This window comes from Streptomyces canarius (assembly GCF_014650735.1).
Lineage (GTDB): Bacteria > Actinomycetota > Actinomycetes > Streptomycetales > Streptomycetaceae > Streptomyces > Streptomyces olivaceoviridis.
This window is the reverse complement of sequence record NZ_BMVN01000010.1, coordinates 227,775-271,534: the sequence shown is the minus strand read 5'-3', so window position 1 is coordinate 271,534 and position 43,760 is coordinate 227,775. Positions and strand designations below refer to the sequence as shown.

Here is a 43,760-nt window from a genome sequence, read left to right as displayed (position 1 = left end):
CACCAGGGCCTTGGGCAGGGTGTCGGTGTAGGGGCGCAGACGGCGCCCGGCGCCGGCCGCCAGCACGAGGCCGATCATGCGGTTTCTCCTTCGTCGTGTACGGCGGGTGCCCCGGCGGACACCCAGAAGCGGATGCTCTCGACGAGCACCACCAGGGCGACGGCCACGGCGAGGACGGTGAGCGCGACCTTGAACTGCGCGCCGGTGAGTACCGCGGCCAGAACGGCGACGAGCAGGGTCCGCCCCTCGTGCCCCCCGATGGCGCGCACCAGCCAGGCCGGGGGCGCTCCGGCGTTGCCGCGGATGCGGTACACCGTGTCGTAGTGATGGTAGGCGACGGCCGCCACCAGGCCGAAAGCCGCGGGAAGGGCCCCGTTCACGCCCGCTTTGCCGGCCAGCGCGAGGACGGTGCCGTACTCGGCGGCCCGGAAGAAGGGCGGGACGAGCCAGTCGAGGGCGCCCTTGAGGGGGCGGGCGACGGCGAGGGCCGAGGTCAGGACGTACACGACGGCGCCGGCGACCGGCAGCGGCCCGCCGAAGTCCGTGAGGGCCGAGCAGGCCACGACCACGGCGCCGCCGAGCAGGGCGACGGCGGGCACGGCGAGCCCGGGCAGTCCCTTGCGGGCCACGCGCCGCACGGCTCCGGCGAGCGGACCCGGGTCGGCGAGGTCGGCGAGGGCCTGCGCCGCCCGGTCGGTGCGCCGCGCCTTGCGGGTCACCGAGCGCAGCACCCGGCCCGCCGTGGTGTACGCCGCCGCGAAGGCGCAGCCGACGAGCAGGACGTAGAAGGTGATCCGGGGGGTGGTGACCGCGGTGAGGACCGCGATCATCGCCCAGCGCTCGCCGATCGGCAGCACGATCATCCGCCGCAGCCAGACGGTCCAGCCGACGCTGTCGAGCTTGTCGGAGAGGGCGGCGGTGGGGCTGGTGTTGGCGGTGGCGTCGTGGTTGGCCTCGGTGAAGGAGAAGTCGACCACGTGCCGGCAGGTCTGGAGGATCATCGCGCCGAGGGCGAGGGCCCACACGTCGTCGCCGCCGCGGGCGGCGCCGAGGGCGAGGCCGGCGTAGTAGGCGTACTCCTTGGCCCGGTCGAAGGTGGCGTCGAGCCAGGCGCCGAGGGTGGAGTACTTCAGGGCGTAGCGGGCGAGCTGGCCGTCGGTGCAGTCCAGGACGAAGGAGGCGATCAGCAGCACTCCGGCCGCGACGAAGCCGCCTCGGGTGCCGGTCGCCGCGCAGCCGGCCGCTATCAGGGCGGTGAGCAGCGAGGCCGTGGTGACCTGGTTCGGGGTCAGGCCGCGGCGGGCGCACCAGCGGGCGATGTAGCGCGAGTAGGGGCTGATGAAGAACGTGGTGAAGAAGCCGTCCCGGGACTTCACGGCCGACTTCAGGCGGACGGCCTCGTCGTCGACGGCGGAGACGGCCTGCCGGGCCTCGTTGCGGGCCTGCGGGTCGGCGGGCACGGCGGCGACCAGGCTGCCCAGCTCGGGCCGGTGCACGGCGCCGCCGTCGGCGTCGAGGGCGTCGGCGACGCGGTCGGCGAGGCTGTCCACGGCGAGCGAGGGGGCGCCGCCCCCGGCCGCGCGGACGGTGGCCGTACCGCCGGGCGCGGAGGTCTCGCGGGCCACGGCCCGGGTGAGCGCCGGCCGGGCGTCCGGCTGGGCGGTGACGGCACCGGGGACGGCTGCGACCGGGAAGCGCGGGTCGGTCAGGCCGAGGCGCAGCGCGTGGACGTGGCCGACGAAACGGGCGTCGACGAGGGCCACGCGCCGGCCGGCCGGCACGGCCGCGAGCAGGGACTCCGTCTCGGCGGCGTCGGCGGCCACGCGCACGTCGAAGCCGAGGGACCGCAGATCGTTCTCCAGTGACGATCCGGGGACCGGCTGACCGGTGACGATGGCGGTCGACAACCGAACTCACTCCCTGGGTGCCGGCGCGCGGGCGCCGGTCTCTTGCATGGTGGGGCGCCCTGCCTGCGGCACCCGGGCGGCATGTCGGCAGAGGGTATCGGATGGCCCGGAGCCGGTGTTCACCGGCCGTTCACGGTCCGGCCCACGGCGGCTGCCCCGGCCTTTGCCGCGATCATCATCGGGGATGCGGGGGCCGGCCCACAAACCCGTGGCGCAGACCCGGGCAACCGGGACACCGGGCCGTTCGGCATAGGGTGGACGACCATGACGTGGCTGATCACCGGCGGAGCCGGATACATCGGGGCGCATGTGGCACGGGCCATGGCGGGCGCCGGGGAGAGCGTCGTGGCGCTGGACGACCTGTCGGCCGCCGTGCCCGCGCGGCTCCCGGCCGAGGTGCCGCTGGTCCAGGGCTCGACGCTGGACGGGGCGCTGCTGAAGCGGGTCTTCGCGGAGTACGGCGTGACGGGCGTCGTCCATCTCGCGGCGCGCAAGCAGGTCGCTGAGTCGGTGGCCCAGCCCACCCGCTACTACCGGGAGAACGTGGGTGGTCTGGCCACGCTCCTGGACGCGGTGGCCGAGGCGGGCATCGACCGCCTGCTGTTCTCGTCGTCGGCGGCGGTGTACGGCAACCCGGACGTGGACCTGATCACCGAGGACACCCCGTGCGCCCCGGTGAACCCGTACGGCGAGACCAAGCTGGCCGGTGAGTGGCTGGTGCGGGCGGCCGGGCGGGCGCACGGAATCTCCACCGTGTGCCTGCGCTATTTCAACGTGGCGGGCGCGGCGGCGCCGGAGCTGGCGGACACGGGGGTGTTCAACATCGTGCCGATGGTCTTCGACCGGCTCACCCGGGACGAGGCCCCGCGCATCTTCGGCGACGACTACCCGACGCCGGACGGCACCTGTGTCAGGGACTACATCCACGTCGCCGATCTGGCGGAGGCCCACCTGGCGGCGGCCCGCCGGCTGGCCGCCGGGGACCTCACCGGTGATCTGACGCTGAACATCGGCCGGGGCGAGGGGGTCTCGGTGCGCGAGCTGATCACGGTCATCGGGGAGGTCAGCGGGGACCGCCGGGCGCCCGTGGTGGAGGACCGCCGCCCCGGCGACGCGCCGCGCGCGGTGGCCTCGGCCGAGCGTGCCGCCGAGGCGCTGGGCTGGCGGGCCCGGCGCGGGGTGCAGGAGATGATCGAGTCGGCGTGGGCGGGCTGGCGGCTGCACCACGGCAGCTGAGCGAGCCCCCCGGCCCCCTGACCTGCGGAACGTTTCCGCAGGTCACGGCACATGACAACGGTGTTCAGTGCCGCGTTGCCCCATACCCTCGCCCCGTAGTTCACTGGCTTACCTGGCAGCCACAGGGAAGGCGGTAGTCATGGGGGCAGGGCACGACCACGGGCACGCGCACTCCCACGCGCCGGCCACGGGTACGGCCACGGCCGCGTACCGGGGCCGGCTGAGGATCGCGCTGGGCATCACGCTCACGGTGATGGTCGTCGAGATCGCCGGCGGCCTGATCGCGGACTCGCTCGCGCTGATCGCGGACGCGGCGCACATGGCGACCGACGCGGTGGGCCTCGGCATGGCCCTGCTCGCCGTGCACTTCGCGAACCGCCCGGCGAGCACCAACCGCACCTACGGCTACGCCCGCGCCGAGATCCTCGCGGCCCTGGCCAACTGTCTGCTGCTGCTCGGTGTGGGCGGGTACGTCCTGTACGAGGCGGTCCAGCGGTTCATGGAGCCCGCGCAGACCCGGGGCGGCCTGATGGTCGTGTTCGGTCTGATCGGCCTGGTGGCGAACTCCATCTCGCTGGTGCTGCTGATGCGCGGGCAGAAGGAGAGCCTGAACGTGCGCGGCGCCTTCCTGGAGGTGGCCGCGGACGCGCTGGGCTCGGTGGCGGTGCTGATCTCGGCCGCGGTGATCCTGGCCACCGGCTGGCAGGCGGCGGACCCGGTCGCCTCGCTGGTCATCGGGCTGATGATCGTGCCGCGGACGCTGAAGCTGATGCGCGAGACGCTGGACGTGCTGCTGGAGGCGGCCCCCAAGGGCGTCGACATGGCGGACGTCCGGACGCACATCCTGGCCCTCGACGGCGTGGAGGACGTCCACGACCTGCACGCCTGGACGATCACCTCGGGCATGCCGGTGCTGTCGGCGCACGTGGTGGTCAGCTCCGAGGTGCTGAACGCCATCGGGCACGAGAAGATCCTGCACGAACTCCAGGGCTGCCTGGGCGACCACTTCGACGTGGAGCACTGCACCTTCCAGCTGGAGCCGGGCGGGCACGCGGAGCACGAGGCGCGGCTGTGCCACTGACCGTGCGCACTGCCGTTCGGCGCACCCCCGGACGGTTCCCCGCGGCCCGCTCCGGGCACGATGATCTACCGGGTCCGGCGCCCGGTGCCGCGCCGCGCGCGGACGTGCGGACGTGCCGGGAGTGCCGGATTCGTACGGCAGACTTGGGGTGCGAAGACCGAGGCGAAGGATGGGTATGCCGATCACACCTGCCACCGCGACGCACAGTTCGTCGGAGGGCACCGCAGAGGCGATTTTGCTGGAACTGGTCGACGAGAAGGGTGTGACGATCGGCACGGCGGAGAAGCTCGCCGCCCATCAGCCGCCCGGGCAGCTGCACCGGGCGTTCTCGGTGTTCCTCTTCGACGAGCAGGGCCGGCTGCTGCTCCAGCAGCGGGCGCTCGGCAAATACCACTCCCCCGGCGTGTGGTCCAACACCTGCTGCGGTCACCCGTACCCGGGCGAGGCGCCGTTCGCGGCGGCGGCCCGGCGCACGTACGAGGAGCTGGGCGTGTCGCCGTCGCTGCTCGCGGAGGCCGGCACGGTCCGTTACAACCACCCGGACCCCGCCTCCGGCCTGGTGGAGCAGGAGTTCAACCATCTGTTCGTCGGCCTGGTGCAGGCGTCGCTCGGGCCGGACCCGGAGGAGGTCGCCCAGGTCGCCTTCGTGACGGCGGCCGAGCTGGCCGAGCGGCACGCCCGGGAGCCGTTCTCGTCCTGGTTCATGACCGTCCTGGACGCCGCCCGCCCGGCGATCAGGGAACTGACGGGCCCGTCCGCCGGCTGGTAGCCGCCACGGCGGTGCGGCGGTCCCGTGGCCGGCAGGGGGCGGCCGGCGGGCGCTACGGCAGTGAGGGGGGCTTGAGCGGGAGCGCGGCCCAGATCACCTTGCCGCCGCTCGCGGTGTGCTCCACGTCGACCACTCCGCCCGCCTCCCGCGCCACCTCGCGGACCAGGAGGAGCCCCCGGCCGCCGGTCCGGCCGTGGTCGGCCTCCAGGGCCGTCGGCCGGTAGGGGTGGTTGTCCTCCACGGACACCCGCACCCACTCGGCTCCGACGGCCACCTCCACGGCCAGCACCGGCGACAGCAGCGCCGCGTGCCGGACCGCGTTGGTGACCAGCTCGGAGACGATCAGCAGCAGCCCGTGCACCAGGTCGTCGGAGACCGGCACCCCCTGGCGCAGCAGCAGGTCCCGCACCGCGTGCCGGGCCTGCGGGACCGAGGCGTCCACCGCGGCCGCGGTGAACCGCCAGACGCCTTCGTACGGCAGTGGATCCGGCGGCCCGTCGCCGCCCCCCGCTGGGCGCGGGCCGTCCTCGCGCCCGTGGTTGTCCATCGTCCGGTCGCCACCCTCGCGCTCGATTGTCACCACACGTCGAGTGTTGGTAACGATCCGCTCCGGTCCGGATGCCTGAACACAAGTCGGCAGGTATCGAACGGTTTCTGACCGACTCCGCATGACCTGGTCCCGGTCGGGACTGTTCCTGCTCCCCGGGCGCCGGTTCGCGAACTAGTCGGGTTGTCAGAGGCCGGCGCTACGATCCCCGCATGGAGCCCCAGCTGTCCCACCGGGTCACCGACTCCGTCACCACGGTGGTGATCCGTCATCCCGCCAAGCGCAACGCCATGACGACGGCGATGTGGCGGGCCCTCCCCCCGCTGCTGGACGCGCTGGCCCGTGATCCCGGGGTCCGCGCGCTGGTGCTCACCGGTGAGGGCGGGACCTTCTGCGCGGGTGCCGACATCTCCACGCTCCGGGACGCACCGGAGGAGGCACCGGCCCTCGCGGTGGCCGCCGAGGAGGCCCTGGCCGCGTTCCCCAAGCCGACCGTCGCCGCGGTGCGCGGCCACTGCGTGGGCGGCGGGGCGCAGCTCGCGGCGGCCTGTGACCTGCGGCTGGCGGAGGAGGGAGCGCTCTTCGGGGTGACGCCGGCGCGGCTCGGTGTCGTCTATCCGGCCTCCTCGACCCGGCGGCTGGTGTCCCTGGTCGGCCCGGCCACGGCCAAGTACCTGCTCTTCACGGCCGAGTTGATCGACGCCGGGCGGGCACTGCGCACCGGCCTGGTGGACGAGGTGCTGCCCGAGGGGGAACTGGACAAGCGCGTCGCGGAGTTGACCCGGATCCTGGTGTCCCGTTCGCAGCTCACCCAGGCCGCCGCCAAGGAGTTCGCCACCGGCCGCACCGACCGTGACGCCCACTGGGCCGCCCAGGCGCGCGGCAGCGGCGATGTGGCGGAGGGGGTCGCCGCGTTCCTGGAACGCCGGCAGCCGCGCTTCACCTGGAGCGTGTCCGCGTCGGGGTGAGGCTGCCCGCGGCACGCCACTTCTCGACGAGGCGCGGGCGCCTTCCCTGGTGGCGTCCGGGATGTCCGCGTGCCGCCCCGGGTTTCCCGTGCCGTTCGGAGGTACCCGGGGTGAGGACAGCCCGCGACGAGAGGAGACCGTCCCGTGTTCCGTGCCCTCGCAGACGTACTGCGGCAGATCGGCGGCGCCGTCGCCACGGTGGTGACGCTGCCGTTCCGGGCGCTCGCCCGGTTGTTCGGCGGAGCTTCGTCCTCCGCGCGGGGGAGCCGGGCCTGACGCCGGGCCCGGCGCCCCGCCGGGAGCCGCCCTGATCCCCGGTTGTCCGTGTCACCTGCCACAATTGCCGCGCAACCTCAGTGGAGAAGGCGGTACGGGATCGTGACGACACCCGGGTCCCTCGGAGCAGGGTCCATCGAAGGCAGGATCGCCGAGGAGCTCGGCGTACGGGAGCGGCAGGTGAAGGCCGCGGTGGAACTGCTCGACGGCGGTTCGACCGTGCCCTTCATCGCTCGCTACCGCAAGGAAGCGACCGAGATGCTCGACGACGCGCAGCTGCGCACGATCGAGGAGCGGCTGCGCTATCTGCGGGAGCTGGAGGAGCGGCGGACCGCGATCCTGGAGTCGGTGCGGGAGCAGGGCAAGCTCACCGAGGAGCTTCGGGCGCGGATCCTCGGCGCCGAGACGAAGGCGCGTCTGGAGGACATCTACCTCCCCTACAAGCCCAAGCGGCGCACCAAGGCGCAGATCGCCCGCGAGGCGGGCCTGGAGCCGCTTGCGGAGGGACTGCTGGGCGACCCGGCCGTCGAACCGCTGGCGGCTGCCGCCGCGTTCGTGGACGCCGACAAGGGCGTCGCCGATCCGCAGGCCGCGCTGGAGGGGGCGCGGGCGATCCTCACCGAGCGGTTCTCCGAGGACGCCGACCTGATCGGCGAGCTGCGCGAGCGCATGTGGGTGCACGGGCGGCTGGCCGCGAAGGTGCGGGAGGGCAAGGAGGAGGCGGGCGCCAAGTTCGCCGACTACTTCGACTTCGCCGAGCCGTTCACCGAGCTTCCCTCGCACCGGATCCTGGCGATGCTGCGCGGGGAGAAGGAGGAAGTCCTGGACCTCGTCCTGGAGCCGGAGGAGGCCACCGAGGGCCCGTCCTCGTACGAGGGGATCATCGCGTCGAGGTTCGGGATCGCCGACCGGGGCCGTCCGGCCGACAAGTGGCTGAGGGACACGGTCCGCTGGGCCTGGCGCACCCGCGTCCTGGTCCACCTCGGGATCGACCTGCGCCTCCGGCTGCGCACGGCCGCCGAGGACGAGGCGGTCAACGTGTTCGCGGCGAACCTGCGGGACCTGCTGCTGGCCGCCCCGGCCGGCACCCGTGCGACGCTCGGCCTGGACCCCGGTTTCCGCACGGGCGTGAAGGTCGCCGTGGTCGACGCGACCGGCAAGGTCGTCGCCACGGACGTGGTCTACCCGCACGTCCCGGCCAACAAGTGGGACGAGGCGCTCGCCAAGCTGGCGCGGCTCGCGAAGGAGCACGCGGTCGAGCTGATCGCGATCGGCAACGGCACGGCGTCCCGCGAGACCGACAAGCTCGCCGGTGACCTCATCACGAAGCACCCGGAGCTCAAGCTCACCAAGGTGATGGTGTCCGAGGCGGGCGCGTCGGTGTACTCCGCGTCGCCGTACGCCTCGCAGGAGCTGCCGGACATGGACGTGTCGCTGCGCGGCGCGGTCTCCATCGCCCGGCGCTTGCAGGACCCGCTGGCCGAGCTGGTGAAGATCGACCCGAAGTCGATCGGCGTCGGCCAGTACCAGCACGACCTGTCCGAGGTGAAGCTGTCCCGGTCGCTGGACGCGGTCGTGGAGGACTGTGTGAACGGCGTCGGCGTGGACGTCAACACGGCGTCCGTGCCACTCCTCGCACGGGTGTCGGGCATCTCGTCCGGCCTGGCGGAGAACATCGTCGCGCACCGGGACCAGAACGGTCCCTTCACCTCCCGTGCGGCGCTGAAGAAGGTGGCGCGGCTCGGCCCCAAGGCGTACGAGCAGTGCGCGGGCTTCCTGCGCATCCGCGGCGGCGACGACCCGCTGGACGCCTCCAGCGTGCACCCCGAGGCGTACCCGGTGGTGCGCCGCATGGTGAAGACCACGGGCCAGGAGGTGGCGTCCCTCATCGGCAACACGGGCGTGCTGCGCTCGCTGCGGCCGGCCGACTTCGTGGACGACACCTTCGGTCTGCCGACGGTCACCGACATCCTCAAGGAGCTGGAGAAGCCGGGCCGCGACCCGCGTCCCGCGTTCCGGACGGCCACCTTCAAGGAGGGCGTGGAGAAGATCTCCGACCTGTCCGCCGGGATGGTCCTGGAGGGCGTGGTCACCAACGTGGCCGCCTTCGGCGCGTTCGTGGACGTCGGTGTCCACCAGGACGGTCTGGTGCACGTGTCGGCGATGTCGAAGTCGTTCGTCAAGGACCCGCGCGATGTCGTGAAGCCCGGCGACATCGTCAAGGTGAAGGTCCTGGACGTCGACATCCCGCGCAAGCGGATCGCGCTGACGCTGCGCCTGGACGACGAGGCCGCCCCGCAGGGCCAGGGCGGCGGCCGGCAGCAGCGCGGCGGTGCCCGTCCGCCGCAGCAGCGGCAGGGCGGCGGCCAGCGGCAGGGCCGCGGCGGCGGTGACCGCGGCGGCCGACAGGCCCCGGCACCGGCCAACAGCGCGATGGCGGACGCGCTGCGCCGCGCGGGCCTGCTGGACCCGAAGAAGCGCTGACGGACGGGGTGGGACCGGGCGGGCCGAGCCGCCCGGTCCCACCCCGCACACCCCGGCCGGCGTCGCGCCCCACCGGTCCTGAGCCCTGTCGTCGAACTCCCGTCCGCGCGCGGCGACGGGACCTAGCGCTCCGTCACCTTCCCGTCGGCCGCCTCCAGGCGGCGGGTCACCCGGACCGCGTCCAGCATGCGCCGGTCGTGGGTGACCAGCAGGAGGGTGCCCGTGTAGCCGTCGAGGGCCGACTCCAGCTGCTCGATGGCCGGCAGGTCGAGGTGGTTCGTCGGCTCGTCCAGGACGAGGAGGTTGACGCCCCGGCCCTGGAGCAGGGCGAGCGCGGCGCGGGTGCGTTCGCCCGGGGAGAGGGTGGCGGCCGGGCGCAGCACATGGCCGGCCTTCAGGCCGAACTTGGCCAGGAGGGTGCGGACCTCCGCCGGTTCGGTGTCGGGGACGGCGGCGCAGAACGCGTCGAGCAGGGTCTCGGGGCCGTGGAACAGCCCCCGGGCCTGGTCGACCTCGCCGACCAGGACCCCGGAGCCGAGGGCCGCGTGCCCGGAGTCGAGCGGGACGCGGCCCAGCAGCGCGCCGAGCAGCGTGGACTTCCCGGATCCGTTGGCCCCCGTCACCGCGATCCGGTCCCCCCAGTCGATCTGCAACGAGACCGGGCCGAAGGTGAAGCCGCCGCGCCGGACCTCGGCGTCCCGCAGCGTCGCCACGACCGCGCCCGAGCGCGGCGCGGACGCGATCTCCATCCGCAGCTCCCACTCCTTGCGCGGCTCCTCCACCACGTCCAGGCGCTCGATCATGCGCTGGGTCTGCCGGGCCTTGGCGGCCTGCTTCTCACTGGCCTCGCTGCGGAACTTGCGGCCGATCTTGTCGTTGTCGTTGCCGGCCTTGCGACGGGCGTTCTTCACGCCCTTGTCCATCCAGGTGCGCTGCATCTGGGCGCGGTCCTGCAACGCCGCCTTCTTGTCGGCGTACTCCTCGTACTCCTCGCGGGCGTGCCGGCGGGCCACCTCCCGCTCCTCCAGGTAGGCGTCGTAACCGCCGCCGTACAGGTTGATCTGCCGCTGGGCGAGGTCGAGTTCGAGCACCTTGGTGACCGTGCGGCTGAGGAACTCGCGGTCGTGGCTGACGACGACCGTGCCCGCGCGCAGTCCGGTGACGAACCGTTCCAGACGCTCCAGGCCGTCGAGATCGAGGTCGTTGGTGGGCTCGTCCAGCAGGAAGACGTCGTAGCGGGACAGCAGCAGGGACGCGAGGCCGGCGCGGGCCGCCTGGCCGCCGGAGAGGGCGGTCATCGGCTGGTCCAGGTCCACGGCGAGGCCGAGGGAGTCGGCGACCTCCTCCGCGCGCTCCTCCAGGTCGGCGCCGCCCAGGCCGAGCCAGCGCTCCAGGGCGGCGGCGTAGGCGTCGTCGGCGCCGGGCGCGCCGTCGACCAGCGCCTGGGTGGCCTCGTCCATGGCCCGCTGGGCCTCGGCGACCCCGGTGCGGCGGGCCAGGAACTCCCGGACGGTCTCCCCCGGCCGGCGCTCCGGCTCCTGCGGCAGGTGGCCGACGGTCGCGGCCGGCGGGGACAGCCGCAGTTCGCCCTCCTCGGGCGGGGTGAGTCCGGCGAGCATCCGCAGCAGGGTCGACTTTCCCGCGCCGTTGGCACCGACCAGCCCGATCACGTCGCCGGGCGCGACGACCAGGTCGAGCCCGGAGAACAGGGAGCGGTCGCCATGTCCGGCGGCGAGGTTCTTGGCAACGAGGGTGGCAGTCATCAGGACGCCGATCCTAACGGCGGCACGCGCACGTCCCCGCCACGTTCTCCGCCGGTCACCGGGGCGGGCCCCGGGCTGACGGAGCCGGCCGCGCAGGACCTATCGTCCTGGCGTGGACAGTGAGCCGAGTGACGAAGTGATCGTGGTCGGGAGCGGGATCGCCGGGCTGACGACGGCCGTGCTGCTGGCCGAGTCGGGCCGGCGCGTGCGGGTGTGGACGCGGGAGCCGGCCGAGCGGACGACCTCGGCGGTCGCCGGCGGTCTGTGGTGGCCGTACCGCATCGAACCGGAGCCGCTGGCGGGCGCGTGGGCGCTTCAATCCCTGACGGTGTACGAGGAGCTGGCGGACCGGCCGGAGGAGACGGGGGTGCGTCTGGTCGACGGGGTGCACCACGGGGCCCGGCTGGACGAGCTGGGCTCGTGGGCGGGCCGGGTGCCGGGGCTGCGGGCGGTGGCCGAGGGGCTGGCGGCACGGCTGCCGGTGATCGACATGCCGGTGCATCTGGCCTGGCTGCGGCAGCGCCTGGCGGAGGCGGGGGGCACCGTGGAGGTCCGCGAGGTGACCGACCTGACCGCCGTGCCCGCCCCCGTGGTGGTCAACTGCACGGGGCTCGGGGCCCGCTCCCTGGTGCCGGACCCGGCGGTGCGGCCGGTGCGCGGGCAACTGGTCGTGGTGGAGAACCCGGGCGTCACGAGCTGGTTCACCTCGGTCGACCACGCCTCGGCCGCGTCCGTCTACTTCATCCCGCAGCCGGGCCGGCTGCTCCTGGGCGGCACGGCCGAGGAGGACGACTGGTCCCTGGAGCCGGACCCGGCCACGGCCGAGGCGATCGTCGCCCGCTGCGCGGCCGTCCGGCCGGAGATCGCCGGCGCGCGGGTCCTCGCGCACCGGGTGGGACTAAGGCCGGCCCGGGAGGCGGTACGGCTGGAGCGGCGGCCCCTCCCGGACGGCCGCGTCCTGGTGCACAACTACGGTCACGGCGGCGCCGGCGTCACGGTGGCGTGGGGCTGCGCGAGGGAGGCGGCCGGGTTGGCCTTTCCGACGACCTGAGCCGGCGGTCGGCAGGGGCCGAGGTGGGACCCCCGGCCCCGAGCATGCGAACGCGCGGCACTGCAACCCCCAAGGGGCGCGTTCGCGACCAGCCCACGACGACCCGCAGCCGGACCGGAGGGCCAGCCGCCCCGGACCGGTGCCGCGGTGGGCCGCGGTGGCGGAAACGTCAGCCCACCGGAACGTGCCGGACGGTGCCCGGTGCCCCGACGCCGTCCAGAACCCTCGGCGCGGGCGCCCCGGCGCTGCCTGACGTGGCCCGGACGAACGCCCCCGCGCCGCCCACCAACGGCACCGTCGCCGTCGTGCGGGACAGGTCCACGGTGAGCGTCGGCCGGCTGGACGGAGGATCGATGAGGTCCTTGTCCGTCCCGGCGATGATCAGGGCCAGCCGGTGCCCCGCCGGGACGACGTGGTCGGTGGCCGCGAGGTCCAGGGCGATGGTGTACGCCCTGCCCGGCGTCAGCGGCACGCCCCGGGCCGGCCAGGCGTAGTGGCCGAGGTCGGCCCAGCCCCGGCTGACCACGGTGTAGTCGACGGCGGCCGTCTTCGCCGCGGTCTCCTTGAAGCAGGCGCTGTCCCCGGCCGTGCTCCCGCCCCAGCAGCTGCGCTCGGTGAGGGTGGTGATGCCCTCGGCGCGGTCGGCGTAGTCGCGGACGGTGTCCGGGCCGACGTCGACCAGCACGGCGGACAGATGGGCGGAGCCGGTCGTCGGAGTCGCGGTGACCGTGACCGTGGAGGAGCCGGACAGGCGCAGGTCCCGGGTGAGCGGCGCCGTGAGGAAGCCGGCCTTCTCGGGTGTGGCCGCGGTGAGGTGCGCGGCCCAGTCGGTCTCGCTCAGCGCCGGGTCGTCCGTGAAGCTCTCGGTGCCGGTGCCCGGACGCGGGCCGAGGATGCCGACGCCGGCCTGGCCGCCGGCGGCCGGGTGCAGGACGGCGGTGCGGGTGCCGCGCGGGGGCCAGGCGGCGGAGGTGACCCACTGGTCGGGGTGGCGTTCGATGTCGGCCATCGGCTCGCGGTCGATGCCGTTGTCGTAGCCGAGGAGTTCGTGGTCGAACCAGCGGTGCAGGGTGTCGACCCAGGCGCCGCGCCGGTAGTCGAAGGGGTCGACGTGCCCGGTCTGGGAGAGCCAGATCTTGCGCTCCACACCGTGCCGGGCGAGGGCGTCCCACCACTGGCCGAAGTGCTTGGTGCGGACGTTGAGGTCCTGCGTGCCGTGCACCAGGAACACGCTGGCGCGCACCTTCGCCGCGTCCTTGACGTAGTCCCGCTCGGTCCACAGCGGGGTCCAGTCGCCGCTGCGCGGGCTGCCGTCGGCGAGCTTCTGCCGCACGGCCGCGCAGTGGGCCTGCGCGTCGGCGCTCTCGACGTAGCCGGCCAGTTCGTCGGGGCCGCCCTCGTAGAGCGGGGCGCCCTGCGCGAAGTAGTAGTCGTACCAGGAGGAGATCGCGCTGATCGGGACGATCGTCCTCAGGCCCTTGACGCCGGTGGCGGCGACGCCGTTGGCGATGGTGCCGTCCCAGCTCTTGCCGATCATGCCGGTTCTGCCGTTGGTCCAGCCGGCCGTCACCGGCGTGTCGCCCGTACGGCTGGTGTAGGCCCGGGCGCGGCCGTTCAGCCAGTCGACCACGGCCTTCGCGGACAGGACGTCGGACCGGCCGCCGACGTCGACGCAGCCGTCGGAGCGGTTGGTGCCGGCGAGGTCGACGCCGACGAAGGCGTAACCGCGGGGCACGAAGTAGTTGTCGTAGAACAGCGGCATCTGCACGACGTGGCCCTGGGCGTCGTACGTCTTGCGCTGGCTCTCGTTGCCGCGCCCGCAGCAGGAGTAGTAGGGGCTGGCGTCCATGACGACCGGCACCTTGCGGCCCTGCCGGGCGGGTTCGGCGGGCCGGACGATGTCGGCGGCGACGCGGTCGGTCCGTCCGTCGCCGTCCTCGTCGAGGCCGGTGTCCACCCACACGGACTCGCGCACGGCGTCGGCGTAGGAGTAGACGGGTCTGCTCTCCTGCGGCCCGGCGGCCCGGGCGGCGGCCGGGGTGAGGAAGGTGGCCGTCAGGGCGGCGACGGCAGCGGTGACGAGCGTTCTCCGGATCGTGGAGCGCGTGCGTTTCGGCATGCGCGGACGGTACCCCCGTCAACGCCCGTACAGAAGAAGGCTTTCCGGTGCGCGTGACGGCTGAATGGCGATCGTGTGACAGAAGGGGCCATGGACAGGTCAGTGACCACAGGGACTGAATAGGATCCGAACAGATCTCCGAACAGACGCACCGTCCCTACGACTTGGAGCTGACGTGCACCGCAGAATCATCGCACCGGGCGCGCTCGCGGCGGCCTCCCTCCTGCTGGCGATCCCGGCATCGGCCGCGAGTTACTCCCCCGGCGCACCGGGCATCGGCGACCCCTACTACCCGTACTACGGCAACGGCGGCTACGACGTCGCGCACTACGACCTGAGGCTCCAGTACCAGCCGAAGACGGACGAGTTGCAGGGCACGGCGACGATCCTGGCGAAGACCACCCAGGACCTGTCCAGCTTCGACCTGGACTTCCTGCTGGACGTGAGCGAGGTGCGGGTCAACGGCGCCAAGGCGTCCTTCACGACGTCCGGCCAGCACGAACTGGTCGTCACCCCCAAGACCCCGCTGGCCAAGGGCACCGCGATCACGGTCGTGGTCCGCTACAGCGGGGTGCCGTCGACGAAGAGCGCCTACGGCTTCTCCACCTGGCACCGCACGCCGGACGGCGCGGTGGCCGCCGACGAGCCCGAGGCCGCCTGGTGGTGGTTCCCGAGCAACGACCACCCGAGCGACAAGGCCACCTACGACGTGTCGGTGGCCGTGCCGGACGGCACCCAGGCCATCTCCAACGGCACGCTCCAGTCGACCAGTTCGAAGCTGGGCTGGACCCGCTACAACTGGCGGCAGAACAAGCCGCAGGCGACCTATCTGACCACGCTCGCGCTCGGCCGGTTCGACATCACCACCAGCACCTCCGACGGCGGCGTGCCCGTCGTCAACGCCTACAGCAAGGACCTCGGCGACAACGACGGGGCCGCTCGGGCCAGCGTGGAGCGCACCGGTGAGATCGTGGACTGGCTGAGCGACTACTTCGGGCCGTACCCGTTCGGTTCGGCGGGCGGCTACGTGCCGAACACCACCACCGGCTACGCGCTGGAGACGCAGACCCGCGTCTACTACAGCCCGCGTCAGTTCGCGAACGGCTCCAACACCTCGGTGGTCGTGCACGAGCTGGCCCATCAGTGGTACGGCGACGACGTGTCGGTCAAGGGCTGGAAGGACATCTGGATCAACGAGGGCTTCGCCCGGTACGCGCAGTGGCTGTGGTCCGAGCACGAGGGCGAGGGCACCACGCAGGAACTCGCCGACTACGTCTACGCCTCGCACCCGGCCGACGACGCCTTCTGGACGGTGAAGCCCGGCGATCCGGGCCCGGACGAGCAGTTCGGTGCCGCCGTCTACGACCGGGGTGCCCTCGCCATCCAGGCGCTGCGCAACGAGATCGGTGACGACGCCTTCTTCGCGATCCTGAAGGGCTGGCCGAAGGAGTACGCCTACGGCAACGCCTCGGTCGCCGACTTCCAGAAGTACGCCGAGCGGGTGTCCGGCAAGCCGCTGGCCGCGCTGTTCGACACCTGGCTGTTCCAGCCGGAGAAGCCGGCGTCGCCGGCGGTCCGGGGCCTGGCGAAGACGGGTACGGCGGTGGAGCGGCCGAAGTCCTGGAAGAAGATCGAGGCGACGAACGCCGTCCACGGGCACTGAGCGGGGCCCGCGGGCCCGGCACCCCGGCGCCTCAGCGGCTCGGTTCCGACGCCTCTCGCAGCAGCTCGTCCCGGCCTATCGCGTCCGCGCGGGTGGCCGGGACAGTGCACGCGTAGGCGCCCGCGACCGCGCCGTACCGGGCGCATCGCCGGGGTGGCTCGCCGCTCAGCCGGCCGTAGAGGAACGCGGCGGCGAAGGCGTCGCCCGCGCCGTTGGAGTCCACCACCGGCGCGGGCGGGGTCACCGCCGGTATCCGGGTCAGCTCGCCGTCGGCCAGCAGCAGGGCGCCCTCCGCTCCGGCGGTGGCGACGACGGTCCCGGCCCGCCCGCGCTCGGCGATGCGCCGCATGGTCCGCTCGGGGTCGGTCAGGTTCGCGGCCGACAGGAAGACGACGTCGGCCGCGAACGCGAACGGCTCGTGGTACGGGTTCTCGCCGTCCCAGTCGTGCAGGTCGGTGGAGAACGGCCGGCCCGTCTCGCGCAGGACCGGCAGGGCGTGGGCGCAGGGCTGGGTGATGGTCACGTGCACATGCCGGCTCGCGGCGGCCAGCGCGCGCAGGCGGCCCTCGGGGAAGCGGTCGTCGGGGTGGGCGCGGCTGGTGTCGTACAGGGACAGCCGGCGGCCGTCCGGGCCGACGAGATTGACCGCGCGCTTGGTGCCGGCCGGCTGGGGCAGAGCGGTGAGGGCGATGCCGTGCTCGCGGTGCAGGGCGCGCACGAGGTCGCCCTCGGGGTCGTCGCCGAGCAGGTCGAGGTGGTGGGTGCGCAGTCCGAGCCTGGCCAGTCCGAGGGCGACGAAGTCGCCGGTCTGGCCCGCGCGGGTGCGGATCCCCGAGTCGATCATGTAGCTGTCGGCGTACGGCAGGGGAAGCTCGGGGACCGGGATGATCGTGTCCACACCGGCCCCGCCCAGCACCAGTACGTCGGTCGTGTCCGTTCGCCCGGTCATCCCGCGTCCTCCCCCTCCGCGCGCCCCCTCCGGGACGCCCCCCCCGACGGCACGGTGGCGTCCTGCCGGAGCCGCGTGATCTCCGGTACGACGCCACCGTACGCGATGCCACCGACAGTGGCGCCGGACCGCTGTTTCTACAGCTCGGTCAGCTCCTGGCCGGTGCTGTCCGCCACCCGGCGGCGGACGCCGAACCAGCCGGCGACCAGCATGACGGCGATCACCGGGAGGAGCAGCAGGGTCTTGCGGCCGACCTCGGCGTCGTTCCACATCATGCCGAGGCAGACCAGCAGGAACACCACGGTGGCGATCTCCGTGACCGGGCTGAACTTCAGCTGGAAGTGCGGCCGGGTCACCAGGCCCGCGCGGGCGCGGCGGACGAAGACCAGGTGGCAGACCATGATGATCACCCAGGTGCTGATGATGCCGAGCGAGGCGACGTTCAACACGATCTCGAAGGCCTGGCTGGGGACCAGGTAGTTCAGGCCGACACCGAGCACGCAGACCGCACAGGTCAGCAGGATGCCGCCGTAGGGCACCTGGCTGCGGTTCATGCGGGCCGTGAACTTCGGCGCCGAGCCGGCCATGGCCATCGAGCGCAGGATGCGGCCGGTGGAGTACAGGCCGGAGTTGAGCGAGGACATGGCGGCGGTCAGCACGACCAGGTTCATCACGTCACCGGCCGCCGGGACGCCGATCTTGGACAGCACGGTCACGAACGGGCTCTGGTCGGCGGAGTACACCGAGCCGGGCAGCAGCAGGGCGAGGAGCACGACCGAGCCGACGTAGAACAGACCCACACGCCACATGATCGAGTTCACCGCGCGCGGGACCACCTTCTCCGGCTCGGCGGTCTCGCCGGCGGCCACGCCGACCAGTTCCAGGGCGGCGTACGCGAAGATCACGCCCTGCATGACCAGGACCACCGGCATCAGGCCGTGCGGGAAGACACCGCCGTGGTCGGTGATGACCCCGAGGCCCGGCTTGCTGCCGCCGACGTCGTGGTGGGTCGCCAGCAGGAAGACGCCGATCAGCATGAAGCCCACGAGGGTGGCGACCTTGATGATCGCGAACCAGAACTCCATCTCGCCGAAGATCTTCACCGAGATCAGGTTCACGGCGAGGACGACCGCGAGGGCGATCAGCGCCAGCAGCCACTGCGGGATGGACGTGAACATGCTCCAGTAGTGCGTGTAGAGCGCGATCGCGGTGATGTCGGCGATGCCGGTGGTCGACCAGTTCAGGAAGTACATCCAGCCGGCGACATAGGCGCCCTTCTCGCCGAGGAACTCGCGCGCGTACGACACGAAGGAGCCGGAGGAGGGCCGGTACAGGACCAGCTCGCCCAGGGCCCGGACGACGAAGAACGCGAAGACACCGCAGACCAGGTAGGCCAGGGCGAGTGCCGGGCCCGCGTTGTGCAGGCGTCCGCCGGCGCCCAGGAAGAGGCCGGTGCCGATGGCGCCGCCGATGGCGATCATGTTGATGTGGCGGGCCTTGAGGTCCTTGCTGTAACCGGCGTCGCCCGCGTCCGCGGGCGTCCGGGCCACCTGGGGGTGGGTAGTGGCCTGTGCCGATTCCACGGCTTCCTTGCTCACGGGTGGTTTCACTTCCTGGTACGCCCGGACCTCATGGGCCCGGGGTTCGAGCAGGTCTTGGCCCGCACCACCCTCGTGCCGCGGTACAGACCAAGGCAGCAGCTTCCCAGGAGGACCGTCCGGCATGCGATGGTCCAGGTCACAGAGCGGTTCTTCTCACAGGGTCCTCACGGCGTCGCCCCGGGTTTCACACCATTGGTGAGACAGCGATACTGCTGCACATGACGACCGACCCCGGCGAGCCCACCCTGACGATCGACGAGCTGGCCGCGCGGGCGGGCGTCACGGTGCGCACGGTCCGCTTCTACGGCACCAAGGGGCTGCTGCCGCCGCCGGTCATCGGCCCGCGCCGGGTGGGCCACTACGGCCGGGAGCACCTGGCCCGGCTGGAGCTGATCGAGGAGATGCAGCACCAGGGCATGACCCTCGCGGCGATCGAACGGCATCTGCGGCAGCTGCCGGCCGACCTCGGTCCGCACGATCTGGCGATCCACCGGGCGGTGGTCGCCTCCTGGGCGCCGGACACCGTCGAGACCGTGTCCCGCGCGGAGCTGGAGCGGCGGGCGGGGCGCCGGCTGGCCGGGGAGGACGTGGACCGGCTGGCCGCGATGAACGTCGTGACGCGGGACGGGGAGTCCTACCGCGTGGACTGCGGTCTGCTGCGGCTCGCGGTGCGGCTCCTCGACGTACCGCTGTCGCAGGAGACCATCCTGGCCGCCCGGACCGTTCTGACCGGCCACGCGCGCGCGGCGGCCCACGAGCTGTCGGACCTGCTGCGGCAGGCCGTCGCCGAACGCGACACACGGGACGTGAAGTCGCTGTCGGCCCATATGCACCCGCTCGTGGTGCAGGCGCTGCTCACCACCTTCCAGCGGTCGCTGAAGGAGGAGCTGCGCCAGTGGCTGGACGGCGCGGCGGACCGGGAGGCCCCGTCCGGGGGCACGGCGGCCCCGGGAGCGGGGTCCCGGGGCACGCCGTCCGGCTGAGGCGCGTCAGCGGGCGTCGGTGAACGTCTCCCCGTTCCCGGCCTTCGCCACGAGCAGCGCGGGCGGGGCGAACCGCTCGCCGTACCGCTCGGCCAGCTCCCGCGCGCGGGCCACGAATCCGGGCAGGCCCCCTTCGTACCCGTTGATGTACTGGAGCACACCGCCGGTCCAGCCGGGGAAGCCGATGCCGAGGATCGAGCCGATGTTGGCGTCGGCGACGGAGGTCAGGACGCCCTCTTCGAGGAGGCGTACGGTGTCGAGCGCCTCCGCGAAGAGCATGCGCTCCTGCATGTCCCGGAACGGGATCTCGTACCCGGGCCTGGTGAAGTGCTCGCGCAGGCCCGGCCAGAGCCCGGCCCGCTTGCCGTCCTCGGTGTAGTCGTAGAAGCCGGCGCCACCGCTGCGGCCGGTGCGGCCGAACTCGTCGACCATGCGGTCGATGACCGCCTCCGCCGGGTGCGCCGTCCAGGTGCCGCCGGCCTCCTCCACGGCCCGCTTCGTCTCGCCCCGGATCTTGCGCGGCAGGGTGAGGGTCAGCTCGTCCATGAGGGACAGCACCTTGGCCGGGTAGCCGGCCTGGGCGGCGGCCTGCTCCACGGAGGCGGGCTCGACGCCCTCGCCGACCATGGCGACGCCCTCGTTGATGAAGTGGCCGATCACCCGGGAGGTGAAGAAGCCGCGGGAGTCGTTGACGACGATCGGCGTCTTGTTGATCTGCCGGACCAGGTCGAAGGCGCGTGCGAGGGTCTCCTCGCCGGTGCGCTCGCCCTTGATGATCTCGACCAGCGGCATCTTGTCGACCGGCGAGAAGAAGTGCAGTCCGATGAAGTCGGTCTGGCGCTGCACGCCCTCGGCGAGGGTGGTGATGGGCAGCGTGGAGGTGTTGGAGCACAGCAGCGCGTCGGGGTCGACGACGGCCTCGATCTCCTGGAACACCTTGTGCTTGAGGGCGGTGTCCTCGAACACGGCCTCGATGACCGCGTCACAGCCGGCGAGGTCGGCCACCTCGGCGGTGGGGGTGATCCGGGCGAGCAGCGCGTCCGCCTTCTCCTGGCTGGTACGGCCCCTGGCGACGGCCTGGGCGCACAGCTGCTCGGAGTAGCCCTTGCCCTTGACGGCCGCTTCCAGGGAGACGTCCTTGAGGACGACGTCGATGCCCGCGCGGGCGCACGCGTAGGCGATGCCGGCGCCCATCATGCCGGCGCCGAGGACGGCCACCCTGCGGACCTGGCGGGGCTCGACGCCCCCCGGGCGGTTGGCGCCGGAGTTGACCGCCTGGAGGTCGAAGAAGAACGCCTGGATCATGTTCTTCGAGGTCTGCCCGGCGGCCAGTTCCACGAAGTAGCGGGCCTCGATGACCTGGGCGGTCTCGAAGTCGACCTGGGAGCCCTCGACGGCGGCGGCGAGGATGTTGCGCGGCGCCGGGTAGGGGGCGCCGCCCGTCTGCTTGCGCAGGTTGGCCGGGAAGGCGGGCAGGTTGGCGGCGAACTTCGGGTTGGCCGGGGTGCCGCCGGGGATCCGGTAGCCCGGCTTGTCCCAGGGCTGCCGGGACTCGGGGTTCGCGTCGATGAAGGCCCGGGCCTTGGCGAGCAGTTCCTCGGGGGTGGCGGCGACCTCGTGGACGAGGCCGTTCTCCTGGGCGCGCCGCGCGTTGTACTGCCGGCCCTGGAGGAGCACCTTCAGCAGGGCGTCCGCGATGCCCAGCAGCCGCACGGTACGCACGACTCCGCCGCCGCCGGGGAGCAGGCCGAGGGTGACCTCGGGACAGCCGATCTTGGTGCCGGGGGTGTCCAGGGCGACCCGGTGGTGGCAGGCGAGGGCCAGTTCGTACCCGCCGCCGAGGGCCGCGCCGTTGATGGCGGCGACGACCGGCTTGCCGAGGGTCTCGATGCGGCGCAGGTCGCGCTTGATGGCGAGGCCGCCGTCGAACAGCTCCTGTGCGGTCTCGGGCGTGACCCGGATCAGGTCGCGCAGGTCGCCGCCCGCGAAGAAGGTCTTCTTCGCGGAGGTGAGGATGATGCCGCGGATGTTCTCCCGCTCCGCCTCCAGCCGGTCGGTGATCACGGCGAGGGAGTCGCGGAACGCCTGGTTCATGGTGTTCGCGGACTGGTTCGGGTCGTCCAGGACGAGGGTGACGACACCGGTGTCGTCCTGCTCCCAGCGGATGGTGGTGCTCTCGGTCATGACAGTCGTCTCCGTAGAAGTCTTCGGGGCGCTTGGTTCCGCGGGGAGTTCAGACGCGTTCGACGATGGTGGCGATGCCCATGCCGCCGCCGACGCAGAGGGTGGCGAGGCCGTAGCGCTTGTCCTGGCGCTCCAGTTCGTCGACGAGCGAGCCGAGGATCATGGCGCCGGTGGCGCCGAGCGGGTGGCCGAGGGCGATGGCTCCGCCGTTGACGTTGACCTTGTCCAGGGACAGGCCCATGTCCTTCACGAAGCGCAGCACGACCGCGGCGAACGCCTCGTTGATCTCGACCAGGTCGATGTCGTCGATGGTGAGACCGGCCTTCGCCAGGGCCTTGCGGGTGGCGGGGGCGGGGCCGGTGAGCATGATGGTCGGCTCGGAACCGGAGACGGCCGCGGCGACGATCCGCGCGCGGGGGGTGAGGCCGTAGCGCTCGCCGACCTCCTGGGAGCCGATCGCGACGAGCGAGGCGCCGTCCACGATCCCGGAGGAGTTGCCGGCGTGGTGGACGTGGTCGATCTTCTCCACCCAGTGGTACTTCTGGAGGGCCACGGCGTCGAAGCCGCCCAGGTCGCCGATGTCCGCGAAGGAGGGCTTCAGCGTGGCCAGGGAGTCGGCGGTGGTGCCGGGGCGCATGTGCTCGTCGTGGTCGAGGACGACCAGGCCGGTGCGGTCCTTGACGGGGACCACGGACTTCTCGAAGCGGCCCTCCTTCCAGGCGGTGGCGGCGCGCTCCTGGGACAGGGCCGCGTACTCGTCGACGTCCCGGCGGGAGAAGCCCTCGATGGTGGCGATGAGGTCGGCCCCGATGCCCTGCGGCACGAAGTTGACGGCGAGGTTGGTCATCGGGTCGTTGAACCAGGCGCCGCCGTCCGAGGCCATCGGGACCCGGGACATGGACTCGACACCACCGGCGAGGACCAGGTCCTCCCAGCCCGCGCGGACCTTCGCGGCGGCCAGGTTGACGGCCTCCAGACCGGAGGCACAGAAGCGGTTCTCCTGGACGCCCGCTACCGTGTCGGGCAGTCCGGCGGCGAGGGCGGCGATCCGGGCGATGTCCGAGCCCTGGTCGCCGACGGGGCCGACGACGCCGAGCACGATGTCGTCGATGGCGGCCGGGTCGAGGCCGGGGAAGCGGGCGCGGATCTCGTGGATGAGGCCGACGACCAGGTCGATGGGCTTCGTGCCGTGCAGGGCGCCGTTCGCCTTGCCGCGGCCGCGCGGGGTGCGGATCGCGTCGTACACGTACGCTTCGGTGCTCACTGGTGTGCCTTTCGGGAGGGTGGGCCGAGCGGGGTGGGCGGGGTCAGCCGCCGTCGGTGACCCGGTCGGCGGGGTCGTCGGGGTCGTCGGTCGGGGGTGCCGGCAGGCCCCAGTCCCGGGCGACCGCGGCGGTGTCCGCGCCGGGCCGGGCGGGGCCGGTGCGGACGGCGGTGGGGGTCGCGGAGAAGCGGGGGGCGGGGGCGGGCTGGGTGATGCCGCCGTGGTCGGTGAAGGTGCCGCGCGCGGCCAGGTGCGGGTGGGCCGGCGCCTCGCGCAGGCTGAGCACGGGCGCCACACAGGCGTCGGTGTCCGCGAAGACGGCCGTCCACTCCGCCCGGGTGCGGGACTTGAAGGCGGCGGCGATCCGTTCGCGCAGCTCGCCCCAGCGGGTCCAGTCCTTGCGGGCGGGCGCCAGGTCGTCCAGGCCGAGCAGGCGCAGGAAGTCGGCGTAGAACTTGCCCTCCAGGGCGCCCACCGCCATGTACCCGCCGTCGGCGGTCTCGTAGGTGCCGTAGTAGGGACAGCCGCCGTCCAGGAGGTTGGCGGCGCGGCGGTCCTGCCAGCCGCCGGCGGCGAGCATGCCGTGGATCATCGCGGACAGATGGGCCGTGCCGTCCACGATGGCCGCGTCGACCACCTGGCCGGTGCCGGTCGCGCGCGCGTGGTGCAGGGCGGCGAGGACGCCGACGACCAGGTAGAGGGAGCCGCCCGCGTAGTCCCCGAGGAGGTTGGCGGGCACCGCCGGGGGTTCGTCCGGGCGGCCGATCATGCCGAGGGTGCCGGTGAGCGCGATGTAGGCGATGTCGTGGCCGGCGCGCTGGGCGAGCGGGCCGTCCTGGCCCCAGCCGGTCATGCGGCCGTACACCAGGCGGGGGTTGCGGGCGTGGCAGTCCCCGGGGCCGATGCCGAGCCGCTCGGCGACGCCGGGGCGGTAGCCCTCGATGAGGATGTCGGCCCGCTCGGCGAGGTCCAGGACGCGCGCGGGGCCGTCCGGTGCCTTCAGGTCGACCACGATCGAGCGCTTGTTGCGGTTGGTGACGTCGAACGCCGGGTCGATCGCGAGGCCCGGACCGCCCGGACGGTCCACCCGGACGACGTCGGCACCCAGGTCGGCCAGCAGCATGGCGGCGAACGGGCCCGGGCCGATGCCGGCCAGCTCGACCACGCGCACGCCGCACAGCGGGCCGTCGCCCGGCGCCGGCGTCCCTGCCGTTGTCATCCGTCCAGCCCCCAGGCGTGTATGACACCAATGATGTAACACCGGTGATGCTAAGAACGCGTTCCACCGGACACAAGACCTGAACGAGCAAGCGCTTAGCCAAGTGCCCGTCGAGCCGACGATCACCCGGGAGAGTGACCGGCGCTCCGCCAAACCCTCCGCAGCGGCGGGCGTGCGGGACCGTCACGTGGTCCGCGCACCCGGGCCCGGGGCGGTTTCTCCCGCTTCTTCACGGCATTCCTGGCTACGGCCACCGCTGCCTCCGGGCTGGTCGTGGGGCTCCGCACTCCTCACGCTAGCCTCGGCCACCGACAGCGGCGCGGGCTGCGCGACGGGCCGCACGGACCAAGGGGTGTCATGAGCAGGATGAGCAGGACGGACCGGCCGTACGACCTCGTGCTCTTCGGAGCCACGGGCTTCGTCGGCGCGCTCACGGCCCACTATCTCGCCGCGCACGCGCCGCGAGACCTGCGCTGGGCGGTCGCAGGCCGCGACGAGGGGCGGCTGGAGCGGCTGCGCGAGGACCTGCCCGGCGGCGCGGACGTCGGTGTGCTGCGGGCCGACGTCACCGAACCGGCCACCCTGCGCGCCCTCGCCGAGCACGCGCGCGTGGTCGCCACGACCGTGGGTCCGTACGTCCTGTACGGCGAGGAACTCGTCGCCGCCTGCGCCGACACCGGCGCCGACTACCTGGACCTCACCGGCGAGCCCGAGTTCGTGGACCTGATGTACGTCCGGCACGACGCACGCGCGCGGGAGACGGGCGCACGCCTGGTGCACGCCTGCGGTTTCGACTCGGTGCCGCACGACCTGGGCGCGTACTTCACGGTCCGGCAGCTCCCCGAGGGCGTGCCGCTGACCGTGGACGGCTATGTGACCGCCGACGCGGCCTTCTCCGGCGGCACCCTCGCCTCGGCGCTGAACCAGATGGCCCGCGGTCGGCGGATGCTGGCCGCGGCGCGCGAGCGGGCCCGGCACGAGCCGCGGCTGCCGGGCCGCCGGGTGACGGCGCCGGCGGGCACGCCGAGGTACGCGGCGGAGGTCGGCGCGTGGGCCCTGCCGCTGCCCACCATCGACCCGCGGATCGTGCGCCGTTCGGCACGGGCGCTGGAGCGGTACGGCCCGGACTTCCGCTACCGGCACTACGCGGCCGTACGGCGCCTTCCGGTCGCCCTCGGCGGGGTCGCGGCCGTCGGCGCGGTGGCCGCAGCCGCCCAGCTGCCGCCCGCCCGGCGCCGGCTGTCGGACCGGCTCAAGCCGGGTGACGGACCGAGCGCCGAGAAGCGGGCGAAGAGCTGGTTCTCGGTGCGGTTCGTCGGCGAGGGCGGCGGCCGGCGCGTGTTCACCGAGGTCGCGGGCGGCGACCCCGGGTACGACGAGACGGCGAAGATGTTCGCCGAGGCGGCCCTGTGCCTGGCGTTCGACGACCTGCCGCCGACGGCGGGCCAGGTCACCACGGCCCAGGCGATGGGCGACGCCCTGACCGAGCGGCTGCGCGCGGCGGGGATCACCTTCCGGGTGGCGGCGCGACGCTAGCGGCAGCCGCCCGTCACCGCCGCCCTCGTGAACGGGTGCGACGGGGGCTCGTGCCGTACGAGGGCAAGGAGGCGGAACGGTCGTGGAGTTCGCGCGCGACGCGGAGTGTCAGGAGGACGGCGCCCGGCGCGCCGTCGGATCCTGATGCCCGCCGCCGGTCAGGCCCTGTGCCGCCTCGCGCAGCGCGCGTCGGCACAGGGCGTCCGCCCGGCGGGTGGTCTGCGGCAGCCGGTACCGCGGGGTCAGCGCCAGGGTGTGCGCCACGGCGTTGTCGAGGCTCACCCGGTGGCCGACCGAGACGAACACCGGCTTGACACCGTCCCGGGTGCGCAGCGCGCGCCCCACCTCCTCCGTCCCGGCGAGCAGCGGCGCCCAGCCGCCCCGGGCCGGCTCCGGGTCGTCGTACGCGAAGGTGAACGGGTTCTTGGCGACCCCGGCGGTCGGCAGGTCCGTGAGCACGCCCAGGTGGCTCGCCAGGCCGAAGCGGCGCGGGTGGGCCAGGCCGTAGCCGTCGCACACCACCAGTCCGGGCGGGCACGGCAGCCGGTCCAGAGCGGCACGGACGGTGGGGATCTCACGGAAGGCGAGGAGGCCGGGCACGTACGGGAAGGAGACCCGGCCCACGGCCGTCGCCTCCGCCACGACGTCCAGGGTGGCGGCGTCCAGCACGACGGCCGCCGCCGCGACCAGGTCCAGGCCGTCGTCGTAGGCGACGTCGACCCCCGTGACCAGGCCCGCCCCGGGCGGAGGTCCGGGCTCGTCCAGCACCACCCGCCCGCGCAGCTCGTCCTGTACGGCGCGGGCCTCGTCCTCGGTCGCGGGCCAGCCCGCGGGTACGCCGACGATCGTCATGCCGGGTGACTGTACGGCCTTGCGCGGGCCACCGGCCGGGCGGGGTAGGCTCGTGATCATGTTCGTCCTGGAGCTGACCTACACCGCGCCGCTCGATGCCGTGGACGCCGTCCTGCCGGACCATGTGGCCTGGCTGGAGGAGCAGTACGAGAAGGGTCACTTCCTGGCCTCGGGACGCAAGAACCCCCGCGACGGCGGGGTGATCCTGGCCGTCGCGGGGGACCGCGCCCGCATCGACGAGATCGTCGCGGGCGACCCGTTCACCGTCGCCGGTGTGTGCGCCTACCGCGTCACGGAGTTCATCGCCACGAAGACGGCCCCGGAGCTGGCGCACCACCGGCAGACACTCGGCTGACGTCGGTCTGTCGACCTCCTCGGGCGTCGGGCCTGGCGGGCCGTCAGCCCTTCTTGGCGTTCAGCGCGCGCTGGAGTTCGTCCTTGTTCATGTGCGAACGGCCTTCGATGCCGCGCTGCCTCGCCTCGTTGTAGAGCTGGTCGCGCGTCGGGCCGTGCGAGCCGACCCGGTTGCCCGACCGCTGACCGCCACGCTTGCTCGACGACATGTCCTGCGTCGAGCTGCGGCTGGCGGTCTTGGACTCGCCGGAGCGGGCGCGTTCCTTGTTCACCGTCCGCGCGGCGATCTCCTCGGCACGCCCGGTGCTCTCGCCCCGGTCCTGCGCGCTCTTCTTGATGTGCTCGTACTGACGCTCACGCTTGGGGCTGGAACCGGCTGGCATGATCGCTCCCTTCCTTTGCGACGGGGAACGAGTACCCGCGTTCTGTCCCGCTTACCTCACCGGTCCGGCCGTGCCTCACCGTTCGAGCCGTGCCACCCGTCCCAGCTCGCCCGCCGCCCAGCAGCTCAGGTCGGGGGTGCAGGTGACGGTGTCGTAGGAGCCGTTGTCGATCGTCCGCCAGCTACGGCCGCCGTCGGTGGTCAGGTCGGTGCCGGTCGGGCCGACGGCCAGCGCGGCGGTGCGGCTGTGCGGGAGCCAGGCGGCGCCGGAGCGGTACGCGGGCGGCGGGGTGGTGGCGGGGCGCCAGGTGCGTCCGCCGTCGGCGGTGACCGCGGCGGCCTGCGGCGAGGGCTCGTCGGGGCGGTAGTCGCCGCCGACCGCGATGCCGTGGGTGCGGTCGCGGAAGGCCAGCGCGAAGACGCCCTTGGCCGGGTCGCCCGCGGGGACCGGCGTGTCGGCGGCCGTCCAGGTGAGCCCGCGGTCGGCGGAGTGCAGCACGCGCGCGTGGGCGCCGCCGCCGGTGGCCAGCCAGACGTCCTTCGGGCCGGCGGTGACGAGGCACTGGCCGCTCGCGGCGAAGCCCGCCTCGCCGTCCAGCGCGGGCGGCATGCCGTCCGCGGGCAGCACGCGCCAGGAACGTCCGCCGTCGGCGGTGGACAGGACGCGGAACTTCCCGTCCACGGGGTCGCCCAGGGCGAGGCCGTGGCGGCGGTCGAAGAAGGCGAGGCAGTCGTAGAAGGCCTTCGGGTCGGTGTTGCGGAAGGACTCCGTCCAGGTCGTACCGCCGTCGTCGGTGCGGTAGACGCGGGAGGCCTCGCCCTCGCCGATGGCGAGCACCACCGCGCGCCGGGCGTCGAACGCCGTCACGTCCCGGAACTGGAGACCGGACGCCCCGGGAGGCGAGACGTTCCGCCAGCTCGTGCCGCCGTCCGTGGTGCGCAGCACCGTGCCTTCGGTGCCGGCCAGCCAGGCGGTGCGCCGGTCGACGGCCGCGAGGCCCCGGAAACGGACGCGCGGCGTCCCGGAGTCCTTCGCCGCCCAGTGCACGCCTGCCGTGCCGGAGTCCTTCACCGCCCCGTGCGCGCTTCCCGCGCCGGCGGCCTCGGCCGCCCGGTTCGTGTGCTCCGTGTCCGGGGCCGGCTGCCCCGCGCTCGCCCGGCCGGTGGTGCCGTGGGCGAGCGGACGGGCCTCGGCCGCCGGGACCGTCAGGGCGGCGAGCGCCGCCCCGCACGCCGCTCCCGCCGCCACCAGCCGGCTCGTCCGTCCCCTGCGTCGCATGCTCCCCAAGCGCCTCATGGCGGGCGAAGCTAGCCGCACTCCCCCGGCCCCGTCCAGTGGGCTGCCGTGCCCGCGCGGCCGACGGGCGGGAACGGCCGTACGTTCCCCGTGCATGAACGCGGTGACCGAGGTCACTCGTTCCCCGTGTGCACGCATCGGCCGTTTCCGTCGTCTCTTCCAGTGCCGGGTGCCGCACACCCGGGCGCAGTCCATCCGTCACGAGGGAGCAAGGCGTTGTCCACCGTCATCGAGCAGCCCGTAGAGGCCCGTCTCGTCGCCGCCGCACCGCGCATGCCGAGCATTCCCGCCACGCTGCGCTACGACCGGCGCGACCCGTTCGCCGTCCGGATGACGTTCCCGGCCCCGGCCACGCTGGAGGGCGTCGAGGTGTGCTGGACCTTCTCCCGCGAACTGCTCACGGCGGGCCTCCAGGGCCCCGAGGGCCACGGTGACGTCCGCGTGCGGCCGTACGGGTACGACCGCACGGTGCTGGAGTTCCACGCCCCGGAGGGCACCGCGATCGTGCACGTGCGCTCGGGTGAGATCCGGCGGTTCCTGGAGGCGACCAGCGACCTGGTCCCCGTCGGCCTGGAACACCTCCAGTTCGACCTCGACCACGACCTGGCCGAGCTGATGCGGGACGCCTGCTGAGTGCCGGCCGGTGAACGCCACGCGCGCGTGGGGCGGCGCGGCGAATAATCACGTTGACAGCTCTTCCCGCTCTTCCTACGGTGTACAGCGGTTCTGTTGCCGTTGATTGGAGAAGGACGTTGCTCGTCTGAGGTCCTGAGACACCGCGTCGCACCGATGAGGTGTGCGTGGCGTACGACCTCGGCGTCCGAGCCGTCCTCCGGCACAGGCCGTTTCTCATGGCCCCTTCCGTGCCCCCGACCTTTCGGTTTCCGCCTCGCGGTGTCTCGACACGCGTCCACCCGAACGCACCCGTCCCTCGCGAGGCGCCCATGTCTGCTTCCCTCACCTGCACGTCCCTGTCCTTCACCTGGCCCGACGGCACCGCCGTCTTCGACGGCCTGGACATCGCCTTCGGTCCGGGCCGGACCGGGCTCGTCGGCGTCAACGGCTCGGGCAAGTCCACCCTGCTCAAACTGATGGCCGGGGAACTGGCCCCGGCCGACGGCACCCTCAAGGCGGCCGGCGAGATCGGCTACCTCCCGCAGAACGTCACGCTCGACACCGCGCTCCGCGTCGACCAGGCCCTCGGCATCGCCGGCCGGCGGGCCGCCCTGCACGCCATCGAGGCGGGCGACGTCGCCGAGGAGCACTTCGAGACCGTCGGCGACGACTGGGACGTGGAGGAGCGCGCCCTGGTCACCCTCGGCGAACTCGGTCTCGGCCACATCGGCCTGGACCGGACCGTCGGCGAGGTGTCCGGGGGCGAGTCGGTGCTGCTGCGGCTCGCCGCGCTGCTGCTGCGCCGCCCCGACGTCCTGCTGCTGGACGAGCCCACCAACAACCTCGACCTGTACGCGCGCCGGCGGCTGTACCAGACGGTGGCCTCCTGGCCGGGCGTGCTGGTCGTGGTCAGCCACGACCGGGAACTGCTCGACCTGGTCGACCAGATCGCGGAGCTGCGCTCCGGCGAGGTCGCCTGGTTCGGCGGCAACTTCTCGGCCTACGAGGAGGCGCTGGCCGTCGAGCAGGAGGCGGCCGAGCGGATGCTGCGCGTCGCCGAGGCCGATGTCCGCAAGCAGAAGCGCGAACTGGCCGATGCCCAGGTCAAACTGGCACGCCGCAAGCGGTACGGGCAGAAGATGTACGAACAGAAGCGCGAGCCGAAGATCGTCATGGGGGCACGCAAGCGCGCCGCCCAGGAGTCGGCGGGCAAGCACCGCATCATGCACGAGGAGCGGCTCGCCGAGGCCAGGGACCGGCTCGACGAGGCGGTGGAGGCCGTACGGGACGACGACGAGATCCGTGTCGACCTGCCGTACACGGCCGTACCGCCCGGCCGGCAGGTGCTCACCCTGGAGAAGCTGGAAACGGCCTACCAGGCGCGCGTGCCGGGCATCCTCGATCTGCGCGGACCGGAGCGGATCGCCCTGGTCGGCCGCAACGGCGCCGGCAAGACGACGCTGCTGCGGACCGTCGCCGGGGAGCTGGCGCCGGTGTCGGGCACGGCGACGGCCCATGTCCCGCTGCGGTTCCTGCCCCAGCGGCTGGACGTGCTGGACGACGGGCTTTCGGTGGCCGAGAACGTCGCCCGGTTCGCGCCGGGCGCCACCAACAACCGGGTCCGGGCCCGGCTCGCCCGCTTCCTGTTCCGGGGCGCGCGGGCCGACCAGAAGGCGGCCACCCTGTCGGGCGGTGAGCGTTTCCGGGCGGCCCTGGCCGCGCTGATGCTCGCCGAGCCCGCGCCCCAACTGCTGCTGCTGGACGAGCCCACCAACAACCTCGACATGGCCAGCGTCCGGCAGCTGACCACGGCTCTGGAGTCGTACGAGGGCGCGCTGGTCGTCGCCAGCCACGATCTGCCGTTCCTGGAGTCGATCGGGATCACACGGTGGCTGCTGATGGAGGGAGGGGAGCTGACGGAGACGACGCCCGAGGCGCTGTGGGACCCGGCCTGACCGGCCGGTGAGGGCCCGCCCCGGCCGGCCGGGGCCGGTCTCGGGAGAGACGCGCCGGGTACCGGGGGGTTTGGCCGTGGCGGGAGCGCCCTGCATGATGACGGACCGGCGCCGTGTGAGCGGCGCCGGACCGCACCATCGCACCGACCGATTCGAAAGGCCCCTCGTGCCCAGCAAGAAGGCCCTCGTCCGTCGCCCCAGCCCCCTCCTGGCCGACGGCCTGGTGACGCACATCCAGCGGGAGAAGGTCGATTCCGGGCTCGCCGGCGAGCAGTGGGAGGCGTACGTCGAGGCCCTGCGCACGCATGGCTGGGAGGTCATCGAGGTCGAACCGGCCGACGACTGCCCGGACTCGGTGTTCGTCGAGGACACCGTCGTCATGTACAGGAACGTCGCGTTGATCACCCGGCCCGGGGCCGAGTCGCGGCGGGCGGAGACCGCCGGCGTCGAGGAGGCGGTGGCCCGCCTCGGCTGCTCGGTGAACTGGATATGGGAACCGGGCACGCTGGACGGCGGTGACGTCCTCAAGGTCGGCGACACGGTGTACGTCGGCCGCGGCGGGCGGACCAACGCGGCCGGCGTGCAGCAGGTCCGGGCGGCCTTCGAGCCGCTGGGCGCCCGGGTGGTGGCCGTACCCGTGAGCAAGGTGCTGCACCTGAAGTCGGCGGTGACCGCGTTGCCCGACGGCACGGTGATCGGGCACATCCCGAAGATCGACCGGCCGTCGCTGTTCCCGGGCTTCCTGTCGGTGCCGGAGGAGTCCGGCGCGCATGTGGTGCTGCTCGGCGGCGGCAAGCTGCTGATGGCGGCGAGCGCCCCGAAGACCGCGGAGCTGCTGACCGATCTGGGCCATGACGTGGTGACGGTCGACATCAGCGAGTTCGAGAAGCTGGAGGGCTGTGTGACCTGTCTCTCGGTGCGCCTGCGGGAGCTGTACGCCTGACCGGGTGATCCCCTCGCGCCGGCAGCCCCGGGACCTGCGGGTCCCGGACCTGCCGGGGGCACCCGCGCACGGCCGTCCGGGCGGGCTGATCAGCGAGTTCTTTACAGCCCTCTTAACCTACGGCTTCGTAACCTACGGCTTCGTAGCCTACGATCACGTAGGTTTTCCGGCACCGCTCGCCGGACCGTCCCCTTCCTCCCCCGTTGTTCGGCGTCCCCCTGGAGTTCCTATGACGATCACCTCCCCCCACCTCGGCAGCCCGTCCGTCTGGACCGACGCGCGACTGCTGTACGCACTGGAGGAAGTGGTCGAGAAGGAGTTGAACCGGCACCTGAAGGTCGCCAAGGACTGGATGCCGCACGAGTACGTGCCGTGGAGCGACGGCCGCAACTTCCCGGGCCTGTTCGAGGACGGGGAAGCCTGGGACAAGGACCAGTCCCAGGTGACGGAGATCGGCCGGATCGCCCTCGTGGTGAACCTGCTGACCGAGGACAACCTGCCGAGCTACCACCACGAGATCGCCTCGCTCTTCGGCCGCGACGGCGCCTGGGGCACCTGGGTGCACCGCTGGACGGCCGAGGAGGGCCGGCACGGCATCGTGATGCGGGACTACCTGCTGACCTCGCGCGCGGTGGACCCGGACAAGCTGGAACGTTTCCGTATGGCGCACATGAGCGAGGGCTTCGAGTCCGACAACCGGCACTCGATGCTGCACTCGGTGGCCTACGTCGCCTTCCAGGAGCTCGCCACGCGGATCTCGCACCGCAACACCGGCCACCAGTCCGGGGACCCGGTCTGCGACCGCATGCTGGCCCGCATCGCGAACGACGAGAACCTGCACATGGTGTTCTACCGCAACCTGCTGAAGGCCGCGTTCGAGCTGGCGCCCGACCTGACCATGCAGGCGGTCCGGGACGTCGTCGTGAACTTCCGGATGCCCGGTCACGGCATCCCCGGTTTCGAGCGGGCCGCCGCGCAGATGGCGATCGGCGAGGTGTACAACCTGCGCATCCACCACGACGACGTGTTGCAGCCGGTGCTGCGCTTCCTGAAGGTCCTGGAGATCGACGGCCTCGGCCCCGAGGGGCGTCAGGCGCAGGAGGAACTCGGCCTGTTCATGGGCGGGCTGGACGCGGAGGCCACGAAGTTCGACGAGAAGCTGGCCGCGCGCAAGGCCCGGATGGCGGCGCGCGCCGGGGGCTGACACCCCGCGCGCGAGGCCCTGCCCGGCGCCCGGGCCGACGGGCGGCTCACGGCTTCACAGGGTGTCAGCGGGCGGCACGGCGCAGGGCGAGGCGCTCCTTCTCCGACAGGCCGCCCCAGACACCGAACCGCTCGTCGTTGGCCAGCGCGTAGTCCAGACAGGCCGGGCGCAGCTCGCACAGGGCGCAGATGCGCTTCGCCTCGCGCACCGAGCTGCCCGGCTCGGGGAAGAAGAAGTCCGGCCCGGTCTGCGCGCACAGCGCCTGCGCCTGCCAGGTGTCGTCGGCCGGGGTGATGGTTTCGTAGTGCATGGCCAGGAGCCTGCCGCACGGCGAAAAACGTTCGATCAACGCCGGCGAAACGGCGTGCTCGGGGCCTCCGGCCGCCCCGATGATGCTCCCCGCGGCCCGGCGCGCGCACGGCGGCGCGCCCAGCCGTGTGAAAACCGGGAGAACGGCTGCCGTCACGCTGGGTGAGGGCGGCGCGGTCCGGCGCGTCCCGGCACTCCGGCGGCGATTGTCAGTGGGCGGTGCCAGACTCGGCAGTGCACAGGACGGACCCCCTTGCGAGGAGGGCGAGATGCTCACCACCCGTTTCGTCGACGGCGCGCCCAACTGGATCGACGTCGGCAGTCCCGACATCGACGGCGCCGCCTCTTTCTACGGCGCCCTGTTCGGCTGGCGGTTCCGGTCGGCGGGGCCGGACGCCGGCGGTTACGGCTTCTTCCAGCTGGAGGGGAAGACCGTCGCGGGTGGCGTGCAGACCGGTCCCGGGCAGGGGCCCGCGGCCTGGACGGTGTACTTCCGGAGCGAGGACGCCCAGGCCACCGCGAAGGCGGCCGAAGAGGCCCACGGGAGAGTGCTGTTCCAGCCCATGGACGTGATGGGCCAGGGCCACATGGCGGTCCTCGCCGACCGGGCGGGCGTGCCGTTCGGGATCTGGCAGCCGGGCCGGACCCAGGGCGTGGAGCTCGCGGGCGAGCCGGGCTCGCTGCGCTGGGTGGAGCTGTACACGCCGGACATCGCGGCAGCCGCCGCGTTCTACCGCCGGGTGCTGGGCCTGGAGACCTCCGCGCCGTTCCCGGGCGGGACGTACACCTGTTTCAACCCGGACGGCGCCGGTGAGGACGCGATGTTCGGCGGGATGGTGCCGCTGGCCGACGATCCCACCGAGGCGGAGGCGGGGCCGTACTGGCTGCCGTACTTCGAGGTGGAGGACACCGACGCCGTGGTGGAACAGGCGCGGCGCCTGGGCGGGACGGTGCGGGTGCCCGCGACGACCGTGGAGGGCGTGGGCCGCACGGCCAGGCTCGCCGACCCCTACGGGGTCCGCTTCGCGGTGATCAGGAGCGAGCCGCCGCGGGGCTGAGCCTGCGGCGCGCGCCCGGCGGCCGACGGCTTCGGGGGTGGTGCGGCGGTCAGGCCGAGGCGCGGCGTATCAGGGTGGTCGGCAGGATCACTTCCGACGGCGCTGCCTCCTGGGCGCCGGCCGTCGTGTCCGTCCCCTCCCGGGCGCCGGACAGGCCGCGCAGCAGCAGGCGGGCCATCAGCCGGCCCATCTCCTCGATGTCCTGACGGACCGTCGTCAGCGAGGGGTCGGCCTGTTCGGTGACCGGCACCATGTCGTCGAAGCCGACCACGGCCACGTCCTCGGGCACGCGCCGGCCGCTCGCACGCAGCACCCGCAGGGCGCCGAGCGCGGTGAGGTCGTTGGCGGCGAACACGGCGTCGACGTCCGGGCAGCGGTTGAGGAGTTCCCGCATGGCGCGTTCGCCGCCGGACGGGGTGAAGTCGCTCTCCTCGACCAGCCGGGGATCGCACTCGCCCAGGACGTCGGTCATGACGTCCCGGTAGCCGTCGAGCCGGTCCACCGCCGAGGTCTGGTCCAGCGCTCCGGTGATGTGGGCGACGCGGCGGCGGCCGAGGTCCAGCAGATGCCGGACAGCCGCGCGGGCCCCGCCCCGGTTGTCGCAGTCGACGTACACCACGCCCGGGTCGGCCGCCCGGGCGTCCGCGCCCCAGTCGGGGCGCCCGCCGAACACGGTGGGCACGCCGGCGTCGTGGATGAGGCCGGGCAGCGGGTCGTCCAGGTGCAGGGAGAAGACGAGCGCCCCGTCGACATGGCCGCCGGCCAGATAGCGGGCCACGCGCGCGTGGTCGGCGCGGCCCTCGGTGAGCAGCAGCACCAACTGGTTGTCGTGCGCGGTCAGTTCCTTGCTGATGCCGCGCAGCTGGAGGGCGAAGAAGGGGTCGGCGAAGACCCGGGTCTCGGGCTCGGCGATGACGACCGCGACGGCGTCGTGCCGCCGGGTGACGAGGCTGCGCGCCGCCTGGTTGGGGACGTAGCCCAGCTCCTCCACGGCCCGCCGCACCCGCTCGGCCAGGGGTTCGCGGACCCCGTCGCCGCCGTTGACCACGCGGGACACGGTGGCCCGGGACACCCCGGCCCGCGCGGCCACGGCCTCCAGCGTGGGACGCGACACTGCCTCGGTCACTTCGGGACTCCTCATCGGCGGCTGCCGATCAGGATAGCCGCGGGACACGGGACCGGCCGGTGCCGGACGGACCCGCGGAACCGAGCGGGTCTCAGGGCGACGGCTCGCGGCGGGCGCGGCTCGGCTGCACCCGTTTGGGTTCGCCGGGCATCTTCGGGTACTCCGGCGGGTACGGCAGGTCGCCCAGGCCGTGGTCGTGTTCGTCCTGGCGGGCCAGTTCCAGCAGCGCGTCCAGGGAGAAGGCGTGGTCGTCCATGTCGGCGTGCACGTCACCGAGTTCGGCGAACCGGGCCGGCATGGTGGCGAGGTCGAAGTCGCGGGGTTCGGCGACCCCGACCTCCTCCCAGCGCAGCGGCGCCGAGACGGGGGCGTGCGGGCGGGGGCGTACCGAATAGGCGGAGGCGATGGTGCGGTCCCTGGCCGTCTGGTTGTAGTCGAGGAAGATGCGGCTCCCGCGCTCCTCCTTCCACCACTTGATGGTCACCCGGTCCGGCATCCGGCGCTCCATCTCCCGGCCGACCGCGATCGCCGCGCGGCGCACCTGGGTGAAGGTCCAGCGCGGTTCGATGGGGACGAAGACGTGCAGGCCCCGGCCGCCGGAGGTCTTCGGCCAGCCGCGCAGCCCGCCGAACTCGTCCAGGACGGCCCGCAGTTCCCGGGCGGCGCGGGCCGCGTCGGCGTAGTCGGTGCCGGGCTGCGGGTCGAGGTCGATGCGGAGTTCGTCGGGATGGTCGACGTCGGTGGCGCGGACCGGCCAGGGGTGGAAGGTGAGGGTGCCGTACTGGGCGGCCCACACCACGGCGGCCTCCTCGGTGGGGCACATCTCGTCGGCGCTGCGCCCGCTGGGGAAGGTGATGTGGGCGGTCGGGATCCAGCCGGGCATGCCCTTCGGCGCCCGCTTCTGGTAGAACCACTCGCCGCCGACGCCGTCCGGGTAGCGCTCCAGGGTGGTGGGGCGGTTGCGCAGGGCGCGCAGGATGCCGGGGCCGACGGCGGCGTAGTACCGGGCGAGGTCCAGCTTGGTGAAGCCCCGCTCCGGGAAGAACACCTTGTCCGGGCTGGACAGCCGTACGGTCCGGCCCGCCACCTCCAGTTCCACCGCATCACCCATGCGGCCACGGTAGGCGCACCCCGCACCACTCGCATACCGGGCAAAGCCGTACACATGGGGGCGGAAACGGATGTATGCGAGCAGAATCGGAGTCATGGATCTGCCCGTCATGCCGCCCGTGAAGCCGATGCTCGCCAAGTCGGTGGCGAAGATCCCGCCGGGGATGCACTACGAGGCCAAGTGGGACGGCTTCCGGTCGATCGTGTTCCGGGACGGGGCCGAGGTCGAACTGGGCAGCCGTACCGGAAAGCCGCTGACCAGGTACTTCCCCGAGCTGGTCGAGGCGCTGAAGGAGCGGCTGCCCGAGCGGTGCGTGCTGGACGGGGAGATCGTCATCGCGCGGGGCGGCCGGCTGGACTTCGACGCGCTGACCGAGCGGATCCACCCGGCGGCCTCCCGGGTGCGGATGCTGGCGGAGAAGACCCCGGCCTCCTTCGTCGCCTTCGACGTGCTCGCCCTGGACGACCACGCCCTGCTCGACGTGCCGCTCACCGACCGCCGTGCCCTGCTGGACCGGGCCCTGGCGGGGGCGACCCCGCCGGTGCACGTGGCGCCGTCGACGACCGACATCGAGGTGGCCCGGCAGTGGTTCGAGCAGTTCGAGGGCGCCGGTCTCGACGGGGTCGTCGCCAAGCCGCTCACCCTGCGCTACCTCCAGGACGAGCGGGCCATGTTCAAGATCAAGCACGAGCGCACGGCGGACGTCGTCGTCGCCGGGTACCGCTTCCACAAGAGCGGCCCGGTGGTGGGCTCGCTGCTGCTGGGGCTGTACGACGAGCAGGGCCGGCTCCAGCACGTGGGCGTGTCGGCCGCGTTCTCCATGAAGAAGCGCGCCGAGCTGGTCGAGGAGCTGGAGCCGCTGCGCATGGACGACGTCTCCGGGCACCCGTGGGCCGCCTGGACGGACGAGACCGCGCACGAGACGGCCCGGCTGCCGGGGGCGCCGAGCCGCTGGTCGGGCAAGAAGGACCTGTCCTGGGTGCCGCTGCGACCGGACCGGGTGGCCGAGGTGGCGTACGACCACATGGAGAACGGCCGGCGGTTCCGGCACACGGCCCGCTTCCGCCGCTGGCGCCCGGACCGTACGCCGGAGAGCTGCACGTACGCCCAGCTTCAGGAGCCGGTCCGGTACGACCTCGCGGAGATCCTCGGCGAGAAGGACGGCGGCTGAGCGGGACGGAACACGGGCACCGGCGCCGGCGCCCAGCCGGCCACAGCCACAGCCACAGCCACAGCCACAGCCACGGCTACGGCTGCATGAGGACCTTCACCGCGCCGTCCTGCTTGCGCTGGAACATCTCGTACGCGTGCGGCGCCTCCGTCAGCGGCAGCCGGTGCGTGGCGAAGTCCTGGACCCCGAGCGGGTCCTCGTCCGTCAGGTAGGGCAGGATCTGGTCGGTCCACCGGCGGACGTTGGCCTGGCCCATGCGGAGCTGGATCTGCTTGTCGAAGAGGGTCAGCATCGGCATCGGGTCGGCCATGCCGCCGTAGACACCGCTGAGCGAGATCGTGCCGCCCCGCCGGACCAGGTCGATCGCCATGTGGAGGGCGCCCAGCCGGTCGATGCTGAAACGTTCGGCGAGCGGGGCGCTGAGCTTGCGGGGCATGAGCGCGGTGGCCTTCTGGGCGAGCTTGGCGGCGGCGCCGCCGTGGGCCTCGGTGCCGACGGCGTCGATCACGGCGTCCGGGCCCCGGCCGCCGGTCTCCTCCTGGATCGCGTGGACCAGCGACTTCTCGTTGTCGAAGGCCCTGAGGTCGTATGTCTCCACCCCGCGCTGCTGCGCGCGGGTGAGCCGCTCCGGCACCAGGTCCACGCCGAAGACCCGCTCCGCGCCCCGGGCCCTGGCGATCCGGCAGGCCATGTCGCCGATCGGGCCGAGGCCGAGGACCGCGAGGGTGCCGCCGGGCGGGACGGCCGCGTACTCGACGGCCTGCCAGGCGGTCGGCAGCACGTCGGAGAGGTAGACGAACCGGTCGTCCGGCGGCCCCTCGGGCACCTTGATCGGGCCGAACTGCGCCTGCGGGACACGCAGGTACTCGGCCTGGCCGCCGGGGACGGAGCCGTACAGGCGGCTGTAGCCGAAGATGGCGGCGCCCATGCCCTCGCCGGTGACCTGCGTGGTCTCGCACTGGGTGGGCAGCCCGGTGTCGCACATGAAGCAGTGGCCGCAGGCGATCTGGAACGGCACCACCACCCGGTCGCCGTGCCGTAGGCCGGACACCTCGGAACCGACCTCCTCCACGATGCCCATGGGTTCGTGGCCGAGGACATCGCCCGGGCTCATGAACGGGGTGAGCACTTCGTACAGGTGCAGGTCGGAGCCGCACAGTCCGGTGGATGTGACGCGGATGACGGCGTCCGTGGGTTCCTCGATCCTCGGGTCGGGCACGTCCTCGACCCGGACGTCGCGCTTGCCCTGCCAGGTGACTGCCTTCATGGGGTCGTGCTCCCTTGGTCGCGTACGGCTGCTGTCGCGTACGGCCGCGTGCCGTGTGTGCGCCCCCGGGTACCCCCCGCCCACCGCCGCCGAACCCGAAGCGACCGGGTATGGCCAGTGATGACCGGATGAGCGCACAATCGGACCACACGAACGGGATGGCGACGGTGGGGACGAGACGCAGGGCGCGCACGCGGCGCGCCGCGCTGACGGCGACATTGCTGGCCGGCGCGCTGACGGCCGCCCTCACTGCGGGCTGCTCCGGCCACGGCGGGGGTGGCACGGACCGCGCCCCGCGGCACGCCCCGACACCGGCGCCGAGCCGCTCGGCCCCGGCCGGCTCACCGCTCGCCGTGAAGATCGACAATGTCCGCGCGGCCCGCCCGCAGACCGGGCTCGGCGCGGCTGACGTGGTGTACGTGGAGCAGGTGGAGGGCGGCCTGAGCCGGTTGCTGGCGGTGTACGCGACACGGCTGCCGAAGACCGTGGGACCGGTGCGCAGCGTCCGGGAGTCCGACCTGGAACTGCTGCGCCAGTTCACGATGCCGGCCCTCGCCTACTCGGGTGCCCAGCGCGCGCTGCTGCCGCTGGTCGACCGGGCGCCGCTGCGCGCGCGGTCACCCGAAGAGGCTCCGGACGCCTACTTCCGGGGCACGGACAGGGCCGCCCCGCACAACCTCTACCTGCGCCCGGCCGCGCTGCTGTCCGCCGCCCCGGGCGAGTCGGCGCTGACCACGGGTTTCCGTCGCGGCCCCGCCCCCTCCGGCGGCACCCCCGTCTCCGCGCGGACCGTGCGCTACCCGGCCGCCCGCCTCACCTTCACCTGGTCCGCCGAGCGCGGCGGCTGGCTGGTGGCGATGGACGGCACCCCCGTGCAGACGACCGACAGCGGCCGGCCGGCACCGCCGACGGTGGTCGTGCAGCACGTGAAGGTCCGCACCTCGCGCTACCACGACGTGCTCGGCAGTCCCACGCCGTACACCGAGACGACCGGCTCCGGGCGGGCGGAGGTGCTGCGGGACGGACGGTCCTTCGACGGCTTCTGGTCACGGCCGACGGCGACGGACGGTACGGCGTTCACGGCGGCGGACGGCGGCGGGCTGGACTTCGCGGCCGGGCAGGTGTGGGTGGTGTTCGTACCGGCGCCGTGAGGCGGCCGGTGTCCCGAAGGCCGGTACCGGTGTCGTCAGCTCTGCGCGGCCAGTGGGCCGGCCGGGTGGCGCAGTTCCTCGGCCGCGTCCGCGACCCGGCGGATCAGGTCGAAGAACACGGCCTGTTCCCCGGCGGACAGCGGGGCGAGGAACACCTGGTTCATCCGGGCGGTCCGCACGGTCAGTCTGCGGTGGGTGCGCAGGCCGTCGTCGGTGAGGCGGAGCAGGAAGCGCCGGCCGTCCTGGGGGTCACGCACCTTGTGCAGCAGCCCCCGGCGGCCGAGCCGGCTGATGACCTCGGCGATGGTGGAGCGGTCGAGGCCCACCCGCTCCCCCACCGTGCGCTGGTCGAGCCCGGGCTCGGCGACGAGGGCGTTCATGACCGCGAACTGCGGCGAGGTGATCTCCTCCGAGACCATCGTGTTCCACAGCAGGTAGTGCGCCTGCTGGAGCCGCCGGGCCAGGTGCCCGGGATGGGTGGCGAGGTCCACCGCGGCCATGTGCGCTCCCCTGGTCGATTCGTTGGTGCACTGAACGATACCCGGCGCCCGACTCCATGTCTCGTTCCGCCGGCCGTACGGTTGCCCGCCCTTGACGGTGACTCTCTCCGGTGGCAGCGTGAGCAGCACCTCGCCGAAATAGTCAGTGCCCTGACTGTCTGCTCCTACTGAACCGGAGAGACCTCCTCCTCGAACGCCAAGGAAGCGTCAGGTATCCCATGCCTCTCACCCAAGCCGACATCGACCGGGAGATCGCCGCCGCGCACGCCGCCTACGACAAGCGCGTCGCCGACGGCGCTCCCGTCGAACACCACCCGCGCCGCGACTACGCGCCGTACCGTTCCTCCGTGCTGCGCCACCCGAAGCAGCCCCTGGTGGCGATCGACACCGGCCAGGACCCCGAGATGGTGGAACTGCACTCCCCCGCCTTCGGGGAGCGCGACCTCACCGAGATCGACAACGACCTCACCCGGCAGCACACCGGGGAGCCCATCGGCGAGCGGATCACCGTCTCCGGGCGGCTGCTGGACCGGCACGGGCGCCCGGTCCGCGGCCAGTTGATCGAGATCTGGCAGGCCAACTCGGCCGGCCGCTACGCCCACCGGCGCGAGCAGCACGACGCCCCGCTGGACCCGAACTTCACCGGCGTCGGCCGCGCCCTCACCGATGCCGAGGGCCGCTACCACTTCACCACCGTCCAGCCGGGCCCCTACCCGTGGCGCAACCACGTCAATGCCTGGCGCCCGGCGCACATCCACTTCTCGGTGTTCGGCTCGGCGTTCGCCCAGCGGCTGGTGACGCAGATGTACTTCCCGAACGACCCGCTCTTCCGGTACGACCCGATCCTCCAGTCCGTGACCGACGACGCGGCCCGGCAGCGACTGGTCGCCACCTACGACCACAGCCTGTCGGTGCCGGAGTTCTCGCTCGGCTACCACTGGGACATCGTGCTGGACGGCCCGGCCGCCACCTGGACGGAAGAAGGACGCTGACCGCCATGACGATCACCGACCCGAGCGGCCCGGACCAGGTGCTGCCCACCCCGTCCCACACCGTCGGCCCGTTCTACGGCTACGCGCTGCCGTTCCGCGGCGGCGAGGAGATCGCGCCGCTCGGCCACCCGGACACGATCACCGTCCACGGGTACGTCCTCGACGGCGACGGTGACCCGCTGCCCGACGCGCTGATCGAGCTGTGGGGTCCGCGTCCCGACGGCACCGTCCCGCACGTGGACGGCTCCCAGCGGCGCGACCCGGCCACCGGCGGTCACCTGGGCCGCAACGGCGTGGAGTTCACCGGCTGGGGCCGCGTCCAGACCGATGCGAACGGCCACTGGTACGCCCGTACGCTGCGGCCCGGCGCACGCGGGCGGAACGCGCCGTACCTCAGCGTCTGCGTCTTCGCGCGGGGCCTGCTCGTGCACCTGTTCACCCGGATCTACCTGCCGGGCGACGAGGCCGCGCTGGCCGCCGACCCGCTGCTGACCCGGGTGGGCGACCGGCGCGACACGCTGATCGCGAGCGAGGAGGCGGGCGGCGCCTACCGTTTCGACATCCGCCTTCAGGGCGAAGGCGAGACGGTCTTCCTGGAGTTCGAGTGACATCCGCTTCCCCTCCCTACGCCGACACCGGCCTGCTCGCCCCGGAGTGGGCGCTGTCGGGCGCCGCGTCCGAGACGAGCGACCACGCGTATCTGCGGGCCCTGCTGGACGCGGAGGCCGCGCTGACCCGGGCACAGGCCGCGCTGGGCCTCGCCCCGGCCGGGGCCGCGGCGGCGGTGACCGAGGCGGCCGTCCCGGACCGGTTCGGCATCCGCTCCCTGGCGGCACGGACCGCGGACGGCGGCAACCCGGTGATCCCGCTGGTCGCCGACCTGACCGCCGCGGTCGGCGCGGAGTACGGCCCCTACGTCCACCGCGGCGCCACCAGCCAGGACATCATGGACACCGCGACCATGCTGGTCGCCACGCGCGCCCTCGCCGTGGTCCTGGCCGACCTCGGCCGCACCGAACAGGCGCTGGCCCGCCTCGCCGCCGCACACCGGGACACGGTGCTGCCGGGGCGGACGCTCACCCAGCACGCCGTACCGACGACGTTCGGGCTGAAGGCGGCCGGCTGGCGCTCGCTGGTCCTGGACGCGCGCGACCGCGTCACCCTCGTCCGGGACTCGCTCCCCGCCCAACTCGGCGGCGCCGCCGGGACCCTGGCGGCCTTCCGGGCGTACGGCACCGAGGACGAGACCGCCCTGACGCGGGCGTACGCCCGCGAAGCCGGCCTCGCCGCCCCGGCGCTGCCCTGGCACACCCTGCGCACCCCCGTCGCGGACCTGGCGGGGTGCCTGGCGTTCACGGCGGGGGCGCTGGGCAAGTTCGCCGTGGACGTGCTGACGCTGTCGCGCACCGAGACCGGCGAGGTGAGCGAGGGCAGCGGCGGCGGCTCGTCGGCCATGCCGCACAAGGCGAACCCGGTGCGCGCCACACTCCTGGCAGCCGCCGCCCGGCGCGCCCCGCAGCTCGCGGCGACGCTGTACGGCTGCCTCGCCGCCGAGGACGAACGGCCGGCCGGCGCCTGGCACGCCGAGTGGGAGCCGCTGCGCGACCTGCTCCGGCTGGTGGGCGGCGCGGCCTGCCACGCCGCGGAGCTGGCCGGGGGGCTGCGCGTGCACCCGGCCGCGATGCGCCGGAACCTCGGCATCACCCGGGGTCTGATCGTCTCCGAGCGGCTGTCGGCCGCCCTCGCGCCCGTCCTCGGCCGGGCGCGGGCCAAGCAGCTGCTGACCGAACTGGCCCGCCGCGCCCACGCCGAGGACCGCCCGCTGTCCGGACTGCTGTCGGAGATCGACGAGTTGCAGGACGTCGATCTCGAC

38 protein-coding genes and 1 pseudogene (1 of these 39 only partly in view) are annotated in these 43,760 nt (G+C 73.1%); 21 read left to right on the top strand and 18 right to left on the bottom strand.

The window, feature by feature from the left end:
• Positions 1-78, bottom strand: a pseudogene (locus tag IE294_RS47630) (phosphocholine cytidylyltransferase family protein); the annotation flags it as partial.
• Complete coding sequence (locus IE294_RS17625) at positions 75-1,907, bottom strand: DUF5941 domain-containing protein (protein WP_189887086.1); 1,833 nt, start codon at positions 1,905-1,907, stop codon at positions 75-77. The pseudogene IE294_RS47630 and the gene IE294_RS17625, both read right to left, overlap by 4 nt.
• 264 nt (positions 1,908-2,171) lie before the next feature.
• On the opposite strand from IE294_RS17625, the gene galE reads away from it, so the two are divergent.
• The 3 genes from galE to idi all read left to right on the top strand — a co-directional run bounded on the left by galE (position 2,172) and on the right by idi (position 4,993).
• Positions 2,172-3,143 (top strand): UDP-glucose 4-epimerase GalE, encoded by a 972-nt coding sequence (galE, locus tag IE294_RS17620; protein WP_189887083.1) that lies wholly within the window; start codon positions 2,172-2,174, stop codon positions 3,141-3,143.
• 139 nt (positions 3,144-3,282) lie between these two features.
• Positions 3,283-4,224, top strand: coding sequence for a cation diffusion facilitator family transporter (locus tag IE294_RS17615; RefSeq protein ID WP_189887081.1), 942 nt, complete (start codon positions 3,283-3,285; stop codon positions 4,222-4,224).
• A gap of 175 nt (positions 4,225-4,399) precedes the next feature.
• Complete coding sequence (gene idi / locus IE294_RS17610) at positions 4,400-4,993, top strand: isopentenyl-diphosphate Delta-isomerase (protein ID WP_189887079.1); 594 nt, start codon at positions 4,400-4,402, stop codon at positions 4,991-4,993.
• Between the two features lie 52 nt (positions 4,994-5,045).
• Here the strand turns inward: idi and IE294_RS17605 are convergent, their stop codons facing one another.
• Positions 5,046-5,540, bottom strand: coding sequence for an ATP-binding protein (locus IE294_RS17605; RefSeq protein WP_189816017.1), 495 nt, complete (start codon positions 5,538-5,540; stop codon positions 5,046-5,048).
• Between the two features lie 212 nt (positions 5,541-5,752).
• On the opposite strand from IE294_RS17605, the gene IE294_RS17600 reads away from it, so the two are divergent.
• The 3 genes from IE294_RS17600 to IE294_RS17595 all read left to right on the top strand — a co-directional run bounded on the left by IE294_RS17600 (position 5,753) and on the right by IE294_RS17595 (position 9,268).
• Positions 5,753-6,508, top strand: a complete 756-nt coding sequence (locus IE294_RS17600) for an enoyl-CoA hydratase/isomerase family protein (RefSeq protein ID WP_189887077.1) — start codon at positions 5,753-5,755, stop codon at positions 6,506-6,508.
• A gap of 144 nt (positions 6,509-6,652) precedes the next feature.
• Positions 6,653-6,784, top strand: coding sequence for an LPFR motif small protein (locus tag IE294_RS49045; RefSeq protein ID WP_268252792.1), 132 nt, complete (start codon positions 6,653-6,655; stop codon positions 6,782-6,784).
• Between the two features lie 102 nt (positions 6,785-6,886).
• On the top strand, positions 6,887-9,268 hold the full coding sequence (locus IE294_RS17595) for a Tex family protein (RefSeq protein ID WP_189887074.1): 2,382 nt from the start codon (positions 6,887-6,889) through the stop codon (positions 9,266-9,268).
• Between the two features lie 122 nt (positions 9,269-9,390).
• On the opposite strand, the gene IE294_RS17590 is transcribed toward IE294_RS17595, so the two are convergent.
• Positions 9,391-11,031 carry an ABC-F family ATP-binding cassette domain-containing protein gene (locus IE294_RS17590; protein WP_189887072.1) on the bottom strand — a complete coding sequence of 547 codons (1,641 nt, stop codon included), beginning with the start codon at positions 11,029-11,031 and terminating at the stop codon, positions 9,391-9,393.
• Between the two features lie 136 nt (positions 11,032-11,167).
• On the opposite strand from IE294_RS17590, the gene IE294_RS17585 reads away from it, so the two are divergent.
• On the top strand, positions 11,168-12,082 hold the full coding sequence (locus tag IE294_RS17585) for an FAD-dependent oxidoreductase (protein ID WP_189887112.1): 915 nt from the start codon (positions 11,168-11,170) through the stop codon (positions 12,080-12,082).
• A gap of 169 nt (positions 12,083-12,251) precedes the next feature.
• On the opposite strand, the gene IE294_RS17580 is transcribed toward IE294_RS17585, so the two are convergent.
• Positions 12,252-14,201 (bottom strand): Xaa-Pro dipeptidyl-peptidase, encoded by a 1,950-nt coding sequence (locus IE294_RS17580; protein ID WP_189887070.1) that lies wholly within the window; start codon positions 14,199-14,201, stop codon positions 12,252-12,254.
• Between the two features lie 175 nt (positions 14,202-14,376).
• Between IE294_RS17580 and IE294_RS17575 the strand changes: the two genes are divergently transcribed.
• Positions 14,377-15,864: a M1 family metallopeptidase gene (locus IE294_RS17575; RefSeq protein ID WP_189887068.1), complete on the top strand. Its 1,488-nt coding sequence runs from the start codon at positions 14,377-14,379 to the stop codon at positions 15,862-15,864.
• Positions 15,865-15,895: 31 nt separating this feature from the next.
• On the opposite strand, the gene IE294_RS17570 is transcribed toward IE294_RS17575, so the two are convergent.
• Positions 15,896-16,813: an adenosine kinase gene (locus IE294_RS17570; RefSeq protein ID WP_189887066.1), complete on the bottom strand. Its 918-nt coding sequence runs from the start codon at positions 16,811-16,813 to the stop codon at positions 15,896-15,898.
• Positions 16,814-16,950: 137 nt separating this feature from the next.
• Positions 16,951-18,411 (bottom strand): amino acid permease, encoded by a 1,461-nt coding sequence (locus IE294_RS17565; RefSeq protein WP_189887065.1) that lies wholly within the window; start codon positions 18,409-18,411, stop codon positions 16,951-16,953.
• Positions 18,412-18,632: 221 nt separating this feature from the next.
• Between IE294_RS17565 and IE294_RS17560 the strand changes: the two genes are divergently transcribed.
• Complete coding sequence (locus tag IE294_RS17560; RefSeq protein ID WP_189887062.1) at positions 18,633-19,397, top strand: MerR family transcriptional regulator; 765 nt, start codon at positions 18,633-18,635, stop codon at positions 19,395-19,397.
• A gap of 6 nt (positions 19,398-19,403) precedes the next feature.
• Here the strand turns inward: IE294_RS17560 and IE294_RS17555 are convergent, their stop codons facing one another.
• From IE294_RS17555 to IE294_RS17545, 3 genes are read right to left on the bottom strand one after another with little or no spacing between them, the layout of a single operon-like run.
• The gene (locus IE294_RS17555) at positions 19,404-21,581 is read right to left on the bottom strand and encodes a 3-hydroxyacyl-CoA dehydrogenase NAD-binding domain-containing protein (RefSeq protein WP_189887060.1); all 2,178 of its coding nucleotides are present in this window, start codon (positions 21,579-21,581) and stop codon (positions 19,404-19,406) included.
• 49 nt (positions 21,582-21,630) lie between these two features.
• On the bottom strand, positions 21,631-22,845 hold the full coding sequence (locus IE294_RS17550; protein ID WP_189887058.1) for an acetyl-CoA C-acetyltransferase: 1,215 nt from the start codon (positions 22,843-22,845) through the stop codon (positions 21,631-21,633).
• A gap of 43 nt (positions 22,846-22,888) precedes the next feature.
• Positions 22,889-24,064 carry a CaiB/BaiF CoA transferase family protein gene (locus IE294_RS17545; protein WP_189887056.1) on the bottom strand — a complete coding sequence of 392 codons (1,176 nt, stop codon included), beginning with the start codon at positions 24,062-24,064 and terminating at the stop codon, positions 22,889-22,891.
• 357 nt (positions 24,065-24,421) lie between these two features.
• Here IE294_RS17545 and IE294_RS17540 point away from each other — a divergent pair, with 357 nt between their 5' ends.
• Positions 24,422-25,600 (top strand): saccharopine dehydrogenase family protein, encoded by a 1,179-nt coding sequence (locus IE294_RS17540; RefSeq protein WP_189887054.1) that lies wholly within the window; start codon positions 24,422-24,424, stop codon positions 25,598-25,600.
• A gap of 108 nt (positions 25,601-25,708) precedes the next feature.
• On the opposite strand, the gene IE294_RS17535 is transcribed toward IE294_RS17540, so the two are convergent.
• Positions 25,709-26,452 carry an endonuclease V gene (locus IE294_RS17535; protein ID WP_189887052.1) on the bottom strand — a complete coding sequence of 248 codons (744 nt, stop codon included), beginning with the start codon at positions 26,450-26,452 and terminating at the stop codon, positions 25,709-25,711.
• Between the two features lie 58 nt (positions 26,453-26,510).
• Between IE294_RS17535 and IE294_RS17530 the strand changes: the two genes are divergently transcribed.
• Positions 26,511-26,807, top strand: coding sequence for a YciI family protein (locus tag IE294_RS17530; RefSeq protein WP_107113013.1), 297 nt, complete (start codon positions 26,511-26,513; stop codon positions 26,805-26,807).
• A 43-nt stretch (positions 26,808-26,850) separates the two neighbouring features.
• On the opposite strand, the gene IE294_RS17525 is transcribed toward IE294_RS17530, so the two are convergent.
• Both IE294_RS17525 and IE294_RS17520 read right to left on the bottom strand, forming a co-directional pair.
• A complete protein-coding gene (locus tag IE294_RS17525; RefSeq protein WP_189815750.1) occupies positions 26,851-27,189 on the bottom strand; it encodes a plasmid stabilization protein in 339 nt (112 codons plus the stop codon).
• 75 nt (positions 27,190-27,264) lie between these two features.
• Positions 27,265-28,467, bottom strand: coding sequence for a WD40/YVTN/BNR-like repeat-containing protein (locus tag IE294_RS17520; RefSeq protein WP_189887051.1), 1,203 nt, complete (start codon positions 28,465-28,467; stop codon positions 27,265-27,267).
• Positions 28,468-28,701: 234 nt separating this feature from the next.
• Here IE294_RS17520 and ssgD point away from each other — a divergent pair, with 234 nt between their 5' ends.
• The 4 genes from ssgD (at position 28,702) to IE294_RS17500 (ending at position 33,202) form a co-directional block, all read left to right on the top strand.
• On the top strand, positions 28,702-29,118 hold the full coding sequence (ssgD, locus tag IE294_RS17515) for a spore wall synthesis regulator SsgD (protein WP_189887049.1): 417 nt from the start codon (positions 28,702-28,704) through the stop codon (positions 29,116-29,118).
• Between the two features lie 311 nt (positions 29,119-29,429).
• Complete coding sequence (locus tag IE294_RS17510; RefSeq protein ID WP_189887047.1) at positions 29,430-31,055, top strand: ABC-F family ATP-binding cassette domain-containing protein; 1,626 nt, start codon at positions 29,430-29,432, stop codon at positions 31,053-31,055.
• A gap of 166 nt (positions 31,056-31,221) precedes the next feature.
• Positions 31,222-31,998 carry a dimethylargininase gene (ddaH, locus tag IE294_RS17505; RefSeq protein WP_189887044.1) on the top strand — a complete coding sequence of 259 codons (777 nt, stop codon included), beginning with the start codon at positions 31,222-31,224 and terminating at the stop codon, positions 31,996-31,998.
• A gap of 229 nt (positions 31,999-32,227) precedes the next feature.
• Positions 32,228-33,202, top strand: coding sequence for an acyl-ACP desaturase (locus tag IE294_RS17500; protein WP_189887042.1), 975 nt, complete (start codon positions 32,228-32,230; stop codon positions 33,200-33,202).
• 64 nt (positions 33,203-33,266) lie between these two features.
• On the opposite strand, the gene IE294_RS17495 is transcribed toward IE294_RS17500, so the two are convergent.
• Positions 33,267-33,512 (bottom strand): WhiB family transcriptional regulator, encoded by a 246-nt coding sequence (locus IE294_RS17495; RefSeq protein ID WP_189887040.1) that lies wholly within the window; start codon positions 33,510-33,512, stop codon positions 33,267-33,269.
• Positions 33,513-33,780: 268 nt separating this feature from the next.
• Here IE294_RS17495 and IE294_RS17490 point away from each other — a divergent pair, with 268 nt between their 5' ends.
• Positions 33,781-34,569 (top strand): VOC family protein, encoded by a 789-nt coding sequence (locus tag IE294_RS17490; RefSeq protein ID WP_189887038.1) that lies wholly within the window; start codon positions 33,781-33,783, stop codon positions 34,567-34,569.
• 49 nt (positions 34,570-34,618) lie between these two features.
• Here the strand turns inward: IE294_RS17490 and IE294_RS17485 are convergent, their stop codons facing one another.
• Both IE294_RS17485 and ligD read right to left on the bottom strand, forming a co-directional pair.
• Positions 34,619-35,695: a LacI family DNA-binding transcriptional regulator gene (locus IE294_RS17485; protein WP_189887037.1), complete on the bottom strand. Its 1,077-nt coding sequence runs from the start codon at positions 35,693-35,695 to the stop codon at positions 34,619-34,621.
• Positions 35,696-35,786: 91 nt separating this feature from the next.
• A complete protein-coding gene (ligD, locus tag IE294_RS17480; RefSeq protein ID WP_189887035.1) occupies positions 35,787-36,806 on the bottom strand; it encodes a non-homologous end-joining DNA ligase in 1,020 nt (339 codons plus the stop codon).
• A gap of 94 nt (positions 36,807-36,900) precedes the next feature.
• On the opposite strand from ligD, the gene IE294_RS17475 reads away from it, so the two are divergent.
• Positions 36,901-37,977 (top strand): ATP-dependent DNA ligase, encoded by a 1,077-nt coding sequence (locus IE294_RS17475; protein ID WP_189887033.1) that lies wholly within the window; start codon positions 36,901-36,903, stop codon positions 37,975-37,977.
• Between the two features lie 76 nt (positions 37,978-38,053).
• Here IE294_RS17475 and IE294_RS17470 read toward each other — a convergent pair whose 3' ends face one another.
• A complete protein-coding gene (locus tag IE294_RS17470; RefSeq protein WP_189887031.1) occupies positions 38,054-39,244 on the bottom strand; it encodes a zinc-dependent alcohol dehydrogenase in 1,191 nt (396 codons plus the stop codon).
• 128 nt (positions 39,245-39,372) lie between these two features.
• Between IE294_RS17470 and IE294_RS17465 the strand changes: the two genes are divergently transcribed.
• Positions 39,373-40,395 carry a DUF3048 domain-containing protein gene (locus tag IE294_RS17465; RefSeq protein ID WP_229917189.1) on the top strand — a complete coding sequence of 341 codons (1,023 nt, stop codon included), beginning with the start codon at positions 39,373-39,375 and terminating at the stop codon, positions 40,393-40,395.
• 35 nt (positions 40,396-40,430) lie between these two features.
• Here IE294_RS17465 and IE294_RS17460 read toward each other — a convergent pair whose 3' ends face one another.
• A complete protein-coding gene (locus tag IE294_RS17460; protein ID WP_189887029.1) occupies positions 40,431-40,895 on the bottom strand; it encodes a MarR family winged helix-turn-helix transcriptional regulator in 465 nt (154 codons plus the stop codon).
• 218 nt (positions 40,896-41,113) lie between these two features.
• Between IE294_RS17460 and pcaH the strand changes: the two genes are divergently transcribed.
• The 3 genes in view from pcaH to pcaB are tightly spaced (at most 5 nt apart) and all read left to right on the top strand, a layout consistent with a single transcriptional unit that may run on beyond the window.
• Complete coding sequence (gene pcaH, locus IE294_RS17455) at positions 41,114-41,887, top strand: protocatechuate 3,4-dioxygenase subunit beta (protein WP_189887027.1); 774 nt, start codon at positions 41,114-41,116, stop codon at positions 41,885-41,887.
• A 5-nt stretch (positions 41,888-41,892) separates the two neighbouring features.
• On the top strand, positions 41,893-42,495 hold the full coding sequence (gene pcaG / locus IE294_RS17450; RefSeq protein WP_189887025.1) for a protocatechuate 3,4-dioxygenase subunit alpha: 603 nt from the start codon (positions 41,893-41,895) through the stop codon (positions 42,493-42,495).
• Positions 42,492-43,760 carry the 5' portion of a 3-carboxy-cis,cis-muconate cycloisomerase gene (gene pcaB, locus IE294_RS17445; protein WP_189887023.1) on the top strand. 72 nt of this gene lie beyond the right edge of the window, so only the first 1,269 of its 1,341 coding nucleotides appear in the window; the start codon lies at positions 42,492-42,494; its stop codon lies off the right edge, out of view. The genes pcaG and pcaB overlap by 4 nt, the downstream gene beginning before the upstream one ends.

Coding starts and splice junctions, on each gene's coding strand:
- IE294_RS17475 (WP_189887033.1), top strand. CDS start 36,901: ATGGATCTGCCCGTCATGCCGCCCGTGAAGCCGATGCTCGCCAAGTCG.
- pcaG (WP_189887025.1), top strand. CDS start 41,893: ATGACGATCACCGACCCGAGCGGCCCGGACCAGGTGCTGCCCACCCCG.
- IE294_RS17495 (WP_189887040.1), bottom strand. CDS start 33,512: ATGCACTACGAAACCATCACCCCGGCCGACGACACCTGGCAGGCGCAG.
- IE294_RS17580 (WP_189887070.1), bottom strand. CDS start 14,201: ATGCCGAAACGCACGCGCTCCACGATCCGGAGAACGCTCGTCACCGCT.
- pcaH (WP_189887027.1), top strand. CDS start 41,114: ATGCCTCTCACCCAAGCCGACATCGACCGGGAGATCGCCGCCGCGCAC.
- IE294_RS17500 (WP_189887042.1), top strand. CDS start 32,228: ATGACGATCACCTCCCCCCACCTCGGCAGCCCGTCCGTCTGGACCGAC.
- IE294_RS17460 (WP_189887029.1), bottom strand. CDS start 40,895: ATGGCCGCGGTGGACCTCGCCACCCATCCCGGGCACCTGGCCCGGCGG.
- IE294_RS17615 (WP_189887081.1), top strand. CDS start 3,283: ATGGGGGCAGGGCACGACCACGGGCACGCGCACTCCCACGCGCCGGCC.
- IE294_RS17510 (WP_189887047.1), top strand. CDS start 29,430: ATGTCTGCTTCCCTCACCTGCACGTCCCTGTCCTTCACCTGGCCCGAC.
- IE294_RS17545 (WP_189887056.1), bottom strand. CDS start 24,064: ATGACAACGGCAGGGACGCCGGCGCCGGGCGACGGCCCGCTGTGCGGC.
- ligD (WP_189887035.1), bottom strand. CDS start 36,806: ATGGGTGATGCGGTGGAACTGGAGGTGGCGGGCCGGACCGTACGGCTG.
- IE294_RS17520 (WP_189887051.1), bottom strand. CDS start 28,467: ATGCGACGCAGGGGACGGACGAGCCGGCTGGTGGCGGCGGGAGCGGCG.
- IE294_RS17600 (WP_189887077.1), top strand. CDS start 5,753: ATGGAGCCCCAGCTGTCCCACCGGGTCACCGACTCCGTCACCACGGTG.
- IE294_RS17490 (WP_189887038.1), top strand. CDS start 33,781: ATGCTCACCACCCGTTTCGTCGACGGCGCGCCCAACTGGATCGACGTC.
- IE294_RS17535 (WP_189887052.1), bottom strand. CDS start 26,452: ATGACGATCGTCGGCGTACCCGCGGGCTGGCCCGCGACCGAGGACGAG.
- IE294_RS17570 (WP_189887066.1), bottom strand. CDS start 16,813: ATGACCGGGCGAACGGACACGACCGACGTACTGGTGCTGGGCGGGGCC.
- IE294_RS17605 (WP_189816017.1), bottom strand. CDS start 5,540: ATGGACAACCACGGGCGCGAGGACGGCCCGCGCCCAGCGGGGGGCGGC.
- galE (WP_189887083.1), top strand. CDS start 2,172: ATGACGTGGCTGATCACCGGCGGAGCCGGATACATCGGGGCGCATGTG.
- IE294_RS17590 (WP_189887072.1), bottom strand. CDS start 11,031: ATGACTGCCACCCTCGTTGCCAAGAACCTCGCCGCCGGACATGGCGAC.
- IE294_RS17530 (WP_107113013.1), top strand. CDS start 26,511: ATGTTCGTCCTGGAGCTGACCTACACCGCGCCGCTCGATGCCGTGGAC.
- IE294_RS17470 (WP_189887031.1), bottom strand. CDS start 39,244: ATGAAGGCAGTCACCTGGCAGGGCAAGCGCGACGTCCGGGTCGAGGAC.
- IE294_RS17555 (WP_189887060.1), bottom strand. CDS start 21,581: ATGACCGAGAGCACCACCATCCGCTGGGAGCAGGACGACACCGGTGTC.
- IE294_RS17540 (WP_189887054.1), top strand. CDS start 24,422: ATGAGCAGGATGAGCAGGACGGACCGGCCGTACGACCTCGTGCTCTTC.
- IE294_RS17465 (WP_229917189.1), top strand. CDS start 39,373: ATGAGCGCACAATCGGACCACACGAACGGGATGGCGACGGTGGGGACG.
- idi (WP_189887079.1), top strand. CDS start 4,400: ATGCCGATCACACCTGCCACCGCGACGCACAGTTCGTCGGAGGGCACC.
- IE294_RS17560 (WP_189887062.1), top strand. CDS start 18,633: ATGACGACCGACCCCGGCGAGCCCACCCTGACGATCGACGAGCTGGCC.
- IE294_RS17525 (WP_189815750.1), bottom strand. CDS start 27,189: ATGCCAGCCGGTTCCAGCCCCAAGCGTGAGCGTCAGTACGAGCACATC.